The following is a 54,075-nucleotide window of genomic DNA, read 5'->3' on the forward strand; positions in this document are numbered from 1 at the left end:
AAGCGTTCATCGAAGTGGGTCAGAAAGTCAACGTAGGCGATACCCTGTGCATCGTTGAAGCCATGAAAATGATGAACCAGATCGAAGCAGACAAATCAGGTACTGTGAAAGCGATTCTGGTCGAAAGTGGTCAGCCGGTAGAATTTGACGAGCCGCTGGTCGTCATCGAGTAACGAGGCGAACATGCTGGATAAAATTGTTATCGCCAACCGTGGCGAGATTGCACTGCGTATTCTTCGTGCCTGTAAAGAACTGGGCATCAAGACCGTGGCCGTGCACTCAAGCGCGGATCGCGATTTAAAACACGTATTGCTGGCGGATGAGACGGTCTGTATCGGTCCGGCTCCGTCCGTAAAAAGCTATCTGAACATCCCGGCGATCATCAGCGCCGCCGAAATCACTGGCGCGGTCGCGATTCACCCGGGTTATGGTTTCCTCTCTGAGAACGCCAACTTTGCTGAGCAGGTTGAACGCTCTGGCTTTATCTTCATTGGCCCGAAAGCCGACACCATTCGCTTGATGGGTGACAAAGTGTCTGCCATCACCGCGATGAAAAAAGCCGGCGTGCCAACCGTACCGGGCTCTGACGGCCCGCTGACCGACGATATGGATGCTAACCGCGCCCATGCTAAACGCATTGGCTACCCGGTTATCATCAAGGCGTCTGGCGGCGGCGGCGGTCGCGGTATGCGCGTTGTACGCAGCGATGCTGAACTGGCGCAGTCCATCTCCATGACCAAAGCGGAAGCGAAAGCGGCTTTCAGCAATGACATGGTGTACATGGAAAAATACCTGGAAAACCCACGCCACATCGAAATTCAGGTGCTGGCTGACGGTCAGGGCAACGCGATCTATCTGGCTGAACGTGACTGCTCCATGCAGCGTCGTCACCAGAAAGTCGTCGAAGAAGCGCCAGCGCCGGGCATTACGCCGGAACTGCGTCGCTACATCGGTGAGCGTTGCGCCAAAGCGTGTGTCGATATCGGCTATCGCGGGGCGGGTACCTTTGAGTTCCTGTTCGAAAACGGCGAGTTCTACTTCATTGAGATGAACACCCGTATTCAGGTTGAACACCCGGTGACCGAAATGATCACCGGCGTTGACCTGATCAAAGAACAGCTGCGTATCGCAGCCGGTCAGCCGCTGTCCATCAAACAGGAAGAAGTTGTGGTTAAAGGCCATGCGGTAGAGTGCCGTATCAACGCCGAAGACCCGAACACCTTCCTGCCAAGCCCGGGTAAAATCACGCGTTTCCACGCGCCGGGTGGCTTTGGTGTGCGCTGGGAGTCCCATATTTACGCCGGTTACACCGTACCGCCGTATTATGACTCAATGATCGGTAAGCTGATCTGCTACGGCGAAAACCGTGACGTGGCCATTGCCCGCATGAAGAACGCCCTTCAGGAGCTGATCATCGACGGGATCAAAACCAACGTAGATCTCCAGATGCGCATCATGAGCGACGAGCACTTCCAGAATGGTGGTACTAACATCCACTACCTGGAGAAAAAACTCGGTCTGAACGAGAAGTAAGAGACCAGTGTTGTTAAAAGGCCGGATTATCCGGCCTTTTTTATTTCTGGGGATCGCAAAGCCCCATCATGTACAATCCCCGCTTTCTTCATCCACAAGGGACAAAAAATGGACAAACGTTTTGTTCAGGCCCATAAAGAAGCGCGCTGGGCGCTGTGGCTGACCCTTCTCTATCTCGCTGCATGGTTAGTAACTGCTTACTTACCTGATTCAGCGATTGGCATTACCGGCCTCCCGCACTGGTTTGAAATGGCCTGCCTGCTGCTGCCGCTGGTGTTTATTGTGCTGTGCTGGGCGATGGTGAAATTCATCTATCGCGATATCTCCCTGGAGGACGATGATGCAGCTTGAAGTCATTCTGCCGCTTGTCGCTTACCTGTTCCTGGTGTTTGGCCTGTCGGTTTATGCGATGCGTAAACGTTCGACCGGCACCTTTCTGAACGAGTATTTCCTCGGGAGCCGCTCAATGGGTGGCGTCGTGCTGGCCATGACGCTGACCGCTACTTACATCAGCGCCAGCTCGTTTATCGGTGGCCCGGGCGCCGCTTATAAGTACGGACTGGGCTGGGTACTGCTGGCCATGATCCAGCTGCCTGCCATCTGGCTCTCTCTGGGCATACTGGGTAAAAAGTTTGCCATTCTGGCCCGTCGCTACAATGCCGTGACGCTGAACGATATGCTGTTTGCCCGCTATCAGAGTCGCTTGCTGGTATGGCTGGCAAGCCTGAGTCTGCTGGTGGCGTTTATTGGTGCGATGACGGTGCAGTTTATCGGCGGCGCACGTCTGCTGGAAACGGCAGCCGGGATCCCCTACGAGACGGGTCTGGTCATTTTCGGTGTGAGTATCGCGCTGTACACCGCGTTTGGCGGGTTCCGTGCCAGCGTTCTGAACGACACGATGCAGGGAATGGTGATGCTCATTGGCACTCTCGTTCTGCTGGTGGGTATCGTGCATGCCGCAGGGGGCCTGAGCCATGCGGTTGAAACCCTGGAAGCGATCGATCCGAAACTGGTCTCGCCGCAGGGGGCGGATGACATCCTCTCTCCAACCTTTATGACCTCGTTCTGGGTGCTGGTGTGCTTTGGCGTGATTGGCCTGCCGCATACCGCCGTGCGCTGCATCTCATATAAAGACAGCAAAGCGGTACACCGCGGGATTATTATCGGGACAATTGTGGTGGCAATCCTGATGTTTGGTATGCACCTGGCGGGCGCGCTGGGACGCGCGGTGATCCCTGACCTTACCGTACCGGATCTGGTCATTCCAACCCTGATGGTGAAAGTACTTCCGCCGTTTGCTGCCGGAATTTTCCTCGCCGCACCCATGGCGGCCATTATGTCGACCATCAACGCTCAGTTGCTGCAAAGTTCCGCTACGATCATTAAAGATCTCTATCTGAATTTGCGCCCTGAACAGGTCGAAAATGAGCGACGCCTCAAGCGCATGTCGGCGGTGATTACCCTGGTGCTGGGGGCGTTGCTGCTGCTGGCCGCGTGGCGTCCACCGGAGATGATCATCTGGTTGAACCTGCTCGCCTTTGGCGGGCTGGAAGCCGTTTTCCTGTGGCCGCTGGTGCTGGGGCTGTACTGGGAACGCGCGAATGCCGCGGGTGCATTAAGCGGCATGATTGTCGGGGGCGTCCTGTATGCCGTTCTCGCCACGTTGAAAATTCAGTATCTTGGCTTTCACCCGATCGTGCCTTCGTTACTGTTAAGTTTACTGGCGTTTGTGGTGGGTAACCGTTTTGGCCGTCCCGTTCCACCCGCCACCCTGATTTCTACTGATAAATAAAGAGTTTTGCCATGCCGTGGATCCAATTGAAACTGAACACAACCGGCGCGAACGCCGAAGAACTGAGTGATGCGCTGATGGAGGCCGGTTCGGTCTCTATCACGTTCCAGGACACGCATGACACGCCGGTCTTTGAGCCGCTACCAGGCGAAACGCGCCTGTGGGGTGATACGGACGTTATCGGCCTGTTCGATGCAGAAACCGACATGAAAGAGGTCGTGGCGATTCTGGAAAACCATCCGCTGCTGGGCGCGGGTTTCGCGCATAAAATCGAACAGCTGGAAGACAAAGACTGGGAACGCGAGTGGATGGACAACTTCCATCCAATGCAGTTTGGTCAGCGTCTGTGGATCTGCCCAAGCTGGCGCGACGTTCCCGATGAAAATGCGGTCAACGTAATGCTGGATCCGGGTCTGGCGTTCGGCACCGGTACCCACCCGACAACCTCCCTGTGCCTGCAATGGCTGGATGGCCTGGATCTGGAAGGCAAAACCGTGATCGACTTCGGTTGCGGATCCGGGATCCTCGCTATCGCGGCGCTGAAACTGGGCGCGGCAAAAGCCATCGGGATCGACATCGATCCGCAGGCGATTCAGGCCAGCCGTGATAACGCCGAGCGTAATGGCGTTTCCGATCGCCTTGAACTGTATCTGCCCGATGCACAGCCAGAGGCCATGAAAGCCGATGTGGTGGTCGCGAATATCCTGGCTGGCCCGTTACGCGAGCTGGCGCCGTTAATCAGCGTGCTGCCGGTTGAAGGCGGTCTGCTGGGCCTGTCCGGTATCCTTGCCAGCCAGGCAGACAGCGTCTGTGAAGCCTACGCCGATCTCTTTGCGCTCGACCCGGTTGTCGAGAAAGAAGAGTGGTGTCGCATCACCGGTCGTAAAAAATAAGCCTTTGGCGTGGTCGTCTGACCACGCCTTTTCCCTTCGGTTTTTTCTCCCCCCTTCATCCTTTCTTCGATAAAATAACCTCACAAATCATAATGTTACTCATTGATTTGGATAATAAAATTCACAGGAAGAATACGATGAAACACATTTCAGGCAAGGCAGCGCTGCTGGCGCTGAGCATGATTTCGGCTACGGCTTACGCATCACACTGGAGCTATCAGGGAGAAGGCGCACCGGAACACTGGGGCGAACTGGACGAGGCGTACAAGACGTGTAAAAGCGGAATGTATCAGTCGCCGGTCAACATAGACAACACGGTCAAAGCCCACATCTCTCCGCTGGAAACGCACTATATCGACGGCCCGGTCATTCTGACAAACAACGGCCATACTATCCAGGCGAGTGAAAATGCCGATACACGCGACAGCATCACGCTTGATAAACAGCGCTGGACGTTACAGCAGTTCCATTTCCATGCACCATCCGAAAACACGGTGCACGGTAAAAAATACGCAATGGAAATGCATCTGGTCCATAAAAACGCTGACGGCGAACTGACGGTCGTTGCCGTTATGTTCGATCAGGGCGCGGCAAACGCTGCACTGGATAAACTCTGGGGCGTGATGCCAGGACAGGTTGACCAGAACGTTACAATTAAGCCAACCCTCGATATGAATAAATTACTGCCTGCGGATAAAACCTACTGGCGTTTTAGCGGCTCCCTGACCACACCACCGTGCTCAGAAGGGGTGACATGGTTGGTGCTCAAGCATCCGCTGACCGTCTCTGCTGAACAGCTGCAAAAATTCACTCACACTACGCACCACGAAAACAGCCGCCCGGTTCAGCCGCTTCATGGCCGTCTGGTTGTTGAATAAGCCGATTTTTTGCGCTGATATCCTGTGCTGAAATGCGACGCAGATCGCAAAGAAGCGCCATAATCTGCTGCATATCGCAGCAGATTATCCCGGCCAATTGATTCATTTATTCAGAAATGATGAGAAGTTACGGGAAATTGTAAGCGCCCACAAAATGTTCATTTCTTCATAACACAATGATTTAAATAGCGAATAATCTTATCCGAAAAGAATGACTGGCGATTCCTTGATCTACAACAGAGGATTGTTCAAAGTTTGGCCTTTCATCTCGTGCAAAAAATGCGTAATATACGCCGCCTTGCAGTCACAGTATGGTCATTTCTTAACTCATGCGCATCGGACACCACCAGCTTAGAAATCGCCTGATCGCAGCCCCAATGGCAGGTATTACCGACCGGCCGTTCAGGACGCTGTGCTACGAGATGGGAGCAGGATTAACCGTTTCCGAGATGATGTCGTCTAACCCGCAGGTTTGGGAAAGCGACAAGTCCCGCCTTCGGATGGTGCACGTGGATGAGCCAGGTATCCGCACCGTGCAAATTGCCGGAAGCGTGCCTGAAGAGATGGCAGATGCCGCGCGTATTAACGTGGAAAGTGGCGCCCAGATTATTGATATCAATATGGGTTGCCCGGCCAAAAAGGTGAATCGCAAGCTTGCAGGTTCAGCCCTTCTGCAATACCCCGACCAGGTGAAGTCAATCCTGACGGCGGTTGTCAGCGCAGTGGACGTTCCTGTTACGTTGAAGATTCGCACGGGTTGGTCGCCGGAACACCGTAACTGTGTAGAGATTGCCCAACTGGCCGAAGACTGTGGCATTCAGGCCCTGACCATTCATGGACGCACTCGCGCCTGTTTGTTCAACGGTGAAGCTGAATACGACAGCATTCGGGCAGTTAAGCAGAAAGTTTCCATTCCGATTATCGCGAATGGCGACATAACTGACCCGCTTAAAGCCAGAGCTGTGCTCGACTATACGGGAGCTGATGCTCTGATGATAGGACGTGCCGCTCAGGGAAGACCCTGGATCTTTCGGGAAATCCAGCATTATCTGGACACTGGGGAGCTGCTTGCCCCGCTGCCTCTGGCAGAGGTTAAGCGCTTGCTTTGTTCGCATGTTCGGGAACTGCATGACCACTACGGCCAGGCAAAAGGGTACCGAATTGCGCGTAAACACGTATCCTGGTATCTCCAGGAGCACGCTCCAAATGACCAGTTTCGGCGCACATTCAACGCCATTGAGGATGCCAGCGAACAGCTGGAGGCGTTGGAGGCATACTTCGAAAATCTTGCGTAATGAAATAAAGAGCTGACAGAACTATGTTCGAACAACGCGTAAATTCTGACGTACTGACCGTTTCTACCGTTAACTCTCAGGATCAGGTGACTCAAAAGCCCCTGCGTGACTCGGTTAAACAGGCACTGAAGAACTATTTTGCTCAACTGAACGGTCAGGATGTTAATGACCTGTATGAGCTGGTACTGGCTGAAGTTGAACAGCCACTGTTGGACATGGTGATGCAATACACCCGTGGTAATCAAACCCGCGCTGCCCTGATGATGGGCATCAACCGTGGTACCCTGCGTAAGAAATTGAAAAAATACGGCATGAACTGATACTAATCAGTTAAATGCTTGTTTAAAAAGGCGCTCTTCGGCATGGGGAAGCGCCTTTTTTATTGCCCGGATGGGCGACCGTCAACGCTTTGTAAACCTTCTCCTTCCCCACTTTTCAACGCCCGCTTTTCGTGTATATTTCCACCACCTTACAGGCTCTCTTTTCGCGGAATGACACATGATTCGTAAATACTGGTGGCTGGTCGTTTTTGCTGTCTCTGTTTTCATTTTCGATGCGCTGCTGATGCAGTGGATTGAACTGATGAGCACCGAAACCGATAAATGTCGCAATATGAATTCCGTGAACCCGCTAAAACTGGTCAACTGCTCAGAGCTGGACTAGCCTCTTCCATCCTGTACCCCTCTGTTATCACCCAATAAAAACAGGGGCTTAAATCACTTTTCGTCATTTCCTGACGATGATAATGTCTGTGCCCTTTCCAACCGCTCTTGCTTAACGTCTCACAACGAGTGAACAGACCATGCTGGTTAGCCAATACAACCAAATCCTCGTCGTCATCTCCTTTATTGTCGCCATTCTTGCCGCCTATACCGCGCTGAATATGGCTGCGCGCGTTGCCGGAAGCCAGGGCGTCGCTGCACGCGTCTGGCTGGCAGGTGGCGGAGTTTCGATGGGGATTGGCGTGTGGGCGATGCATTTCATCGGTATGCTGGCGATGGATCTTTCCATGAGCATGAGTTACAACGCGACCCTGACCGTGCTTTCGATGATTATCGCCATCAGCTCGTCAATGTTCGCCCTGTGGCTCGTTAGCGGCGAGCAGCTACATTTGCGCCGACTGCTGCCTGGCGCCGTCGTGATGGGTGCAGGCATAGTTACCATGCACTACACCGGTATGGCTGCCCTGGAGGTTACTCCGGGTATTGTCTGGGATAAAACGTGGATGGCTATCTCTGTGGGCATAGCCCTTGCCGCTTCACTGGCCGCTCTTTGGCTGACGTTCCGTTTACGTCAGGAAGCTGCACGAATGGCGTTGATGCGTCTGGGGGCGGCGATCACCATGGGCATCGCTATCGCTGGCATGCATTACGCCGGCATGGAAGCAGCACAATTTCCAATGTCGACGATGGTCCACCATCATGGTATTAACGGGAGCTGGCTGGCGATACTGGTTAGCGTGGTCGCGCTCGCTATTCTGGGGATTACGCTGCTGGTATCGATGTTCGATGCCCGCCTTCAGGCTCGTACCTCGCTGCTGGCCTCATCCCTGGCAGAAGCTAACCGTGAACTCGCACAGCTGGCGTTGCATGATACGCTGACGCGCTTACCCAATCGTATTCTGCTTGAGGATCGCCTCGATCAGGCCATCAGCAAGGCCGATCGCGAAGGAAGCCCTTTCGCGCTGATGTTTATGGATCTTGATGGCTTTAAAACCGTCAACGATGCCTATGGTCATGATGTCGGTGACAAGCTTCTGGTTGCGGTGACTCAGCGTTTGCTGTTGCAGTTGAAAGGTCAGTACACGCTGGCGCGTATCGGTGGGGATGAATTCGTCCTGCTGGCCGAAACCACTACCCCGGATGATGCTGCCTCACTGGCAAATTCACTGGTACGCGTCATTGATAGCCCGTTCCATCTCGATCCTTACGAACTGATGGTCACCCTGAGCATTGGCATTGCGCTCTATCCACACGATGGCAAAACCGATCGTGAACTGATGTTTAACGCTGATGCTGCGATGTACCATACGAAACATATGGGTCGTAACGGTTATCACTTCTTTCAGCCGTCAATGAATACGCTGGCGCAGACGCATCTTCAGCTGATGAATGATCTGTGGCAGGCCATCGACCGTAATGAGTTACGTCTGCTTTATCAACCTAAATTCCACGCCCCTGCCGGGCCGGTCATCGGATTCGAAGCGCTGTTACGCTGGCAGCATCCCAAACAGGGATTACTGCCCCCCGACCTGTTTCTACCGCTTGCAGAGAAAACCGGGCTGATTATTCCAATTGGAAACTGGGTAATCGACGAGGCCTGCCGCCAGCTTCGAGAATGGCACCTTCAGGGCCACACGGACTGGTCAATGGCGGTGAATCTTTCTACGTTGCAGTTCGAACAGCCGTCGCTGGTTAAAACGGTTCTCGATTGTCTGACGCGCCATAGCGTACCGCCCGGCATGTTGATCCTGGAGGTGACCGAAACCACGGCGATGAGCAATCCGGACGAAAGCGTTCGTGTCCTGACAGCGCTGACGGATGCGGGCGTAAAAGCCTCGATAGACGATTTTGGTACAGGTTATTCAAGCCTTCTTTATCTTAAGCGACTCCCTGCCTGCGAGTTGAAAATCGATCGTGCTTTTGTAAAAGAGTTAAGTGGAGAGAGTGAAGATGCGACGATCGTCTCGGCGATTATTGCCCTGGCAAAAACGCTGAATCTGAAGGTCGTGGCAGAAGGGGTCGAAACCGCAGCGCAGCAGACCTTTCTGACAGAACTGGGATGCAATACGCTACAGGGTTATCTGCTGGGCAAACCGATTACCGCGCAGGCTATTATGGAACAGTGCCAGCACGGGGAGATGTCACCATCCCGTATGCAATCATGAGGCTGTATCGTAGAACACTGGCGCCACTCGAGTGATATTTAGTGTCGCAAGAATATTATCCACCAGCGCCGGCGCCTGTTTGTACAGATTAAAACTGTTGCTATCCATTAACCAGTTTTTAATGACTCCGCTAAAAAATGCGTGGAAAACAATCAGCGCCAGTTCAATATTAGTTTGGGAAGAAATAATGCTACGCGCAACGCATTGTCTCAACGTCCTGCGAAGATAAGTATCGTTTAAACCGATCCGCTTGCGTATTTCACATTCTGAAATCACATCGTCATGAAATTCACACTTATGATACAGAATTTGTAAAAGAGCATACTGACGTGGCTCGCTCGCAATATATTGCAGCGCGACAATAAACTGTTCACGAAGCATTAACAAAGGGTCATCTTTTTCAGAAAGTATTAACCTGTCACGAATCATTTCACGCAGCGGCAATTGCTGTTCCCAGATGGCGTTAAATATTTCCGCTTTACTCGAAAAATGCCAGTAAACCGCCCCGCGAGTAAGTTGAGCAGCATCGGCGATGTCGGTAAGCGTGGTATTAGCCACGCCACGTGTCGCGAATAGCCCGATAGCGGCTTCAATCAGCTGCTGCCGGGTCTTTTGAGCCTCTTCTTTCTTTTTACGCGCCATAGCCTGCTACTCATTACTTATACGGTTGATACGACATCAAACGTTATTAAAGGGTCGTGTAAGTCAAAGTATTCACCATAACCCGTTTTAGTTTTGCACAAAAAAAGTCAATTCATTTAATTTATAATTCATACGAATAAATTGAGCGAATCAAATTCATTAAATAAATAGTTTGTATTTACTCATAAGTATTCCGTTGATTATCCTGACAGAAGCCGGATTTCGAATACACTGGTTCAGAATCTGATTTTGCTTTTTATTGCCTCCATCAGCACTTATAAATTAAAAAACCTTGAATACCCTCATTATTATACGCAGCTACATTTCTTTTTTTGCCTCACACCCTTTCACCGACTTATGGCATATATCGGTTCAAGGGTAGTTTAAGGAACAGTAATGACGAATCACTTCAGACGCTTACCCTTATCCGGTTTCATTGTCTGTGCTGCACTGCTCGCCGGGTGCGATGGGCAAGAAAACCCACAGCAGCATGGGCAAGCTCCTCAGGTCAGTGTTCATATTGTCAAAAGCGCGCCACTGGCCGTAACGACGGAATTGCCAGGCAGAACTGACGCTTATCGTGTAGCGGAGGTTCGTCCCCAGGTAAGTGGTATCATTCTGCACCGTAATTTTACCGAAGGCAGCGACGTCAAAGCGGGTGAATCACTTTATCAGATCGATCCGGCCACCTATCAGGCAGCCTACGACAATGCGAAAGGTGAACTGGTAAAAGCGCAGGCGGCGGCAAACATAGCCCATCTGACGGTAAAACGTTACCTTCCGCTGGTCGGTACGCAATATGTGAGCAAGCAGGAGTATGATCAGGCGGTGGCAACCGCCCAGCAGGCGGATGCAAGCGTCGTTGCCGCGAAAGCTGGCGTTGAGAGCGCGCGGATCAATCTTGCTTATACGAAAGTCACATCGCCAATCAACGGGCGCATTGGCAAATCCAGCGTCACTGAAGGGGCGTTAGTCACTAATGGTCAGTCAACCGCACTGGCGACAGTTCAGCAGCTCGATCCCATTTATGTCGATGTAACGCAATCCAGCAGCGATTTTATGCGTCTGAAGCAGCAGACGAGCCTGCAAAAGGGAGACACCAGCAGCGTTGAGTTGCTGATGGAAAATGGCCAGCCTTATCCGCTGAAAGGAACGCTCCAGTTCTCTGATGTCACGGTAGATGAAAGTACCGGCTCAATCACCCTTCGCGCTCTCTTCCCTAACCCTCAGCATATGCTGTTACCGGGTATGTTTGTCCGTGCACGCATTGACGAAGGCACACAGCCTGATGCCATCCTTGTTCCCCAGCAGGGGGTAACCCGTACACCTCGCGGTGATGCAACCGTGCTTGTGGTAAACGATAAAAACCAGGTGGAATCTCGCACTGTCGTTGCACCGCAGGCGATTGGCGATCGGTGGTTGATCACGGAAGGTCTGAAAAATGGCGACCGCGTCATTATCAGCGGCCTGCAAAAAGTTCGCCCTGGCGTCACCGCCGTGGCTATTCCTGATACCGCCGCGACTCCAGCCAGTTAAGGGATAACGAGATGGCTAATTTCTTTATTCAACGGCCTGTTTTCGCCTGGGTGCTCTCCATCATTCTGATGATTGCGGGCGGGCTGGCCATTTTAAAACTGCCGGTGGCGCAATATCCAACCATTGCGCCGCCAGCAGTTGCGGTGACAGCGACCTACCCTGGCGCTGATGCCCAGACGGTCCAGGATACCGTGACGCAGGTTATCGAACAGAACATGAACGGAATCGACAATCTGATGTACATGTCGTCCACCAGTGATTCTGCCGGTAACGTCACCATCACCCTGACGTTCGAGTCGGGTACGGATCCTGATATCGCGCAGGTGCAGGTTCAGAACAAACTCCAGCTCGCTATGCCGCTGCTACCGCAAGAAGTACAGCAACAGGGGATCGGCGTGGAAAAATCCAGCAGCAGCTTCCTGCTGGTCGCGGGATTTGTGTCGGATAATAAAAACCTCACTCAGGATGATATCTCCGACTATGTCGCTTCTAACGTAAAAGATGCGATCAGCCGTACTTCCGGCGTCGGTGATGTGCAGCTGTTCGGTGCGCAGTATGCAATGCGCATCTGGCTGGACAGCAACGCGATGAATAAATATCAGCTCACGCCGTTGGATGTCATTAACCAACTGAAAACGCAGAACGACCAGATTGCTGCGGGCCAGTTGGGAGGTACGCCGTCCGTACCAGGGCAGCAACTGAACGCCTCAATTATTGCTCAAACGCGCCTCAAATCGCCGGAGGAGTTTGGCCGTGTGACGCTGAAGGTGAACCAGGACGGTTCAATGGTCCACCTGAAAGATGTGGCCCGCATTGAGCTGGGTGGCGAAAACTACAACATGGTCACCAAAATCAATGGCCAGGCAGCAACGGGGCTCGGGATCAAGCTGGCGACTGGCGCAAACGCGCTGGATACCGCTGCCGCCATTAAGAGTAAACTGGCGCAGTTGCAGCCCTTCTTTCCTCAGGGCCTGAAAGTCGTTTATCCGTACGACACCACACCTTTCGTGAAGATCTCAATCCATGAAGTGGTGAAGACGCTGTTTGAAGCGATCGTTCTCGTGTTCCTGGTGATGTACTTGTTCCTGCAAAACCTGCGGGCAACCCTTATTCCGACTATTGCCGTGCCCGTGGTGCTACTGGGTACCTTTGCGGTACTGGCTGCGTTTGGTTTCTCCATTAACACCCTGACGATGTTCGGGATGGTATTGGCGATAGGTTTGCTCGTCGATGATGCCATCGTGGTGGTTGAGAACGTAGAACGCGTCATGGTTGAGGACAAGCTGCCGCCAAAAGAGGCGACCCAGAAGTCGATGGAGCAAATCCAGGGCGCTCTGGTGGGCATTGCCATGGTGCTTTCAGCGGTGTTTATTCCGATGGCATTTTTTGGAGGTTCAACCGGGGCTATCTATCGTCAGTTCTCGCTGACCATTGTCTCCGCGATGGCCTTATCGGTGCTGGTGGCGTTGATATTAACGCCTGCTTTATGTGCAACGCTGCTCAAACCGGTTTCCAGCGACCATCATGAAAAGAAAGGTGGATTCTTCGGCTGGTTTAACGCGCTTTTTGATAAGAGCGTGGAGCACTACAGCAACAGCGTGAGCGGCATTTTACGTAAGACCGGACGCTATCTGCTGGTTTACGTCATCATCGTCGGCGGCATGGCAGTACTGTTCCTGCGCCTGCCTTCCTCCTTCCTGCCGGAAGAGGATCAGGGGGTGTTTATGACGATGGTTCAGCTGCCAGCAGGGGCGACGCAGATGCGTACCCAGCAGGTACTCGATCAGGTTCAGGACTATTATCTGACGAAAGAGAAAGCGAACGTTGAATCGGTCTTTACCGTAAACGGATTTAGCTTTAGCGGGCAGGGGCAGAACTCCGGTATCGCTTTCGTCAGCCTGAAGCCATGGGAAGAACGCCCGGGCAAGGAAAACGGCGTTGAGGCGATTGTCAGCCGCGCAACGAAAGCGTTTAGCCAGATCAAAGATGGTCTTGTATTTCCGTTTAACCTCCCTGCCATTATTGAACTGGGTACCGCAACAGGCTTTGACTTTGAACTGATTGACCAGGCAAACCTGGGACATACGCAGCTCACGCAGGCACGTAACCAACTGCTTGGCATGGTAAGGGAACATCCTGACTTACTGGTCCGCGTGCGTCCTAACGGACTGGAAGATACGCCACAGTACAAACTGGATGTCGACCAGGAGAAGGCCCAGGCGCTGGGTGTGAGCATATCTGATGTCAATCAGACCATCTCAACAGCATTGGGTGGCACTTATGTGAACGACTTTATCGATCATGGACGCGTGAAAAAAGTTTATGTCCAGGCTGATGCTCGCTTCCGTATGTTACCAGGAGATATTAACGACCTGTATGTGCGTAGTGCTAACGGCGAAATGGTGCCTTTCTCTGCCTTTAGCAGCTCTCACTGGGTGTACGGCTCACCTCGTCTGGAACGTTACAATGGGATGCCATCAATGGAGATCCTCGGTGAGTCTGCGCCAGGCAAAAGTACCGGTGAGGCAATGGAGATGATGGAAAGCCTTGCGTCGAAACTGCCTTCCGGAATTGGCTACGACTGGACGGGGATGTCTTATCAGGAACGTCTTTCCGGAAATCAGGCTCCAGCACTGTATGCCATTTCACTGATTGTGGTGTTCCTGTGTCTGGCGGCTCTCTATGAAAGCTGGTCAATTCCATTCTCGGTCATGCTGGTTGTGCCCCTGGGGGTGATCGGCGCGCTTCTGGCTGCATCAATACGTGGGCTGAACAATGACGTTTACTTCCAGGTTGGTCTGCTTACGACAATTGGTTTATCAGCCAAAAACGCCATACTGATCGTTGAGTTCGCCAAGGATCTTATGGATAAAGAAGGCAAAGGGATTATTGAAGCCACGCTGGAAGCCTCACGTATGCGTCTGCGCCCTATCCTGATGACCTCTCTGGCATTTATCCTTGGTGTTATGCCTCTGGTCATCAGTAGTGGCGCAGGTAGTGGGGCACAAAACGCTGTCGGGACGGGCGTGATGGGAGGGATGCTGTCAGCCACTCTGCTGGCCATTTTCTTTGTTCCTGTTTTCTTCGTTGTTGTCCGGAGACGGTTTACAAAGCATAAGGATTAATGAAAATCATAAAGGCACCTCTGGTGCCTTTTTAATTTCCTGTCAGCATTCTAATAAAAAGACATCTCTTCACATTTCCTCCATAAATAATCAACGCCCCTCTTTTTTCTCCATGATTTTTACAATCCACACAATTTGAGATTATTCCCCGTGCTGTATGGTATTAGTGCGGTGGTAAAATAATCATCAATTCGTAAATTGCCGCATCGGCTCTTAAGCGAATAAGCGATCATATTGAGGTAACATCATGAAAAGATTCCTTTCCGTTGCACTTCTCGCTGCGCTGCTTGCTGGTTGCGCGCACGACTCTCCCTGTGTACCGGTATACGACGATCAGGGGCGACTGGTTCACACCAATACCTGTATGAAGGGGACTACCCAGGATAACTGGGAAACAGCAGGTGCGATTGCCGGTGGCGCCGCAGCAATAGCTGGCCTGACTCTCGGTATTGTCGCCCTGACTAAATAATACTTTTAAAAGCGCGGCCATCGCCGCGCTTTTATTTTATCTAATCAAAGGGATGTATATTTCCCCTCTCAGATATCATCAGATAATTTTTAGATTCAGTATCCTGTTTTTTTATAGCCCTATTTCCTTACCTATACAACCTCAGTCTGAATCACTGAATTGATTTAACGCTGCTGCGAGTAAGCATTATGCATTCCGTGAATTCATTTATAGCTGGGTTAAGACGCTTTAATACGTCAGTAAGGTATTAACGGCACTCGTTGGAATATCTGATAAGGAAATTGGTTTAGCTGAGGGCATAACGCAAAAAGGCCATCCTTTCGGATGGCCTTTTTGCTTGTTTGATGTCTGGCAGTTCCCTACTCTCACATGGGGAGACCCCACACTACCATCGGCGCTACGGCGTTTCACTTCTGAGTTCGGCATGGGGTCAGGTGGGACCACCGCGCTAAAGCCGCCAGACAAATTCTTTTACTTCTTGCCGAACTTTAACCTAAGTATAAAGTGGTGCTGATACCCAGAGTCGAACTGGGGACCTCACCCTTACCAAGGGTGCGCTCTACCAACTGAGCCATATCAGCACGCTAAATTTGATGCCTGGCAGTTCCCTACTCTCACATGGGGAGACCCCACACTACCATCGGCGCTACGGCGTTTCACTTCTGAGTTCGGCATGGGGTCAGGTGGGACCACCGCGCTAAAGCCGCCAGGCAAATTCTGTTAATCTGTATCAGGCTGAAAATCGTGTCTGTCTCTTCGCCGAAACAGCTTCGGCGTTGTAAGGTTAAGCCTCACGGTTCATTAGTATCGGTTAGCTCAACGCATCGCTGCGCTTACACACCCGACCTATCAACGTCGTCGTCTTCAACGTTCCTTCAGGAGACTTAAAGTCTCAGGGAGAACTCATCTCGGGGCAAGTTTCGTGCTTAGATGCTTTCAGCACTTATCTCTTCCGCATTTAGCTACCGGGCAGTGCCATTGGCATGACAACCCGAACACCAGTGATGCGTCCACTCCGGTCCTCTCGTACTAGGAGCAGCCCCCCTCAATTCTCCAGCGCCCACGGCAGATAGGGACCGAACTGTCTCACGACGTTCTAAACCCAGCTCGCGTACCACTTTAAATGGCGAACAGCCATACCCTTGGGACCTACTTCAGCCCCAGGATGTGATGAGCCGACATCGAGGTGCCAAACACCGCCGTCGATATGAACTCTTGGGCGGTATCAGCCTGTTATCCCCGGAGTACCTTTTATCCGTTGAGCGATGGCCCTTCCATTCAGAACCACCGGATCACTATGACCTGCTTTCGCACCTGCTCGCGCCGTCACGCTCGCAGTCAAGCTGGCTTATGCCATTGCACTAACCTCCTGATGTCCGACCAGGATTAGCCAACCTTCGTGCTCCTCCGTTACTCTTTGGGAGGAGACCGCCCCAGTCAAACTACCCACCAGACACTGTCCGCAACCCGGATTACGGGTCTACGTTAGAACACCAGCCATTAAAGGGTGGTATTTCAAGGTTGGCTCCACGCAGACTGGCGTCCACGCTTCAAAGCCTCCCACCTATCCTACACATCAAGGACCAGTGTTCAGTGTCAAGCTATAGTAAAGGTTCACGGGGTCTTTCCGTCTTGCCGCGGGTACACTGCATCTTCACAGCGAGTTCAATTTCACTGAGTCTCGGGTGGAGACAGCCTGGCCATCATTACGCCATTCGTGCAGGTCGGAACTTACCCGACAAGGAATTTCGCTACCTTAGGACCGTTATAGTTACGGCCGCCGTTTACCGGGGCTTCGATCAAGAGCTTCGCGTTGCCGCTAACCCCATCAATTAACCTTCCGGCACCGGGCAGGCGTCACACCGTATACGTCCACTTTCGTGTTTGCACAGTGCTGTGTTTTTAATAAACAGTTGCAGCCAGCTGGTATCTTCGACTGATTTCAGCTCCGTCCGCAGGGACTTCACCTACACATCAGCGTGCCTTCTCCCGAAGTTACGGCACCATTTTGCCTAGTTCCTTCACCCGAGTTCTCTCAAGCGCCTTGGTATTCTCTACCTGACCACCTGTGTCGGTTTGGGGTACGATTTCGTGTTACCTGATGCTTAGAGGCTTTTCCTGGAAGCAGGGCATTTATCACTTCAGCACCGTAGTGCCTCGTCATCACACCTCAGCGTTAATAAGGTACCGGATTTACCTGGAACCTCCGCCTACATGCTTAAACCGGGACAACCGTCGCCCGGCTGACATAGCCTTCTCCGTCCCCCCTTCGCAGTAACACCAAGTACAGGAATATTAACCTGTTTCCCATCGACTACGCCTTTCGGCCTCGCCTTAGGGGTCGACTCACCCTGCCCCGATTAACGTTGGACAGGAACCCTTGGTCTTCCGGCGAGCGGGCTTTTCACCCGCTTTATCGTTACTTATGTCAGCATTCGCACTTCTGATACCTCCAGCACCCCTCACAGGACACCTTCAACGGCTTACAGAACGCTCCCCTACCCAACAACACATAGTGTCGCTGCCGCAGCTTCGGTGCATGGTTTAGCCCCGTTACATCTTCCGCGCAGGCCGACTCGACCAGTGAGCTATTACGCTTTCTTTAAATGATGGCTGCTTCTAAGCCAACATCCTGGCTGTCTGTGCCTTCCCACATCGTTTCCCACTTAACCATGACTTTGGGACCTTAGCTGGCGGTCTGGGTTGTTTCCCTCTTCACGACGGACGTTAGCACCCGCCGTGTGTCTCCCGTGATAACATTCTTCGGTATTCGTAGTTTGCATCGGGTTGGTAAGCCGGGATGGCCCCCTAGCCGAAACAGTGCTCTACCCCCGAAGATGAGTTCACGAGGCGCTACCTAAATAGCTTTCGGGGAGAACCAGCTATCTCCCGGTTTGATTGGCCTTTCACCCCCAGCCACAGGTCATCCGCTAATTTTTCAACATTAGTCGGTTCGGTCCTCCAGTTAGTGTTACCCAACCTTCAACCTGCCCATGGCTAGATCACCGGGTTTCGGGTCTATACCCTGCAACTTAACGCCCAGTTAAGACTCGGTTTCCCTTCGGCTCCCCTATACGGTTAACCTTGCTACAGAATATAAGTCGCTGACCCATTATACAAAAGGTACGCAGTCACCCCATAAAGAGGCTCCCACTGCTTGTACGTACACGGTTTCAGGTTCTTTTTCACTCCCCTCGCCGGGGTTCTTTTCGCCTTTCCCTCACGGTACTGGTTCACTATCGGTCAGTCAGGAGTATTTAGCCTTGGAGGATGGTCCCCCCATATTCAGACAGGATACCACGTGTCCCGCCCTACTCTTCGAGTTCACAGCATGTGTGCTTTCGTGTACGGGACTATCACCCTGTACCGTCGGACTTTCCAGACCGTTCCACTAACACACAAGCTGATTCAGACTCCGGGCTGCTCCCCGTTCGCTCGCCGCTACTGGGGGAATCTCGGTTGATTTCTTTTCCTCGGGGTACTTAGATGTTTCAGTTCCCCCGGTTCGCCTCGTTAACCTATGTATTCAGTTAACGATAGTGCAACGGATTGCACTGGGTTTCCCCATTCGGACATCGCCGGGTCAAAGGTTCATATCACCTCGCCGGCGCTTTTCGCAGATTAGCACGTCCTTCATCGCCTCTGACTGCCAGGGCATCCACCGTGTACGCTTAGTCGCTTAACCTCACAACCCGAAGATGTTTCACTTCTGATTGCGAAAATTTGAGAGACTCGAACACACCATTAAAGATGTGTCGTTTCAATTTTCAGCTTGATCCAGATTTTTAAAGAGCAAATATCTCAAACATGACTCGCAAGTCAGTTTTGAGATATGACGGCAGGTGACTTTCACTCACGAACCAGCAAGTGGCGTCCCCTAGGGGATTCGAACCCCTGTTACCGCCGTGAAAGGGCGGTGTCCTGGGCCTCTAGACGAAGGGGACGTACAGTCTCAATCGCAAGACGCCTTGCTATTTATTTTTCATCAGACAATCTGTGTGGACACTACAAAGGCAGGTTCTTTAAGGTAAGGAGGTGATCCAACCGCAGGTTCCCCTACGGTTACCTTGTTACGACTTCACCCCAGTCATGAATCACAAAGTGGTAAGCGCCCTCCCGAAGGTTAAGCTACCTACTTCTTTTGCAACCCACTCCCATGGTGTGACGGGCGGTGTGTACAAGGCCCGGGAACGTATTCACCGTGGCATTCTGATCCACGATTACTAGCGATTCCGACTTCATGGAGTCGAGTTGCAGACTCCAATCCGGACTACGACGCACTTTATGAGGTCCGCTTGCTCTCGCGAGGTCGCTTCTCTTTGTATGCGCCATTGTAGCACGTGTGTAGCCCTACTCGTAAGGGCCATGATGACTTGACGTCATCCCCACCTTCCTCCAGTTTATCACTGGCAGTCTCCTTTGAGTTCCCGGCCTAACCGCTGGCAACAAAGGATAAGGGTTGCGCTCGTTGCGGGACTTAACCCAACATTTCACAACACGAGCTGACGACAGCCATGCAGCACCTGTCTCAGAGTTCCCGAAGGCACCAAAGCATCTCTGCTAAGTTCTCTGGATGTCAAGAGTAGGTAAGGTTCTTCGCGTTGCATCGAATTAAACCACATGCTCCACCGCTTGTGCGGGCCCCCGTCAATTCATTTGAGTTTTAACCTTGCGGCCGTACTCCCCAGGCGGTCGACTTAACGCGTTAGCTCCGGAAGCCACGCCTCAAGGGCACAACCTCCAAGTCGACATCGTTTACGGCGTGGACTACCAGGGTATCTAATCCTGTTTGCTCCCCACGCTTTCGCACCTGAGCGTCAGTCTTTGTCCAGGGGGCCGCCTTCGCCACCGGTATTCCTCCAGATCTCTACGCATTTCACCGCTACACCTGGAATTCTACCCCCCTCTACAAGACTCTAGCCTGCCAGTTTCGAATGCAGTTCCCAGGTTGAGCCCGGGGATTTCACATCCGACTTGACAGACCGCCTGCGTGCGCTTTACGCCCAGTAATTCCGATTAACGCTTGCACCCTCCGTATTACCGCGGCTGCTGGCACGGAGTTAGCCGGTGCTTCTTCTGCGGGTAACGTCAATCGACAGGGTTATTAACCCTGTCGCCTTCCTCCCCGCTGAAAGTACTTTACAACCCGAAGGCCTTCTTCATACACGCGGCATGGCTGCATCAGGCTTGCGCCCATTGTGCAATATTCCCCACTGCTGCCTCCCGTAGGAGTCTGGACCGTGTCTCAGTTCCAGTGTGGCTGGTCATCCTCTCAGACCAGCTAGGGATCGTCGCCTAGGTGAGCCGTTACCCCACCTACTAGCTAATCCCATCTGGGCACATCCGATGGCAAGAGGCCCGAAGGTCCCCCTCTTTGGTCTTGCGACGTTATGCGGTATTAGCTACCGTTTCCAGTAGTTATCCCCCTCCATCAGGCAGTTTCCCAGACATTACTCACCCGTCCGCCACTCGTCAGCGAAGCAGCAAGCTGCTTCCTGTTACCGTTCGACTTGCATGTGTTAGGCCTGCCGCCAGCGTTCAATCTGAGCCATGATCAAACTCTTCAATTTAAGTTTGATGCTCGTGAATTAAACTTCGTAATGAATTACGTATGTTCACTCAGAGACTTGGTATTCATTTTTCGTCCGAGGACGTTAAGAATCCATGTCACTTTGAGTGCCCACACAGATTGTCTGATAAATTGTTAAAGAGCAGTTGCGACGCGCTTCAGCGCTCTGTCGCGAGGTGGCGTATATTACGCTTTCCTCTTTCAGAGTCAACCCGTTATTTCAGGATTTTTCTCTTCAACCGACCGGGTAGTCTGTGAAGTGATTCACATCTGCCGTGTCGATGGAGGCGCATTATAGGGATCCCAGTTTTTAGCACAAGTATTTTTTAGATCTTTTTTTCCAACTGATGATTTTCCGTGCTTTTCGCTGAAAACCCACCCGATCCGCTTAAAAATTGACGCATTTTGCCTTGCCTCGCTCCAGGAATACGATCAAAGTCTTCTTTAATAACGCTCATCTGTATCGAGGTAGATATGTTTGCAGTATTACGTCCTTATAAACATCTGTTCCCCCAAAAAGGCGATCGCGTGATGATCGATGCCAGCAGCGTGGTCATTGGTGATGTTCGCATGGCCGATGATGTCAGCATCTGGCCACTTGTCGCGATCCGGGGCGATGTTAACTACGTTGCAATCGGTGCACGCACCAATATTCAGGACGGCAGCGTGTTGCATGTGACTCATAAGTCATCTTATAACCCTGAAGGCAACCCGCTCATTATTGGGGAAGATGTTACCGTCGGCCATAAAGTGATGCTCCACGGCTGCACGATCGGTAACAGGGTTCTCGTTGGGATGGGATCGATTTTGCTGGATGGCGTCATTGTAGAAGATGACGTAATGATTGGCGCAGGGAGTCTTGTTCCGCAAAACAAGCGTCTTGAAAGTGGGTATCTCTATTTAGGCAGCCCGGTTAAACAGATCCGCCCCCTAAAAGAGACGGAGATCGAAGGATTGAAATACTCAGCGAACAATTACGTTAAATGGAAAAATGACTATCTGGATCAGGATAACCAGACCCAACCCTGATCGTCTTCCTGCTGATCGCGGATCAAATCGCTGGCATCCTCTTCCAGGTCCCAGCGATTTTCGCAAAAGACCGCTAACGGATCTGCCCCCCCAAAGCGCTGAAGCAACGTTTCCCCTTTAATCGCACAGGTGAGCTGCATTCCATGCACCAGCACCGGGAAACAAACCGCTTGCTTGTTTTCATCCCAGATTTCTCTGTCGGGAAAATGAATCGCCTGATTCACGCCGTCAGTTCCTGTTTCAGCTTTTCAATCACCGGTTCTACAGCGGGTAACAGGCCATGCCAGAGTAGCACCGCATGAGCCGCCTGCCCCACCAGCATTCCCAGACCATCAGCCACGTGTTTTGCCCCCTGTTGTTCGCACCAGGTCAGAAAAGGCGTTTTCCCTTTTTGATAAAACATGTCATAGGCGTAGATGTGGGAATGAATCAGGGATGCAGGAATCGCCGGGATCTCTCCATTAATACCGCTTGAGGTGGCATTAATCACAAGATCAAATTCGTGACGCGCGAGATCGTCAGGTGCTACCGCAGCTACGCTGCCTGTGTGTGCGAACAACGCCGCCAGCTCTTCTGCTCTGGAGAAAGTACGGTTGGTGATTGTCACCGCACAATCCAGCGAAAGAAGAGGAAGCAATACGCCGCGCGAGGCGCCACCCGCGCCGATCAGCAGGATCCGAAAGCCTGGTTTAATAAACGACAATCGCTCCAGATCGCTGAGTAAACCAATCCCATCGGTGTTATCGCCCAGAAGGCGACCATCTTCAAGCCGCTTAAGAGTATTGACGGCGCCAGCGAGCGACGCACGTTCGGTCAGTTCATCCGCGCGCCCGAAAGCCTCTTCTTTAAAAGGCACCGTGACGTTCGCACCTTTACCACCCGCATCAAAAAAGCTATTCAGCGTCGGTATAAATGCATCAACAGGCGCAAGAACCCGACCATATGGGTGATCTATATGCAATTGCTCCGCAAACAGCCGATGGATCAGAGGCGACTTGCTGTGCGCGATCGGGTTACCAAAAACAGCATAGGTTTCCATCACATTATCCCTGGCGAAAACGTTCGCCGGTCAAGGCATCGCGAATTTCTGACGGGTTAAGACGACCACCGGTTTCACCCACGGCAACAGGGAAATCATTCCCGAACTGCGCCAGAACTTCTTCGGTTGTCCGACAAGGGGGAAGCCCGGTCAGGTTGGCGCTGGTTGAAACAAGAGGTTTACCAAATGCCTGGCATAACTCCACCACCAGCGGATGGTCGGTGACACGTACCGCGAGTGAATCGAAACGCCCGGTTAACCAGCGCGGCGTTGTCGGCTGTGCAGGAAAAACAAACGTCACGGGACCAGGCCACGCAGAGAAAATGGTTTCCCGCTGTGCAGGTGTCAGCATGGAATCATCAATATAAGGCTTAAGCTGCTCGTAGTTCGCAGCGATCAAAATCAATCCTTTTTCGACAGGCCGCTGTTTTAGCGCCAGCAGACGGTTAACGGCGACTTCGCTGTCAGGATCACACCCGACCCCGAAAACGGCTTCTGTTGGATAGGCGATGACTTCTTCTTTTTTCAGGATTTCCACCGCCTGCGCGATGGAGCCTGATGGCAGGTTATTATTCACTGATTTGATCCGCCGAAACCGGCTTTCCACATTGTTTACTGGCGCAAAAGCGTTTCAAGCCTTGCGCGGTTTTCTTCTCTATAAGTAACGGATAATCGCAATGAGAGCAGACGCCCGCTACTGGTTTGAAATTGATGACGAACTGGCATTCAGGATAGCGATCGCACGAATGGAAGGTCTTGCCATAACGAGAGCGCCGCTGCACCAATTGGCCACGCTGGCACTGAGGGCAGGCAATTGCCGTTTCATCTGGCTTATCAATTTGTTCCGTATGTTCACACTCCGGGTAGCGGCTGCATCCGATAAACATCCCGAACCGCCCCTGCCGCAGCGCCAGTTCACCGCCACAGAGAGGACAAAGCTGTCCCTCCAGAATTTTGACGATATGTCCATCCGCCTGGCTTTTCAGGGGACGGACATAATCACATTCCGGATAGTGTGAACAACCGAGAAACGGACCGTGTTTCCCGGACCGAATAACAAGTTCTGCCCCGCACTGTGGGCAGGGCTCGTTTTTATGCACCGTGAAGAGTGCTGATTTGGCCATAACAACTCTTGTTGCTGCACATAGAATTAATGCAGCATACCTTCATTCACTTCAAAGAGTAATTCTTCCATTTGCTGATAGGCATTTTCACAGCCTGGAATGTTGAACAGAACCATCAGGATCACCCATTTCAGATCTTCCAGTTCAAACTCAGCAGTATCCAGCGCCATGACGCGCTCTATCACCATCTCTCTCGTTTCGAGGTTTAGCACCTGAATCTGCTCGAGGAATAAAATGAATCCCCGGCAGCTGGCATCCAGCCTTTCACACTCTTCAGCTGTATAGATGCGCACAGACAATGGGTCAGAAGCAAGCTGCATCGGTTCGGCGAGGCCGTCCTGATAATCAGCCAACTTATCCAGCCACATCAACGCATTATATATATCTTCCCGCTCAAAACCTGCGTCGGTCAGATCCCGTGTTAATTTGTCCTGATCCACCTGCATTTCTGCTTCGTTGTGGATGTAAGTCTCAAACAAATACATCAGTACGTCGAACATGGCATGCCCTCCTTAATCGGACATAGCCGCCGGGTACAGCTGCGATCCACCCTGCTAACTCCAGTTCGAGTAGCTGTGCTACCGTTACTGGCACAGGTTGGCCGGCACGTTCAGCGACAACGTCAACAGGTGTTACCTCATCTCCTACGTTAGCCAGGAGCTTGGGAAATGGCAATGCTACTGCCTCCTGATCCGATGAAATATGTCGCTTTTGGAGATCATCCTGCAACCAATGCAGTCCATACTGCAAATTTTCAAGGATATCTTCTTTGCAGGTCACCAGCGTCGCCCCCTGTTTTATCAGCCAGTGAGGGCCTTCGCAGCCGGGGTTCCCCAACGGGCCGGGCAGCGCAAAAACTTCACGCCCCTGCTCCAGTGCGCACCTTGCGGTAACCAGCGATCCACTCCGAATCGCAGCTTCGACCACCAGCACACCCTGGCTTAACCCACTGATGATCCGGTTACGCCGTGGAAAGTTACCCGGTCTGGGCGGTGTTGAGAGTGAAAACTCAGACACTATTGTCCCCTCTGAAGCGATAAGTTGCTCAGCCAGAATGTGATGACGACGCGGATAGAGACTAAAAAGACCATTGCCAAGCACGGCGACACTTCGCCCTTTTGCAGACAACGCCGCATGATGTGCTACACCGTCGATGCCGCAAGCCAGACCACTGGTGATCGTAAAGCCACATTGGGACAGCTGTTCGCTCAGCATTTTCCCCCAACGCTCGCCATACCACGAGGGCGCACGGCTGCCCACAACCGCAAGCTGCATGCTATTAAGCACGTCAACGCGGCCTCGCACAAATAGCGCCCCGGGAAAATCAGGGATAGAACGCAACAATGGCGGGAAGCGAGGATCATCCGCCGTGAGAAGGTGGTTGTCGGCGTGTTCCAGCCATTCCAGACTACGTTCAAGCTCACTCTCACTGAACGAAAAAAACTTTACGGCATGTTTGGGCGAAAGCCCTGACGCGTTGACAGCTTCAGCATCGACGGTTGCCTGGCGAAGCAGCCTCTGCGCAATCTCCAGCATCGCATCACCGTATAACGACCCGATGTTTATAAGCCGTAACCATATCTCTGTGGACGTCATCCTTTTCCCTGCCATAAGCAGCCTCAGCAATCTTTGCGATTGGTCACTGATGCTGTCAATCGACCGGGGATTTGTCTAGAATAGAAGTAATATTCTTATCAACTCCTGAACACGACTCTGGAAATTTATGGCAGTTTTGCAAGTGTTACATATTCCTGACGAGCGCCTTCGCATCGTCGCGGAACCGGTTAAAGAAGTGAATGCAGAAATTCAGCGTATCGTCGATGATATGTTCGATACCATGTACGCTGAAGAAGGCATTGGCCTTGCCGCGACCCAGGTAGACATTCACAAACGTATTATTGTGATCGACGTTTCTGAAAATCGTGATGAGCGCCTGGTGCTGATCAACCCTGAGCTGCTGGAAAAAAGCGGCGAAACAGGTATTGAGGAAGGCTGTCTGTCTATCCCTGAACAGCGCGCTTTGGTGCCACGTGCCGAAAAAGTTAAAATCCGCGCACTGGATCGTGACGGCAATCCGTTTGAGCTGGAAGCCGACGATCTGCTGGCGATTTGCATTCAGCATGAGATGGATCACCTGGTCGGTAAACTGTTTATCGATTACCTCTCACCTCTGAAGCAACAGCGTATTCGTCAGAAAGTTGAGAAACTGGATCGTTTGCGTTCTCGCGCTTAACGCCCCCGGATACAAGGAATAACGTGTCTACATCACTACGTATAATCTTCGCGGGTACCCCTGATTTTGCAGCGCGTCATCTCGACGCGCTGTTAACGTCTGGCCATCAGATTGTTGGCGTATTTACTCAGCCGGACCGTCCGGCTGGCCGCGGTAAAAAACTGATGCCTGGCCCGGTTAAGGTACTGGCAGAAACACATGGTTTACCGGTTTTCCAGCCTGCGTCATTACGACCTGAGGAAAACCAGAAGTTAGTGGCAGACCTGAACGCGGACGTGATGGTAGTTGTGGCTTACGGCCTCATTCTGCCGAAAGCGGTACTCGATATGCCCCGCCTGGGCTGTGTGAACGTTCATGGTTCTTTGCTCCCACGCTGGCGTGGTGCAGCCCCTATTCAGCGCGCTCTGTGGGCAGGCGATGCTGAAACTGGCGTGACAATCATGAAGATGGACGTAGGTTTAGACACGGGCGACATGCTGTATAAACTGGCGTGTCCCATCACCGCAGAAGATACCAGCGCCACGCTGTATGACAAGCTGGCGGATCTCGGCCCGCAGGGGCTGATTGAGACGCTGCAACAGCTTGCTGACAATACAGCGACACCTGAAGTGCAGGATGAGGCACAGGTGACCTATGCTGAGAAACTGAGTAAAGAAGAAGCCCGGATCGACTGGTCCCTGTCAGCAGCTCAACTCGAACGCTGCATCCGCGCCTTTAATCCATGGCCGATGAGCTGGTTGATGATTGATGAGCAGCCAGTGAAAGTCTGGAAAGCTTCAGTTATTAACGGCAATGCATCGGCAGAGCCCGGTACGATTAGCGACGCCAGCAAAAACGGTATCCAGGTTGCGACCGGAGAAGGGATACTGAATCTTGAATCGCTGCAACCGGCCGGTAAAAAGGCAATGAGCGCGCAGGATCTATTAAATTCTCGTCGTGAATGGTTCATCCCTGGCAATCGCCTTGCCTGAACAAATTTATTCTTAAGGCCCGGTGTTTCCGGGCATTTTTATTTTTACGGTTATGAAAAGACAAAATCTACGCACTATGGCGGCTCAGGCCGTTGAGCAGGTTATCGAGCAGGGCCAGTCACTGAGTAATGTCCTGCCTCCACTGCAACAAAAGGTTTCCGATAAAGACAAAGCCCTGCTTCAGGAGCTGTGCTTTGGCGTGCTGCGCACCCTCTCTCAGCTTGAGTGGTTGATTAACAAGCTGATGTCACGCCCGATGAGCGGCAAGCAGCGTACCGTGCATTATTTGATCATGGTCGGTTTCTACCAGCTTCTTCATACCCGCATTCCACCTCATGCTGCGCTGGCCGAGACAGTGGAGGGTGCCGTTGCGATTAAACGTCCTCAGCTAAAAGGATTGATCAACGGCGTGCTGCGTCAGTTCCAGCGTCAGCAGGACGAACTGCTGGCAGAATTTGCGCAAAGCGAAGCGCGCTTCCTTCACCCTGAATGGCTGCTGAATCGCCTTAAAAAAGCCTACCCACAGCAATGGCAAGACATTGTGGATGCCAATAATCAACGTCCGCCGATGTGGTTACGCGTCAATCGTAACCATCATACACGCGACGCATGGCTGGCCCTGCTGGAAGAGGCCGGAATGAGCGGCTTCACACACGCTGCTTATCCTGATGCGGTTCGTTTAGCCTCCCCTGCACCGGTACATGCATTACCCGGTTTTGAAGAGGGCTGGGTAACGGTACAGGACGCATCTGCTCAGGGCTGCATGACCTGGCTTGAGCCGAAAGACGGGGAGCAGATCCTCGATCTCTGTGCGGCGCCAGGGGGGAAAACAACGCACATCCTGGAAGTGGCGCCGCAGGCCAGCGTGATGGCCGTGGATGTTGATGAGCAGCGCCTTTCACGCGTCTATGACAACCTTAAGCGTCTGGGTATGAAAGCACAGGTTAAGCAAGGCGATGGACGCAAACCCGCTGACTGGTGTGGTGATACCCGGTTCGATCGCATTTTGCTGGACGCCCCCTGCTCAGCAACCGGCGTGATTCGTCGTCATCCCGATATCAAATGGCTGCGTCGCGATCGTGATATCAAGGAGCTTGCCCAGTTGCAATCCGAAATTCTGGATGCCATCTGGCCGCATCTCAAACCCGGCGGAACCCTGGTGTATGCAACCTGCTCTGTTCTCCCGGAAGAGAACAGTCAGCAAATTGCGGCTTTCCTGAAACGCACCCCGGACGCTACGCTGCACGATACGGGAACGCCTGAGCACCCGGGTCTGCAAAACCTGCCGGGCGCAGAAGAGGGTGATGGCTTCTTTTACGCTAAGCTAATCAAAGAGTGATGTTGAGAACAGGTCACGAAAGATGAAAATTATCATTCTGGGCGCAGGGCAAGTTGGCGGAACGCTGGCGGAAAATCTCGTGGGTGAAAACAACGATATCACCATTGTGGATACCAATGGCGATCGCCTGCGCGTTTTGCAGGACAAGTTCGACCTCCGCGTTGTTCAGGGGCACGGCTCTCATCCACGTGTGCTTCGGGAAGCGGGCGCGGACGATGCCGACATGCTGGTTGCAGTAACCAGTTCTGATGAAACCAACATGGTTGCATGTCAGGTGGCCTACTCGCTTTTCAACACCCCAAACCGCATCGCCCGCATTCGTTCTCCGGACTATGTCCGGGATGCGGAGAAGCTGTTTAATTCCGAAGCGGTACCCATCGACCATCTTATTGCGCCTGAACAGCTGGTTATCGACAGTATTTATCGTCTGATTGAGTACCCGGGCGCGTTGCAGGTTGTGAACTTTGCTGAAGGGAAAGTAAGCCTGGCGGTCGTGAAGGCTTATTACGGGGGCCCGCTGATTGGTAATGCCCTGTCGACAATGCGCGAGCATATGCCACATATCGATACGCGTGTTGCGGCGATTTTCCGTCACGACAGACCTATTCGTCCGCAAGGTTCCACCATTGTAGAAGCCGGGGATGAAGTCTTCTTTATTGCGGCTTCTCAGCATATCCGTGCGGTGATGAGTGAACTACAGCGTCTCGAAAAACCGTATAAACGTATTATGCTGGTTGGCGGCGGTAATATTGGCGCAGGTCTGGCGAGACGGCTGGAAAAAGACTACAGCGTGAAGCTGATCGAACGGGATCAACAACGCGCGTCAGAGCTGGCTGAAAAACTTCAGAATACCATCGTGTTTTATGGCGATGCTTCGGATCAGGAATTGCTGGCCGAAGAGCATATCGATCAGGTTGATCTTTTTATTGCCGTCACCAACGACGACGAAGCGAATATTATGTCCGCCATGCTCGCTAAACGTATGGGGGCGAAAAAAGTTATGGTGCTTATCCAGCGTAAGGCTTATGTCGATCTGGTACAGGGTAGCGTAATTGATATTGCTATTTCACCCCAGCAAGCCACCATCTCTGCCCTGCTAAGCCATGTGCGTAAAGCGGATATTGTCGGCGTGTCATCTCTTCGTCGTGGTGTTGCTGAAGCCATTGAAGCCGTCGCTCACGGGGATGAAACGACGTCACGCGTTGTTGGTCGCGCAATCGATGAAATTAAACTTCCACCAGGCACCATTATCGGCGCAGTAGTGCGAGGTAATGATGTGATGATCGCCAATGATAATTTACGTATTGAGCAGGGTGACCACGTTATTATGTTCCTGACCGATAAAAAATTTATTACCGACGTCGAGCGTTTATTCCAGCCAAGCCCGTTCTTCCTGTAATGATTTGGGTGCTCAGACGAGGGCACCCAAATATTAACCTTCTAATTTTCATGCCTTTTATTTTTCATAACGATTATTTATCCCCAATGGCAATTAGCTAATCATTTGTTAAACTTATAGGCGTCAGCTGGCACAAGGAGAACATAATGAGTTTTATTAAAGAATTTCGCGAATTTGCGATGCGCGGGAATGTGGTGGATTTGGCTGTGGGTGTCATTATTGGTGCGGCGTTCGGTAAGATCGTTTCATCATTAGTCGCCGACATTATTATGCCGCCGTTAGGACTGTTGATTGGAGGCATTGATTTCAAACAATTCGCCTTCACCCTTCGGGAAGCTCAGGGCGATATCCCTGCGGTTGTAATGCACTACGGCGTATTCATTCAGAACGTATTTGATTTCGTGATCGTGGCATTTGCCATTTTCATGGCGATCAAACTTATCAACAGACTTAACCGTAAAAAAGAAGAACCGGCTGCTGCCCCGCCAGCACCAACTAAAGAAGAAGTCTTACTGACTGAAATTCGCGATCTGTTAAAAGAGCAGAATAACCGCGTTTAATCAGGCGAGAGAAACAGAAAGGCCAGTGGTAAAAAAGCGATTAGCTTGCTTGCCACTGGCCTCCCAGTTACCACGTTGTGCATGTTTACCTTTACGCAAATAACTCCCTTTTCCCTTCTTGTTCTTCTCAACACGCTGTCTAAAAAGCGGGTCGTGAAGCAATGCCTCAATGGCGTTATCCTTAATTTGTCCCTTAGTATGCTGATAGCGGCTCATCATTTCTCCTGAGCATAGTTAATATCGGCGGGAGTCTAGTCCGTGGCTGATAAAAAATCAACAACCCTGAGTTTCACTACTGGCGCCCTGTTCAAGGGCTTCCAGTATTGAGCAATAAACACTGCTGTGAGCAGTACCGCAGCACGCGTCATTCAGCCTTTGTAGAGATCGTTGCATGGCCTGCAGCTCCTGAATTCGTCCTTCAACTTCATCCAGCCGGGCCTGAACGATGCTTTTAGATTCCTGACACGTATGATGTTCAGGATCGATACGGATCGACAGCAGTTCACGGATCGACTCCAGCGTGAAGCCGAGTTGCCGGGCATAGCGGATAAAACGAAGGCGTTGCAGGTCGTTATCCGTATAAAGGCGAAATCCACCTTCTGTTCTGACCTCATGATCGATCATCTGCTGCTTTTCGTAGTAGCGGATAGTATCCGGCGTTACGTTAGCAAGCTTCGCAAGTTCACCTATGCGGTACATGGCTACTCCTCGTTTATTTTTTGCATTAACCTTTCACTGTACTCACCATGCAAAAAGTCAGTATTCATTCCCGTCTGGCGCAGTTTTATTTCGATGAGCGCTAATCGACGGCTGATTTCGGAGTACCGCGGGTCATTCTTATGAATGCCTTTAAGCAGATCGGCAAGCTCGACGGCTTCATTGCGTTGCTGAAGTTCAGGGGGTAAACAACCTGCATTTTTCAGTAAGCGATAACCGGCTCGTAATTCAGGGGGAATGTGTGAATCATCGTCCAGCACCAGTGGCTCACCGCTACCGGGGAGATTTTCAAACTCGCCTTTGTTTTGGGCATCGCTAATATGGCGTTCAGCCCACTGATCGAGCAACCACATAATGAACTCCAGGGGATGAGCAGAAAAGATACAGACATTGTAGATAAGTGGAGATTCTGCGGATATAAAAAAACCCGCCGAGGCGGGTTTTTTTACGTTACTACAGATTACTCTGCAGCAGCTTCTGCTTTCTCTGAACGATCAACCAGCTCGATGTATGCCATCGGCGCGTTGTCGCCTGCACGGAAGCCACACTTCAGAATGCGAGTGTAACCACCGGCACGGCTCGCGAAACGCGGGCCCAGTTCGTTAAACAGTTTTGCCACGATCTCGTTATCACGAGTACGGGCGAATGCCAGACGACGATTAGCAACGCTGTCAGTCTTGGCAAGAGTAATCAGCGGCTCAACTACGCGACGCAGCTCTTTCGCTTTAGGCAGGGTCGTCTTGATGATTTCATGACGAACCAGTGAACCTGCCATGTTGCGGAACATAGCCTGGCGATGGCTGCTGTTGCGGTTCAGTTGACGACCACTCTTACGATGGCGCATGACCTTATCCTTCTCAGTAAAACCTTAACCTGTGATCCGGTTACTCGTCAGCAATGCTTGCTGGTGGCCAGTTTTCCAGGCGCATGCCCAGAGACAGACCACGTGAAGCCAGCACGTCTTTAATCTCGGTAAGAGATTTTTTACCCAGGTTCGGCGTTTTCAGCAACTCAACCTCGGTACGCTGTACCAGATCACCGATATAGTGGATAGCTTCTGCCTTGAGGCAGTTAGCAGAGCGGACAGTCAATTCCAGATCGTCAACAGGGCGCAGCAGGATCGGATCGAATTCTGGTTTCTCTTCTTTCACTTCCGGCTGACGTACATCACGTAAGTCAACGAAAGCTTCCAGTTGTTCTGCCAGGATGGTTGCCGCACGACGAATCGCCTCTTCAGGATCGATTGTGCCATTGGTTTCCATTTCGATGACCAGCTTGTCCAGGTCGGTACGCTGTTCTACACGCGCTGCTTCAACATTGTAGGCAATACGCTCTACAGGGCTGTAGCATGCGTCGACCAGCAGACGGCCGATTGGGCGCTCATCTTCTTCCGAATGAATTCGGGCAGAAGCCGGCACATAACCACGACCGCGCTGAACTTTGATACGCATGCTAATAGCTGCGTTCTCATCGGTCAGGTGGCAGATCACGTGCTGCGGCTTGACGATTTCAACATCACCGTCGTGGGTGATGTCGGCTGCAGTCACAGGGCCAATGCCAGATTTATTCAGAGTAAGAATAACTTCATCTTTACCCTGAACTCTCACCGCCAGCCCTTTCAGGTTGAGCAGGATTTCAAGGATATCTTCCTGAACGCCTTCTTTGGTGCTGTACTCATGAAGTACACCATCAATCTCAACCTCGGTCACCGCGCAACCCGGCATCGATGAGAGCAGAATACGGCGCAGTGCGTTACCCAGAGTATGGCCAAAGCCACGCTCTAAAGGCTCAAGGGTCACCTTGGCGTGCGTCGAACTCACTTGCTCGATATCTACCAGGCGCGGTTTTAGAAACTCTGTCACAGAACCCTGCATTGTGTCCTCTCTTTGGTACTAAGCTTTACTTGGAGTAAAGCTCGACGATCAGGTGTTCGTTAATGTCCGCAGACAGATCAGAACGCTCAGGCTGACGCTTGAACGTACCTTCCATCTTGCCAGCATCAACTTCCAGCCAGGTTGGCTTTTCACGCTGCTCAGCCAGCTCCAGAGCGGCTTTCACGCGAGATTGCTTTTTCGCTTTCTCACGAATGCTAACAACGTCATTCGCTTTAACCTGATAAGAAGCGATGTTAACAACACGACCGTTTACCATGATTGCTTTATGGCTAACCAACTGGCGTGATTCAGCACGAGTCGCGCCGAAGCCCATACGGTATACAACGTTGTCCAGACGACCTTCCAGCAGAGCCAGCAGGTTTTCACCTGTGTTGCCTTTCAGACGTGCTGCTTCTTTATAGTAGTTACGGAACTGACGCTCCAGCACACCGTAGATACGGCGAACTTTTTGCTTTTCACGCAACTGCACACCATAGTCAGACAGACGCGGTTTACGCGCACCGTGCTGGCCAGGAGCTTGTTCAATTTTACACTTGGTATCGATCGCGCGAACGCCAGACTTAAGGAATAAGTCGGTGCCCTCACGACGGCTCAGCTTGAGCTTAGGACCCAAATATCTTGCCATTTTCTATCTCCAACTAACCTAAAAAACGAGCGTTATACGCGACGTTTTTTCGGCGGACGACAACCGTTATGAGGGATCGGAGTCACATCAGTAATATTCGTGATGCGGAAACCAGCGGCGTTCAGAGCGCGAACAGTAGATTCACGACCCGGACCCGGACCTTTAACCATAACTTCCAGATTCTTGATGCCGTATTCTTTTACGGCTTCAGCGCAACGCTCTGCTGCAACCTGAGCTGCGAACGGAGTGGATTTGCGAGAACCACGGAAACCGGAACCACCGGCTGTTGCCCAACCCAATGCGTTACCCTGACGATCAGTAATAGTAACGATGGTGTTGTTGAAAGAAGCATGGATATGAGCCACGCCGTCAGAGACTTGTTTTCTTACACGTTTACGTGCACGAACTGGTGCCTTTGCCATTATTCAATCACCCCGATTATTTCTTGATCGGTTTGCGCGGACCCTTACGGGTACGTGCGTTGGTCTTAGTACGCTGACCGCGCACTGGCAGACCACGACGATGACGCAAACCGCGATAGCAACCAAGATCCATCAGGCGCTTGATGCTCATGCTGATTTCACGGCGCAGATCACCTTCAACGACAAATTTGGCAACTTCGTCACGCAGCGTGTCGATTTGTTCTTCAGACAGCTCACTGATCTTAACATCTTCAGCGATACCCGCTGCAGCCAGAATGGCTTTGGAACGGGTCTTGCCGACGCCGTAGATCGAAGTTAATGCGATCACAGCATGTTTCTGATCAGGAATGTTAATGCCTGCTATACGGGCCACTATGCACTCCTACTATTTAATATGTACGCACCATGCTGAAAAGCCCGTTTTCAGGATACTCAAATGGAAACGTACAGACATACAAAAGATTGGCTGGCTAATCTAGCCAGCTCAACCCAACTTTGCAAGAAAAATATGCGAAATAATCAGCCTTGGCGCTGTTTATGCTTCGGCTCGGCACTGCAAATCACACGGATGACACCATCACGCTTAACGATTTTGCAGTTACGGCATAATTTCTTGACGGAAGCACGAACTTTCATTTTTACTCTCCGTAACTTCTCAGACGACCATTTAGCGGCCGTAGCCTTTCAGGTTCGCCTTCTTCAATGCAGACTCATACTGACTGGACATCATCAGAGTTTGCACTTGAGCCATAAAGTCCATAATCACGACAACAACGATAAGCAGTGAGGTCCCACCGAAGTAGAACGGTACTTTCATTGCATCACGCATGAACTCCGGGATCAGGCAGATAAAAGTAATATAAAGCGCACCAACCAAAGTCAGGCGAGTCATTACTTTATCGATATACTTCGCCGTTTGCTCTCCCGGACGAATTCCTGGTACAAATGCACCGGACTTCTTCAGGTTATCTGCTGTTTCACGCGGGTTGAAGACCAACGCCGTGTAGAAGAAACAGAAGAAGATGATCGCAGACGCATAGAGTAACACATAAAGTGGTTGCCCAGGCTGCAAATACAGCGAAATTGTTGTCAGCCAGTTCCAACCAGTACCGCCCCCGAACCATGACGCGATGGTTGCCGGGAACAGAATAATACTGGAAGCGAAGATAGCCGGGATAACCCCCGCCATATTCACTTTCAGCGGTAAATGTGTGCTCTGTGCAGCATAGACACGACGACCCTGCTGACGTTTAGCGTAGTTCACCACAATGCGGCGTTGACCACGTTCAACGAAGACAACAAAGAACGTCACTGCAAATACTAATACTGCAACCAACAGCAACAGGAGGAAGTGCAGGTCGCCTTGACGCGCTTGCTCGATAGTATGGGCGATGGCCGGCGGGAGACCCGCAACGATACCGGCGAAGATAATGATTGAGATACCGTTACCGATACCACGTTCAGTAATCTGTTCGCCGAGCCACATCAGGAACATGGTCCCTGTGACCAGACTTACAACAGCGGTGAAATAGAATGCAAAGCCTGGGTTTAATACCAGGCCCTGCATACCAGGCATATTCGGAAGACCGGTAGCAATACCGATCGACTGGAATATTGCCAGCACCAGAGTGCCGTAACGGGTGTACTGGCTAATCTTACGACGTCCAGACTCCCCTTCTTTCTTCAACTCTGCCAGGGCCGGATGAACGACCGTCAGCAGCTGGATAATAATCGATGCCGAAATGTACGGCATAATACCCAGTGCGAAAATAGAAGCACGGCTGAGAGCACCACCAGAGAACATGTTGAACATTTCAATGATGGTGCCTCGCTGTTGCTCAAGCAGTTTGGCAAGTACAGCGGCATCAATACCAGGGATCGGAATAAAAGAGCCAATACGGAACACAATCAGCGCGCCGATTACAAACAGCAGTCTGCGTTTCAGCTCGCCAAATCCACCTTTGGCACTTTGAAAATCTAATCCCGGTTGCTTAGCCATCTGCTACTTATTCCTCAATTTTACCGCCAGCAGCTTCGATAGCAGCACGAGCACCTTTAGTAACACGCAGGCCACGAACAGTTACCGGAGTAGAAACTTCACCAGACAGGATCACTTTCGCGAACTCGATCTGGATACCGATAATGTTAGCTGCTTTCAGCGTATTCAGGTCTACAACGCCGCCTTCAACTTTCGCCAGGTCAGACAGACGGATTTCCGCTGTAATCGCTGCTTTGCGAGAGGTGAAGCCGAACTTCGGCAGACGACGGTACAGTGGCATCTGGCCACCCTCGAAACCGCGACGTACGCCACCGCCAGAACGAGAGTTCTGACCTTTGTGACCACGACCACCGGTTTTGCCGAGGCCAGAACCGATACCACGACCCAGGCGTTTACCCGCCTTTTTAGAGCCTTCGGCCGGAGACAGAGTATTTAAACGCATCTCTTACTCCTCAACTTTAACCATGAAGTAAACCGCGTTGACCATACCACGAACAGCAGGAGTATCCTCGCGCTCAACGGTATGACCAATACGACGCAGACCCAGGCCAAGCAGCGTTGCCTTGTGTTTCGGCAGACGACCGATTGCACTGCGGGTTTGAGTGATTTTAATAGTCTTTGCCATGGTCAATTACCCCAGAATTTCTTCAACGGATTTACCACGCTTGGCAGCGACCATTTCTGGAGAATTCATATTTTCCAGGCCATCAATAGTTGCACGAACCACGTTGATCGGGTTGGTGGAACCATATGCTTTAGCCAGAACGTTATGAACTCCAGCAACTTCCAGAACGGCGCGCATTGCACCACCGGCGATGATACCGGTACCTTCGGAAGCTGGCTGCATGAATACACGAGAACCCGTGTGAACACCTTTAACTGGGTGTTGCAGGGTACCGTTGTTCAGCGCGACGTTAATCATATTGCGACGGGCTTTTTCCATCGCTTTCTGGATCGCTGCTGGAACTTCACGCGCTTTACCGTAACCAAAACCAACGCGACCGTTACCATCACCCACTACAGTCAGAGCTGTGAAGGAGAAAATACGACCACCTTTAACGGTTTTAGATACGCGGTTTACCGCGATCAGCTTTTCCTGCAGTTCGCCAGCCTGTTTTTCGATGTGAGCCATCTTACACCTCTACCTTAGAACTGAAGGCCAGCTTCACGGGCAGCATCTGCCAGTGCCTGGACACGACCATGATATTGGAACCCGGAACGGTCAAAGGAAACATTGCTGATGCCTTTTTCCAGAGCGCGTTCTGCAACAGCTTTACCTACAGCTGCAGCGGCGTCTTTGTTACCGGTATACTTCAATTGTTCTGAGATAGCTTTTTCTACAGTAGAAGCAGCTACCAGAACTTCAGAACCGTTCGGTGCAATTACCTGTGCGTAAATATGACGCGGGGTACGATGTACCACCAGGCGAGTTGCACCCAGCTCTTTGAGCTTGCGGCGTGCGCGGGTCGCACGACGGATACGAGCAGATTTCTTATCCATAGTGTTACCTTACTTCTTCTTAGCCTCTTTGGTACGCACGACTTCGTCGGCGTAACGAACACCCTTGCCTTTATAAGGCTCAGGACGACGGTAGGCGCGCAGATCTGCTGCAACCTGACCGATCAGCTGTTTATCAGCGCCTTTCAGCACGATTTCAGTCTGAGTCGGGCATTCTGCAGTGATTCCGGCCGGCAGCGGATGCTCAACAGGATGTGAGAAGCCCAGAGACAGGCCTACTGCATTCCCTTTGATAGCTGCACGATAACCTACACCAACCAGCTGAAGCTTTTTAGTGAAGCCTTCGGTAACACCAACAACCATTGAGTTCAGCAGGGCACGCGCGGTACCAGCCTGAGCCCATCCATCCACGAAACCATCACGTGGACCGAAGGTCAGAGCGTTATCTGCATGTTTAACTTCAACAGCTTTGTTGAGGGTACGAGTCAGCTCGCCGTTTTTACCTTTGATCGTAATAACCTGACCGTCGATTTTGACATCAACGCCGGCAGGAATAACGACCGGTGCTTTAGCAACACGAGACATTCTTTCCTCCGATTAGGCTACGTAGCAGATAATTTCGCCACCAAGACCAGCCTGGCGCGCTGCACGATCAGTCATAACACCTTTAGAGGTAGAAACAACTGCGATACCAAGACCAGCCATTACTTTTGGCAGCTCATCTTTTTTCTTATAGATGCGCAGGCCTGGGCGGCTGACACGCTGAATGCTTTCTACAACAGCTTTACCCTGGAAATACTTGAGAGTAAGTTCCAGTTCCGGCTTGGTGTCGCCTTCAACTTTAAAATCTTCGATAAAACCTTCTTCCTTCAGCACGTTGGCAATTGCCACTTTCAGCTTGGCGGAAGGCATGGTGACCGCAACTTTGTTCGCGGCCTGACCGTTACGGATACGGGTCAGCATATCCGCGATCGGATCTTGCATGCTCATCTGTCTTTACTCCCGTGATTCAATTGGTAATTACCAGCTAGCCTTTTTCAAGCCTGGTACTTCACCGCGCATGGCGGCTTCACGCAGTTTGATACGGCTCAACCCAAACTTGCCCACATAACCATGTGGACGACCTGTTTGACGACAGCGGTTACGCTGACGAGACGGGCTGGAATCACGCGGCAGAGACTGCAGCTTGAGAACCGCATTCCAACGATCTTCGTCGGAAGCGTTCACATCAGAAATGATCGCTTTCAGTTCAGCGCGTTTAGCGAAGAATTTATCAGCTAAAGCTACGCGCTTTACTTCGCGTGCTTTCATTGATTGCTTAGCCATTCAGTAACCCTACCTTACTTGCGGAACGGGAAGTCAAAGGCAGCCAGCAGAGCACGGCCTTCTTCATCAGATTTCGCAGTAGTGGTAATGGTAATATCCAAACCACGCACGCGGTCGACTTTATCGTAGTCGATTTCTGGGAAGATGATCTGCTCACGGACACCCATGCTGTAGTTACCACGACCGTCGAAAGACTTAGCGGACAAGCCACGGAAGTCACGGATACGTGGAACAGCAATAGTGATCAGGCGCTCAAGGAACTCCCACATGCGTTCGCCACGCAGAGTTACTTTACAGCCGATCGGATAGCCCTGACGGATTTTGAAGCCTGCAACAGATTTGCGTGCTTTGGTGATCAGCGGTTTTTGACCGGAGATTGCTGTCAGGTCAGCTGCTGCGTTATCCAGCAGTTTCTTGTCAGCGATCGCTTCACCAACACCCATGTTCAGGGTGATCTTCTCGACCCGAGGGACTTGCATGACAGAATTGTAGCTAAACTCAGTCATGAGTTTGTTAACTACTTCGTCTTTGTAGTAATCATGCAGTTTCGCCATCGTACTACTCCAAATTACTTGATAGTTTCGCTGTTAGACTTGAAGAAACGGACTTTTTTGCCGTCTTCGAATCTAAAGCCTACACGGTCAGCCTTACCGGTAGCCGCATTGAAGATTGCAACGTTAGAAACCTGAATAGCAGCTTCTTTTTCAACGATGCCGCCTGGTTGGTTCAGGGCCGGAACCGGCTTCTGATGTTTCTTAACCAGGTTGATACCTTCAACGACGAGTTTGCCGGAAGACAGAACATTTTTTACTTTACCGCGTTTACCTTTATCTTTACCGGTTAACACGATAACTTCGTCATCACGACGGATTTTCGCTGCCATGATTCGCTCCTTAGAGTACTTCTGGTGCCAGAGAGATAATTTTCATGAACTTCTCAGTACGAAGTTCACGAGTTACCGGCCCAAAGATACGCGTGCCGATAGGCTGCTCGCTGTTATTGTTTAAAATAACGCATGCATTACCATCGAAGCGAATGACAGAACCGTCAGGGCGACGAACACCCTTCTTGGTGCGCACCACTACCGCCTTCAGCACATCACCTTTTTTGACCTTACCACGTGGAATTGCTTCCTTGATGGTGATCTTGATGATGTCGCCTACGCCTGCGTAGCGACGGTGCGAGCCACCCAGAACCTTGATACACATTACGCGACGTGCACCGGAGTTGTCGGCGACGTTCAGCATAGTCTGTTCTTGGATCATTTTAGTGCTCCGCTAATGTCAACTACTACCTGAGACTCTAAAATCAGAGCCGTTAAAAAGCCCCATATCGAGGGCGCGGCATTATAACACCGCTTCTGCAATATGGGTAGAAAAAATAAACGGCTCATTGCTGAGCCGTTTATTCGTATTGAGAATGCGTACTCTATTACAGAACCGCTTTCTCTACAACGCGAACCAGCGTCCAGGACTTAGTCTTGGACAGTGGACGGCATTCACGGATTTCAACCTTGTCGCCGATACCACATTCGTTGTTCTCGTCATGTACGTGCAGTTTGGTCGTACGCTTGATGAATTTACCGTAGATCGGGTGTTTCACAAAACGTTCGATAGCTACAACAATGGATTTCTCCATTTTATCGCTAACAACACGACCTTGCAGAGTACGGATTTTATCGGTCATTACGCACCCGCCTTCTGAGTCAGTAAAGTCTTAACGCGCGCAACATTGCGACGCACTTGCTTCAGCAGGTGAGTCTGTTGCAGCTGGCCACTTGCAGCCTGCATACGCAGGTTGAACTGCTCACGCAGCAGGTTCAGCAGCTCAGCGTTCAGCTCTTCAACGCTTTTTTCACGCAGCTCTTTTGCTTTCATTACATCACCGTCTTAGTTACAAAGGTGGTTTTGATAGGCAGTTTCGCTGCTGCCAGGCCGAAGGCTTCACGGGCCAGCTCTTCCGGAACACCGTCCATTTCATAAAGGACTTTGCCCGGTTGGATCAAGGCAACCCAGTACTCCACGTTACCTTTACCTTTACCCATACGAACTTCCAGTGGCTTCTCGGTGATCGGTTTGTCCGGGAATACACGGATCCAGATCTTACCTTGACGCTTAACTGCACGGGTCATTGCACGACGTGCTGCTTCGATCTGACGTGCAGTCAGACGACCACGGCCAACAGCTTTCAGACCGAAAGTGCCGAAGCTAACATCCGTACCCTGCGCCAGACCACGGTTGCGGCCTTTGTGCACTTTACGGAATTTTGTACGCTTTGGTTGTAACATCAGCGACGCTCCTTATTTACGGCCTTTACGCTGCTGCTTTTTAGGTTGAGCAGCCGGTTTTTCCGGTTGTTCAACAGCAGCCATACCACCCAGGATCTCACCTTTGAAGATCCATACCTTAACGCCGATTACACCGTAAGTGGTGTGCGCTTCAGAGGTGTTGTAGTCGATGTCAGCACGCAGAGTGTGCAGCGGTACGCGACCTTCGCGGTACCATTCGGTACGTGCGATTTCCGCGCCGCCCAGACGGCCGCTAACTTCAACTTTGATACCCTTAGCGCCCAGACGCATTGCGTTCTGTACAGCACGCTTCATAGCACGACGGAACATAACACGACGTTCCAGCTGAGAAGTGATGCTGTCAGCAACCAATTTAGCGTCCAGTTCAGGCTTACGAACTTCAGCGATATTGATCTGTGCAGGAACGCCAGCGATATCCGCTACGACCTTGCGCAGTTTTTCTACGTCTTCGCCTTTCTTACCGATAACGATGCCAGGGCGAGCAGTGTGAATAGTCACACGGATGCTCTTAGCTGGACGCTCGATAACGATACGAGATACAGACGCTTTAGCCAGTTCCTTAGTCAGGTACTGACGTACTTTAAAATCGCTGTCCAGGTTGTCAGCGAATTCTTTGGTGTTCGCAAACCAGGTAGAGTTCCATGGTTTTACAATACCCAGGCGAATACCATTAGGATGTACTTTCTGACCCATTGCTAGTCTCCAGAGTCTCAGCGATCGGACACAACCACAGTAATGTGGCTGGTGCGCTTCAGGATGCGATCTGCACGACCTTTCGCACGCGGCATAATGCGCTTCATGCTTGGGCCTTCATCTACGAAAATTTTCGCGACTTTCAGATCGTCGATGTCAGCGCCATCGTTGTGTTCAGCGTTAGCAATGGCAGATTCCAGTACTTTCTTGACCAATACCGCAGCTTTCTTGTTGGTATAGGTCAGGATGTCCAGGGCCTGCGACACTTTCTTACCGCGAATCAGGTCAGCAACAAGGCGAACCTTCTGTGCAGAAGAACGAGCATGGCGATGTTGAGCTAAAGTTTCCATCTCTTCCTCCTACCTTATTTCTTCTTCGCTTTTTTATCAGCAGCGTGGCCGCGATAAGTACGAGTCGGTGCGAATTCACCCAGTTTGTGACCAACCATTTCGTCGGTAACAAAGACTGGAACGTGCTGACGACCATTATGGACAGCGATGGTCAAACCGATCATGTTAGGAAAGATCGTTGAACGACGGGACCAAGTGCGCAGGGGCTTCTTGTCTCCGCTTTCCACCGCTTTCTCTACCTTCTTCAGCAAGTGCAGGTCAATAAAAGGACCTTTCTTGAGAGAACGTGGCATGGCTTATCCTCTAAAATTATTTGCTACGGCGACGTACGATAAATTTATCAGTACGCTTGTTGCTGCGGGTCTTCTTACCTTTGGTCTGAACGCCCCACGGAGTTACCGGGTGCTTACCAAAGTTACGACCTTCACCACCACCATGTGGGTGATCGACTGGGTTCATCGCAGTACCGCGAACGGTAGGACGAACACCACGCCAGCGTGCAGCACCAGCTTTACCCAGAACGCGCAGCATATGCTCAGCATTGCCAACTTCGCCCAGAGTAGCGCGGCAGTCTGCTTCGACTTTACGCATTTCACCAGAACGCAGACGCAGGGTGACATAAGCACCGTCACGCGCAACGATCTGAACGTAAGTACCGGCGGAACGCGCCAGCTGACCGCCTTTACCTGGTTTCATTTCTACGTTATGAACGGTAGAACCAACCGGGATATTGCGCATCGGCAGGGTGTTGCCTGCTTTGATTGCAGCATCAACGCCAGACTGAATCTGGTCGCCAGCTTTCAGGCCTTTAGGGGCCAGGATGTAACGGCGTTCGCCATCTTTGTACAGAACCAGCGCGATGTTCGCGGAACGGTTCGGATCGTACTCAAGACGCTCAACAACTGCTGGGATACCGTCTTTGTTGCGTTTGAAGTCAACAATACGATAAGCCTGCTTGTGGCCACCACCGATGTGACGAGTGGTGATACGGCCATTGTTGTTACGACCACCGGATTTGCTGTTTTTTTCCAGCAACGGAGCAAAAGGTTTGCCCTTGTGCAGCTCAGGGTTAACCACTTTAACTACGTGGCGACGACCCGGAGATGTCGGTTTACATTTAACAACTGCCATTGTATTACTCCTCCGACTTACTCAGCGCCGCCAACGAAGTCCAGGTTCTGGCCTTCTTTCAGGGTGACGTAAGCTTTTTTCCAGTCGCTACGACGACCGATACGCTGTCCGTGACGTTTAACTTTCCCTTTAACTACCAGGGTGTTAACGACTTCGACTTCGACTTCAAACAGTTTCTGCACAGCAGCTTTGATCTCTGCTTTGGTCGCGTCTTTAGCAACTTTGAGAACGATGGTGTTTGTTTTTTCCATCGCAGTAGACGCTTTTTCAGAAACGTGCGGTGCGCGCAGCACCTTCAGCAGACGTTCTTCACGAATCATGCCAGCATCTCCTCAACTTGCTTAACAGCATCAGCAGTCATTACGACTTTGTCGAAGGCGATCAGGCTAACCGGGTCGATACCAGTCGCGTCGCGTACGTCAACCTTGTGCAGGTTACGCGCGGCCAGGAACAGGTTCTCGTCCAGCTCACCGGTGATGATCAGCACATCTTCCAGAGCCATGTCTTTCAGTTTCTGTGCCAGCAGCTTAGTTTTAGGCGCTTCAACAGAGAACTTCTCGACAACGATCAGACGATCCTGACGTACCAGTTCGGACAGGATGCTTTTCAGCGCGCCGCGGTACATCTTTTTGTTAACTTTTTGACTGTGGTCCTGTGGACGCGCAGCGAAGGTCACGCCACCTGAACGCCAGATCGGGCTCTTGATAGAACCTGAACGCGCACGGCCGGTACCTTTCTGGCGCCATGGCTTTTTGCCTGAACCAGTTACTTCAGCACGAGTCTTCTGAGCACGAGTACCCTGACGAGCACCAGCTGCATAAGCAACAACAACCTGGTGAACCAGCGCTTCGTTGAAATCACGACCGAAGGTAGTTTCGGAAACAGTCAGCGCGCTCTGCGCGTCTTTCAATACTAATTCCATTGCTATCCCCTTACGCCTTCACAGCTGGTTTAACGATCAGGTCGCTACCGGTTGCACCCGGGACCGCACCTTTAACCAGCAGCAGGTTGCGCTCAGCGTCAACACGTACTACGTCCAGGCTCTGAACGGTTACACGTTCGTTGCCCAGCTGACCTGCCATTTTCTTGCCTTTGAACACTTTGCCCGGAGTCTGGTTCTGACCGATAGAACCCGGAACGCGGTGAGACAAGGAGTTACCGTGAGTAGCGTCCTGGGTACGGAAGTTCCAGCGCTTAACGGTACCAGCAAAACCTTTACCTTTAGAGGTACCGGTTACGTCAACTTTTTTAACGTCAGCAAACAGCTCAACGCTAATGTCCTGACCTACGGTGAACTCTTCGCCTTCAGCAAGACGGAATTCCCACAGACCACGGCCAGCTTCTACGCCAGCTTTAGCGAAGTGACCCGCTTCTGGTTTGGTTACACGGTTAGCTTTTTTAGCACCAGTGGTCACCTGAACAGCGCGGTAGCCATCGTTAGCCAGATCTTTAACCTGGGTAACGCGGTTTGCTTCAACTTCGATTACGGTTACTGGGATTGAAACGCCATCTTCAGTGAAGATGCGGGTCATGCCCACTTTTTTACCGACTAAACCAATCATTGTATCAACCTCTCAATCGCTCGATGACCTGATTAACCCAGGCTGATCTGCACGTCTACACCGGCAGCCAGATCCAGACGCATCAGAGCATCAACGGTTTTCTCAGTTGGCTCAACGATGTCAACCAGACGCTTGTGAGTGCGGATCTCGTACTGATCACGCGCATCTTTGTTAACGTGCGGAGAGATCAGAACGGTAAAGCGCTCTTTGCGGGTCGGCAGCGGGATCGGACCACGGACTTGCGCACCAGTGCGCTTAGCAGTCTCGACGATTTCCGCGGTTGATTGATCGATCAGACGATGATCAAACGCTTTAAGGCGGATACGGATTCTTTGGTTCTGCATGAGACCAGAGCTCCAATTATTTTATAAACGAAAATGATTACTCCTCAAACCCATTACGATTGATGGGAGAGTGTAACCGTTCTTACGTAGCTCCCCAATTGGGAGCATTGTTGAGTAACAAAGTGAGCTACTCTGGTTCAGATTGAACCCGCCGTCAATTACGACAAGCCCGCGCATTATACGTAAATCAGCGAAAGACGCAAGTGCCGTTTAGAAATTAAGCGCCAAAGTCGTACTCTGCGTAAGGCCTCGCAATTTTTTATGCAAAGTATCCCTTCTCAACTCTTTGTCTGAAGCCGTTGCGCAATTGGTGTTTTTACACATTGCCGGGCATGCTGATTATTACGAGTATGCGCTCAAACCATTTTGAGGCTCTCGCTATGCTAATGTCCCTCCCCTTTCTGCTGATCTATTTTGCGTTATCGGCCTTGCTTGTACGCACCGATATTCGCACGGGGCTGCTTCCCGATAAATTCCTTTGCCCGCTGCTATGGACGGGCCTGCTCTACCAGCTTTGTCTTCATCCTGATTTTTTGCCGAGCGCGGTACTGGGTGCGACCGCAGGATACGCCGGATTCGCCGTTATCTATTGGGGATATCGACTCATCTGCCGATGTGAAGGGATGGGGTATGGCGACATAAAATATCTGGCGGCGCTGGGAGCATGGCATGGCTGGTGTGTACTGCCAGTACTGGCATTAGTGGCCGCGTTAATGGCTCTGCTGTATCTGGTTGGTTTCTCGTTGTTCAACCCTGATAAGCAGGCATTAAAAAACCCACTGCCTTTTGGGCCATTTCTGGCGGCAGCGGGTTTATGCGTTGGCTGGGAAAACCTGATTAACTTTCCACTTTGATCTGTGACTGAAGGTAGTTCTGTAGGCCAATTTTGCTAATAAGATCCAGTTCGGTCTCAAGCCAGTCAATGTGCCCTTCTTCATCGGCCAGGATCTGGATCATCATATCCCGGCTGACGTAGTCATGTACGCTGTCCGCATAGGCAATGGCTTCACGCAGGTCTTTTGCACCCTCCAGCTCTAGCCGGAGATCAGAACGCAGCATCTCTTCGACATCTTCTCCGATGCCCAGTTTTCCGAGATCCTGTAGGTTAGGAATGCCTTCGAGGAATAAAATACGCTCAATATATTTATCGGCGTGTTTCATTTCATCAATGGACTCATGGTATTCAACATCGTTGAGGCGAGTCAGTCCCCAGTTTTTGAACATTCTTGCATGGAGAAAATACTGATTGATTGCGACAAGCTCATTTCCCAATAATTTATTGAGATAACTTATGATTTTAACATCACCTTTCATTATATAGTCCCTCCGCTTCCACTCATTGAAGCGTAGATCGGGCTACAGGGATGTCAAAAAAAAGATGGAGGCTTACGCGATCTCTTTGAATTCCGGGATCTGCATCAGTTCGTCCTGCATGATCTCACGCGCTGCGCGAACGCATTTACCGCATTGATTTCCCACCGGAACAAACTTACGAAGCTGCTGGAAAGATTGTGGTTGAAACTGGCGAACGGCCTGACGAATTTTTTTGTCGCTTACACCATTACATAAACAAACGTACATAAAGACTCCCGTTCAAAATATGCGCAAAGTGTAAGTGAGAATGGTTATGATTACAATAGCACGGGCGTCGGAATACGTGGCGGGAGAAAGCAAAAAATGCGAATTTTTATGACAATGCCCAACGGCAGAAAACAAAAAAGGACGCCGAAGCGTCCTTTTTATTTCAGGGATAATTAATTAGCCCAGAACTTTAGCAACAACGCCCGCGCCAACGGTACGGCCGCCTTCACGGATTGCGAAACGCAGACCGTCATCCATCGCGATTGGGTGGATCAGAGTCACAACCATCTTGATGTTGTCGCCTGGCATTACCATCTCTACGCCTTCTGGCAGTTCGATGGTACCGGTCACGTCAGTTGTACGGAAGTAGAACTGCGGACGGTAGCCTTTGAAGAACGGAGTATGACGGCCGCCTTCGTCTTTGGACAGAATGTACACTTCAGATTCGAACTTGGTGTGTGGCTTGATTGAGCCTGGCTTCGCCAGAACCTGACCACGTTCGATTTCTTCACGCTTGATACCACGCAGCAGAACACCAACGTTCTCACCAGCACGGCCTTCGTCCAGCAGTTTGCGGAACATTTCAACGCCAGTACAGGTAGACTTCGCAGTCTCTTTGATACCAACGATTTCAACTTCTTCACCAACTTTGATGATACCGCGCTCTACACGACCGGTAACAACGGTACCACGACCGGAGATGGAGAATACGTCTTCGATTGGCAGCAGGAATGGCTTGTCAATCGCACGCTCTGGTTCTGGGATGTAAGAATCCAGGTAGCCAGCCAGTTCGATGATTTTCTCTTCCCACTCTGCTTCGCCTTCCAGCGCTTTCAGCGCGGAACCACGAACGATTGGGGTATCGTCGCCTGGGAAATCGTACTGAGACAGCAGTTCACGAACTTCCATCTCTACCAGTTCCAGCAGCTCTTCGTCATCAACCATGTCGCATTTGTTCAGGAACACGATGATGAAAGGAACGCCTACCTGACGACCCAGCAGGATGTGCTCACGAGTCTGAGGCATAGGGCCGTCAGTCGCAGCAACAACCAGGATCGCGCCGTCCATCTGCGCAGCACCGGTGATCATGTTTTTAACATAGTCGGCGTGGCCTGGGCAGTCTACGTGTGCGTAGTGGCGAGTCGGGGTGTCATACTCAACGTGAGAGGTGTTGATGGTGATACCACGAGCTTTTTCTTCTGGTGCGTTATCGATCTGGTCGAAAGCACGAGCAGCACCGCCGTAGGTTTTAGCCAGTACGGTAGTGATTGCAGCAGTCAGGGTAGTTTTACCATGGTCAACGTGGCCGATAGTACCAACGTTGACGTGCGGTTTTGTACGTTCAAATTTTTCTTTAGACACGGCTATATTCCTTACTATAGTGCTCTCCCCTTCGGAGAGAGCACGGGACTTAGGTTTTAATCCTGTGGATTACTTACCACGGGCTTCGATAACGGCCTGAGCAACGTTGTTCGGCGCATCATCATACTTCAGGAATTCCATAGTGTATGATGCACGACCTTTGGTCAGAGAACGCAGCTGAGTTGCATATCCGAACATTTCAGACAGCGGAACTTCAGCGTGGATCTTAACGCCAGTTACTTCGGATTCCTGACCACGCAGCATACCGCGACGACGGCTCAAGTCACCGATAACGTCACCGGTGTTCTCTTCCGGAGTTTCTACTTCAACCTTCATGATTGGCTCAAGCAGAACTGGTTTTGCTTTCTTAAAGCCTTCTTTAAAGGCAATAGACGCAGCCAGTTTAAACGCCAGTTCAGAGGAGTCAACGTCGTGGTAAGAACCGAAGTGCAGACGAACACCCATGTCTACAACCGGGTAACCAGCCAGAGGACCAGCTTTCAGCTGCTCCTGGATGCCTTTATCAACGGCAGGGATGTATTCGCCAGGAATCACACCACCTTTGATGTCGTTGATGAACTCGTAACCTTTAGGGTTAGAGCCCGGCTCCAGTGGGTACATGTCGATCACAACGTGACCGTACTGACCGCGACCACCAGACTGCTTAGCGTGTTTACCTTCAACATCGGTAACTTTCGCGCGAATCGCTTCGCGGTAAGCAACCTGAGGTTTACCCACGTTCGCTTCAACGTTGAATTCACGCTTCATACGGTCAACGATGATGTCCAGGTGCAGTTCACCCATACCAGCGATGATGGTCTGGTTAGATTCTTCATCAGTCCATACGCGGAATGATGGGTCTTCTTTCGCCAGACGGCCCAGAGCCAGACCCATTTTTTCCTGGTCAGCTTTGGTTTTTGGTTCAACCGCGATGGAGATTACCGGCTCAGGGAATTCCATACGCTCCAGAATGATCGGGTGATCCGGGTCACACAGGGTGTCACCAGTAGTCACGTCTTTCAGACCGATAGCAGCAGCGATGTCGCCCGCACGAACTTCTTTGATCTCTTCACGTTTGTTAGCGTGCATCTGTACGATACGGCCAAAACGTTCACGCGCCGATTTCACGGAGTTCAGGATGGTGTCACCGGAGTTAACCACACCAGAGTAAACGCGGAAGAAGGTCAGGTTACCCACGAATGGGTCGGTAGCAATTTTGAACGCCAGCGCAGAGAACGGCTCGTCATCACTTGCGTGACGCTCAGCCGGAGTATCTTTACCATCGTCCAGGATGCCGTTGATCGCAGGAACGTCAACCGGGGATGGCAGGTAGTCAACTACCGCATCCAGCATTGCCTGAACACCTTTGTTCTTGAACGCAGAACCACAGGTTACCAGAATGATTTCGTTGTTCAGAACACGCTGACGCAGAGCAGATTTGATCTCTTGCTCAGTCAGTTCTTCACCACCCAGGTATTTCTCCATCAGCTCTTCAGAAGCTTCTGCTGCGGATTCGATCAGGTTCTGGTGCCATTCGTCAGCCAGGTCCTGCATCTCTGCCGGGATATCTTCGTATTCGAAGGTAACGCCCGCATCTGCTTCGTTCCAGTTGATGGCTTTCATTTTCACCAGGTCGATAACACCGGTGAAGCCTTCTTCAGCACCAATTGCCAGCTGAAGCGGAACAGGGTTCGCGCCCAGACGGGTTTTGATCTGGCCAACAACTTTCAGGAAGTTAGCACCCATACGGTCCATTTTGTTAACGAACGCGATGCGTGGAACTTTATATTTGTTAGCCTGACGCCATACGGTTTCAGACTGTGGCTGAACACCACCAACTGCGCAATAAACCATTACCGCGCCGTCAAGAACACGCATGGAACGTTCTACTTCGATGGTGAAGTCAACGTGCCCTGGGGTGTCGATGATGTTTACGCGATGCGGTTCGTACTGCTTAGCCATACCTGACCAGAAAGCAGTAGTCGCTGCGGAGGTGATAGTAATACCACGCTCCTGCTCCTGTTCCATCCAGTCCATGGTGGCTGCGCCGTCATGAACTTCACCGATTTTATGGTTTACACCGGTGTAGAACAGAATACGTTCGGTAGTAGTGGTTTTACCGGCGTCGATGTGCGCACTGATACCGATGTTACGGTAGCGTGCGATGGGTGTTGTACGAGCCATTTGATTCCTCGTTTATATCTTTAGGCGTTCAGTTAAGTTACCCAGAGCGGGCGGCTTCTCTGAAGCGCCCGCCTGGTGACTACGACTCCGAAGGGATTACCAACGGTAGTGTGCGAACGCCTTGTTGGCTTCTGCCATACGGTGAACGTCTTCACGTTTCTTAACTGCAGTACCTTTGTTTTCTGCAGCATCAGAAAGTTCGTTCGCCAGACGCAGAGCCATGGATTTATCACCGCGTTTACGAGCAGCTTCAACGATCCAACGCATTGCCAGAGCATTACGACGAACCGGACGAACTTCAACTGGAACCTGATAAGTAGAACCACCAACGCGGCGAGACTTAACTTCTACAGTCGGGCGCACGTTGTCGAGAGCGACTTCGAAAGCTTCCAGTTCATTTTTACCAGAACGCTGAGCCAGGGTCTCCAGCGCGCTGTATACGATTGCTTCTGCAGTAGATTTTTTACCATCTACCATCAGGATATTTACAAATTTTGCCAGCAGTTCTGATCCGAATTTCGGATCTGGAAGAATTTTACGCTGACCAATGACGCGACGACGTGGCATGGGATTACTCCGTTGTTAATTCAGGATTGTCCAAAACTCTACGAGTTTAGTTTGACATTAAGATAAATCAGTTTGGCCTTACTTAACGGAGAACCATTAAGCCTTAGGACGCTTCACGCCGTACTTGGAGCGAGCCTGCTTACGGTCTTTAACACCTGAGCAGTCCAGCGCACCACGAACGGTGTGGTAACGAACACCCGGAAGGTCTTTAACACGACCGCCACGGATCAGGATCACGGAGTGCTCCTGAAGGTTGTGACCTTCACCACCGATGTAGGAAGTCACTTCGAAACCGTTAGTCAAACGCACACGGCATACTTTACGCAGTGCGGAGTTTGGTTTTTTAGGAGTGGTGGTATATACACGAGTACATACGCCACGTTTCTGCGGGCAGGCTTCCAGCGCAGGCACGTTGCTTTTTGCAACTTTGCGTGCACGTGGTTTGCGTACCAGCTGGTTAACTGTTGCCATTAAATAGCTCCTGGTTTTAGCTTTTGCTTCGTAAACACGTAATAAAACGACCTCATACAATATGAGGACGCGAAATTTTAGGGCTACGTCGAAAAGGTGTCAAGAAATATACAGCGATCTCAAATCACCAGTTCATTTGACTGGCGTGCGTCACAGTAAGATTGACGAAATCAGTATAGCCAACCACGTCAATTTTGGCTGAAATTTGACCAGAAAGACCCCGCGCATCCAGATCCTCTTTAAGCGCAGAGACTGTTATGGGGGCATTAGCGAGGATTTCAACAAAACGGCTGCCATCAAGCGCCGCGAGCACGCCATCCTGAATCAGCAGCAGATCATCGCCTCCGCGCAGCATGCTCAGTAACGTGTCGATATCGCATTGCCACGGTGAACGGCTCAGGGTATGGAGCATGATAGCCTCAGAAAGTCAGAACGGTATCGTAGTGAGAAAGTTGTTCGCGCAGCGCAGAAGATGTCAGGATCGTCACGTCCAGCACGAACGGTATTTTCTCATTTAACCCACGAGCGGCCAGCGAGTCGGCGCACACATAGAAGGTTTCAATGTCATAGAGCGGCAGAACTTTAAAGGTCGCAATGTAGTCGCGCGCAAGAATAGCCTGCGGTTGTTGGCCTGCCAGAAGCTGGAATACGCCATCGCCTAAAAAGAAGACGCCAATATCTTCGGTTAAAGCCGAGGTCGCGAGCAATGCATCCAGCCCTTCCCGGCCTGAAGCGCTGCCATGCGGGGCAGAAGTAAAAACAAACGCTACGCGCTTCATCAAAATTGCACCACTCTGTCGCAGGTCAACGCCGCCTGTGCTAATGCGCCTAATCCGCTGAGCGAAAAGCCCGGTTGCAGGTTAGCCCCTGCCAGACCAAGGCGTTCGGCTTCAGTCGCATCCGTCACGCCGCGACGCAGTGCCGCCGCGACGCAGATATGCAGGTCGACGCCCTGCGTTTCGTTTAATTTTTGCCAGGCGCGCACAAGGTCAAACTCATCGCTCGCCGGGGACGTAAACTGGTTCGCGTTATAGACCCCTTCACGATAGAAGAAGACGCTTGCCAGTTCATGACCGGCATCAAGCAGCGCATGGGCAAACTGTAGCGCGCTGCTGGCCTGCTGGGTACCGTACGCCGGGCCCGTCACCATTAACGCAAAACGCATTACTTGTCTTGCCCCAGGAAGTCGCCGCTTTTGAACTGGCGAATATAGAGATAAACCGTGTGTTTGGAGATATTCAGGCGATCGGCCACCTGGTTGATGGCATCTTTGATATCAAAAATCCCTTTCTCATAGAGGTTCAGGACGATCTGACGATTCTTGGCGTTGTTGGATACGTTGCGATCGGCATTCACCTCTTCAATGGTGAACTCCAGCGTCTGTGTCACGAGATCCTCAACAGAAGAGGCAAAGTTCACCGATGAGCCCACGTCCGGCGTATCTGGCGGAATGAAAGTGCTCATGATTTGCGAGAATGGCACATCAAGGTTCATGTTGATGCACAGCAGACCGATCACCCGGTGTTCGCGGTTTCGAATCGCGATAGTTTCTGATTTCATCAGCACGCCGCTTTTGGCGCGGGTGAAATAGCATTTTGAGACGCTGCTGTCCGCGCCGGTCATGTCATGCAACATACGCAATGCAAGGTCGGTGATTGGCGAACCAATTTTACGGCCAGTGTGCTCACCATTCGCAATGCGGATAGCGGAACACTTAAGATCTTGCAGGGAATGCAATACGATTTCGCAGTGGGAACCAATGAGCATCGCTAACCCGTCCACTACCGCTTCGTAGGATTTCAGAATATCGAAGTCGGTCTGGTCAAATGGACGTTGATCCAGCAAATCAAGTTCACTGGTTTCGTTGGTTAAAAGCGACCTGGACATGAAAAAAACACTCCTTTTCAGGAGCCTGTCGTTAGGTTTTCAGGGCAGGCTCATTATCTACACGGACAACTAAATTAATACAGCGTGTATAACGCTTTCCAGTGTTAATTATATCTGCCCCACAATAAAAAAACCGCCGCCTGTAAAGGCGGCGGTTTTTTTCAGCATTACTTCTTAGCTGCTGCGGCTTTGTCGTCAGCCGGTGCGTCTGTTTTCGCATCCGCTTTTGGCGCCGGTTTGATGTCCAGCAGTTCTACATCAAATACCAGCGTAGAGTTAGCCGGGATACCCGGAACGCCGGTTTTGCCGTAAGCCAGATCCGGTGGGATGACCAGCTTGATTTTACCGCCTTTCTTGATGTTCTTCAGGCCTTCGGTCCAGCCCGGGATCACACCGTCCAGACGGAAGGAGAGAGGCTCACCGCGAGTATAAGAGTTATCGAACTCTTTACCGTCGATCAGCGTACCTTTGTAGTTAACTACAACGGTGTCGCTGTCTTTAGGCGCGTCGCCGGTACCTTCTTTCTCAACTTTATAGATCAGGCCAGTAGAAGACGTTTTAACGCCTTTCTCTTTAGCGAACTTATCGCGGTAGGCTTTGCCTTTCGCTTCGTTATCTTTAGCGTCTGCTTCCATCTTGGTCTGAGCGGCGCCTTTCACGCGCGCTTCAAACGCTTGCAGAGTCTGCTCGATTTCCTGGTCAGACAGTTTGCTCTTGTCTGCGAACGCATCCTGAACCCCTGCGATCAGCTGATTTTTGTCCAGTTTGATGCCCAGTTTCTCTTGTTCTTTCAGAGAGTTTTCCATGTAACGGCCCAGAGACGCGCCGAGTGCGTAGGCGGATTTCTGGTCGTCATTCTTGAATGCCGCTTTGCTGTCTG

At 51.4% G+C, this 54,075-nt stretch carries 69 protein-coding genes, 2 tRNA genes and 4 rRNA genes (2 of these 75 only partly in view); 20 read left to right on the plus strand and 55 right to left on the minus strand.

Features of this window, described 5'->3' with window-relative positions; all coding sequences use genetic code 11:
* From accB to HWQ15_RS05725, 10 genes are all read left to right on the plus strand, one after another.
* A protein-coding gene (gene accB, locus HWQ15_RS05680; RefSeq protein ID WP_010436174.1) for an acetyl-CoA carboxylase biotin carboxyl carrier protein crosses the window boundary here: on the plus strand, window positions 1-173 show its 3' end. The gene continues 289 nt to the left of window position 1, outside the view; only the last 173 of its 462 coding nucleotides appear in the window; its start codon lies off the left edge, out of view; the stop codon is at window positions 171-173.
* Between the two features lie 10 nt (window positions 174-183).
* Entirely contained in the window at window positions 184-1,533 is a 1,350-nt protein-coding gene (gene accC, locus HWQ15_RS05685; RefSeq protein ID WP_003860388.1) for an acetyl-CoA carboxylase biotin carboxylase subunit, read from the plus strand.
* A 108-nt stretch (window positions 1,534-1,641) separates the two neighbouring features.
* Window positions 1,642-1,884, plus strand: coding sequence for a YhdT family protein (locus HWQ15_RS05690; RefSeq protein WP_022649569.1), 243 nt, complete (start codon window positions 1,642-1,644; stop codon window positions 1,882-1,884).
* Window positions 1,874-3,325 (plus strand): sodium/pantothenate symporter, encoded by a 1,452-nt coding sequence (gene panF / locus HWQ15_RS05695; RefSeq protein WP_022649570.1) that lies wholly within the window; start codon window positions 1,874-1,876, stop codon window positions 3,323-3,325. The genes HWQ15_RS05690 and panF overlap by 11 nt, the downstream gene beginning before the upstream one ends.
* 11 nt (window positions 3,326-3,336) lie before the next feature.
* Window positions 3,337-4,218: a 50S ribosomal protein L11 methyltransferase gene (prmA, locus tag HWQ15_RS05700; RefSeq protein WP_022649571.1), complete on the plus strand. Its 882-nt coding sequence runs from the start codon at window positions 3,337-3,339 to the stop codon at window positions 4,216-4,218.
* A gap of 137 nt (window positions 4,219-4,355) precedes the next feature.
* Window positions 4,356-5,096, plus strand: a complete 741-nt coding sequence (locus tag HWQ15_RS05705; RefSeq protein ID WP_063149051.1) for a carbonic anhydrase — start codon at window positions 4,356-4,358, stop codon at window positions 5,094-5,096.
* A 329-nt stretch (window positions 5,097-5,425) separates the two neighbouring features.
* Window positions 5,426-6,391: a tRNA dihydrouridine synthase DusB gene (gene dusB, locus HWQ15_RS05710; RefSeq protein ID WP_006812176.1), complete on the plus strand. Its 966-nt coding sequence runs from the start codon at window positions 5,426-5,428 to the stop codon at window positions 6,389-6,391.
* Window positions 6,392-6,414: 23 nt separating this feature from the next.
* A complete protein-coding gene (gene fis / locus HWQ15_RS05715; RefSeq protein ID WP_000462905.1) occupies window positions 6,415-6,711 on the plus strand; it encodes a DNA-binding transcriptional regulator Fis in 297 nt (98 codons plus the stop codon).
* Window positions 6,712-6,889: 178 nt separating this feature from the next.
* Window positions 6,890-7,054 carry a DUF2556 family protein gene (locus HWQ15_RS05720; RefSeq protein WP_003860373.1) on the plus strand — a complete coding sequence of 55 codons (165 nt, stop codon included), beginning with the start codon at window positions 6,890-6,892 and terminating at the stop codon, window positions 7,052-7,054.
* A 139-nt stretch (window positions 7,055-7,193) separates the two neighbouring features.
* The gene (locus tag HWQ15_RS05725; protein ID WP_045622129.1) at window positions 7,194-9,278 is read left to right on the plus strand and encodes a bifunctional diguanylate cyclase/phosphodiesterase; all 2,085 of its coding nucleotides are present in this window, start codon (window positions 7,194-7,196) and stop codon (window positions 9,276-9,278) included.
* On the opposite strand, the gene envR is transcribed toward HWQ15_RS05725, so the two are convergent.
* Window positions 9,273-9,920: an acrEF/envCD operon transcriptional regulator gene (gene envR / locus HWQ15_RS05730; RefSeq protein WP_022649574.1), complete on the minus strand. Its 648-nt coding sequence runs from the start codon at window positions 9,918-9,920 to the stop codon at window positions 9,273-9,275. The genes HWQ15_RS05725 and envR overlap by 6 nt on opposite strands.
* Window positions 9,921-10,316: 396 nt before the next feature.
* Here envR and HWQ15_RS05735 point away from each other — a divergent pair, with 396 nt between their 5' ends.
* From HWQ15_RS05735 to HWQ15_RS05745, 3 genes are all read left to right on the plus strand, one after another.
* Window positions 10,317-11,456, plus strand: a complete 1,140-nt coding sequence (locus HWQ15_RS05735; protein ID WP_022649575.1) for an efflux RND transporter periplasmic adaptor subunit — start codon at window positions 10,317-10,319, stop codon at window positions 11,454-11,456.
* Between the two features lie 11 nt (window positions 11,457-11,467).
* Window positions 11,468-14,581, plus strand: coding sequence for an efflux RND transporter permease subunit (locus HWQ15_RS05740; RefSeq protein WP_022649576.1), 3,114 nt, complete (start codon window positions 11,468-11,470; stop codon window positions 14,579-14,581).
* Window positions 14,582-14,828: 247 nt separating this feature from the next.
* The gene (locus tag HWQ15_RS05745; RefSeq protein ID WP_003860364.1) at window positions 14,829-15,050 is read left to right on the plus strand and encodes a lipoprotein; all 222 of its coding nucleotides are present in this window, start codon (window positions 14,829-14,831) and stop codon (window positions 15,048-15,050) included.
* Window positions 15,051-15,396: 346 nt separating this feature from the next.
* Here HWQ15_RS05745 and rrf (HWQ15_RS05750) read toward each other — a convergent pair.
* From rrf (HWQ15_RS05750) to HWQ15_RS05775, 6 genes are all read right to left on the minus strand, one after another.
* A 5S ribosomal RNA gene (gene rrf, locus HWQ15_RS05750) occupies window positions 15,397-15,512 on the minus strand.
* 43 nt (window positions 15,513-15,555) lie between these two features.
* Window positions 15,556-15,631 (minus strand) — tRNA-Thr (locus HWQ15_RS05755).
* A 14-nt stretch (window positions 15,632-15,645) separates the two neighbouring features.
* Window positions 15,646-15,761 (minus strand): 5S ribosomal RNA (gene rrf, locus HWQ15_RS05760).
* Between the two features lie 69 nt (window positions 15,762-15,830).
* Window positions 15,831-18,735 (minus strand): 23S ribosomal RNA (locus HWQ15_RS05765).
* 183 nt (window positions 18,736-18,918) lie between these two features.
* Window positions 18,919-18,994: transfer RNA gene (locus HWQ15_RS05770), tRNA-Glu, on the minus strand.
* Window positions 18,995-19,078: 84 nt separating this feature from the next.
* Window positions 19,079-20,620 (minus strand): 16S ribosomal RNA (locus tag HWQ15_RS05775).
* The 16S, 23S and 5S rRNA genes sit together here with 2 tRNA genes alongside, the layout of an rRNA operon.
* 473 nt (window positions 20,621-21,093) lie before the next feature.
* Between HWQ15_RS05775 and HWQ15_RS05780 the strand changes: the two genes are divergently transcribed.
* Entirely contained in the window at window positions 21,094-21,648 is a 555-nt protein-coding gene (locus tag HWQ15_RS05780; RefSeq protein ID WP_032626749.1) for a gamma carbonic anhydrase family protein, read from the plus strand.
* On the opposite strand, the gene HWQ15_RS05785 is transcribed toward HWQ15_RS05780, so the two are convergent.
* Genes HWQ15_RS05785 through dprA form a run of 6 tightly spaced genes read right to left on the minus strand, consistent with a single transcriptional unit; the run spans window position 21,624 to window position 25,407 of the window.
* A complete protein-coding gene (locus tag HWQ15_RS05785; protein ID WP_032626752.1) occupies window positions 21,624-21,872 on the minus strand; it encodes a DUF1488 domain-containing protein in 249 nt (82 codons plus the stop codon). The two genes, HWQ15_RS05780 and HWQ15_RS05785, sit on opposite strands and share 25 nt — an antisense overlap.
* The gene (aroE, locus tag HWQ15_RS05790; protein WP_023307090.1) at window positions 21,869-22,687 is read right to left on the minus strand and encodes a shikimate dehydrogenase; all 819 of its coding nucleotides are present in this window, start codon (window positions 22,685-22,687) and stop codon (window positions 21,869-21,871) included. The genes HWQ15_RS05785 and aroE overlap by 4 nt, the downstream gene beginning before the upstream one ends.
* Window positions 22,688-22,691: 4 nt before the next feature.
* Window positions 22,692-23,264: an L-threonylcarbamoyladenylate synthase type 1 TsaC gene (gene tsaC / locus HWQ15_RS05795; RefSeq protein ID WP_022649580.1), complete on the minus strand. Its 573-nt coding sequence runs from the start codon at window positions 23,262-23,264 to the stop codon at window positions 22,692-22,694.
* The gene (locus tag HWQ15_RS05800; RefSeq protein WP_023298754.1) at window positions 23,257-23,811 is read right to left on the minus strand and encodes a type I DNA topoisomerase; all 555 of its coding nucleotides are present in this window, start codon (window positions 23,809-23,811) and stop codon (window positions 23,257-23,259) included. Before HWQ15_RS05800 ends, tsaC begins: the two co-directional genes overlap by 8 nt.
* A 26-nt stretch (window positions 23,812-23,837) precedes the next feature.
* Complete coding sequence (gene smg / locus HWQ15_RS05805; protein WP_000460665.1) at window positions 23,838-24,311, minus strand: DUF494 family protein Smg; 474 nt, start codon at window positions 24,309-24,311, stop codon at window positions 23,838-23,840.
* On the minus strand, window positions 24,283-25,407 hold the full coding sequence (gene dprA, locus HWQ15_RS05810; RefSeq protein ID WP_038416821.1) for a DNA-protecting protein DprA: 1,125 nt from the start codon (window positions 25,405-25,407) through the stop codon (window positions 24,283-24,285). Before dprA ends, smg begins: the two co-directional genes overlap by 29 nt.
* A 127-nt stretch (window positions 25,408-25,534) precedes the next feature.
* Between dprA and def the strand changes: the two genes are divergently transcribed.
* From def to mscL, 5 genes are all read left to right on the plus strand, one after another.
* Complete coding sequence (def, locus tag HWQ15_RS05815) at window positions 25,535-26,044, plus strand: peptide deformylase (protein ID WP_006812188.1); 510 nt, start codon at window positions 25,535-25,537, stop codon at window positions 26,042-26,044.
* Between the two features lie 23 nt (window positions 26,045-26,067).
* Complete coding sequence (gene fmt, locus HWQ15_RS05820) at window positions 26,068-27,015, plus strand: methionyl-tRNA formyltransferase (protein WP_063149675.1); 948 nt, start codon at window positions 26,068-26,070, stop codon at window positions 27,013-27,015.
* A 52-nt stretch (window positions 27,016-27,067) separates the two neighbouring features.
* On the plus strand, window positions 27,068-28,354 hold the full coding sequence (gene rsmB, locus HWQ15_RS05825) for a 16S rRNA (cytosine(967)-C(5))-methyltransferase RsmB (protein ID WP_026080642.1): 1,287 nt from the start codon (window positions 27,068-27,070) through the stop codon (window positions 28,352-28,354).
* A gap of 22 nt (window positions 28,355-28,376) precedes the next feature.
* The gene (trkA, locus tag HWQ15_RS05830; RefSeq protein WP_003863337.1) at window positions 28,377-29,753 is read left to right on the plus strand and encodes a Trk system potassium transporter TrkA; all 1,377 of its coding nucleotides are present in this window, start codon (window positions 28,377-28,379) and stop codon (window positions 29,751-29,753) included.
* A gap of 146 nt (window positions 29,754-29,899) precedes the next feature.
* Window positions 29,900-30,313 carry a large-conductance mechanosensitive channel protein MscL gene (mscL, locus tag HWQ15_RS05835; RefSeq protein ID WP_003863335.1) on the plus strand — a complete coding sequence of 138 codons (414 nt, stop codon included), beginning with the start codon at window positions 29,900-29,902 and terminating at the stop codon, window positions 30,311-30,313.
* On the opposite strand, the gene HWQ15_RS05840 is transcribed toward mscL, so the two are convergent.
* From HWQ15_RS05840 to rpsJ, 31 genes are all read right to left on the minus strand, one after another.
* Window positions 30,314-30,529 carry an alternative ribosome-rescue factor A gene (locus HWQ15_RS05840; protein WP_022649585.1) on the minus strand — a complete coding sequence of 72 codons (216 nt, stop codon included), beginning with the start codon at window positions 30,527-30,529 and terminating at the stop codon, window positions 30,314-30,316.
* Between the two features lie 57 nt (window positions 30,530-30,586).
* Window positions 30,587-31,012, minus strand: coding sequence for a Zn(2+)-responsive transcriptional regulator (zntR, locus tag HWQ15_RS05845; RefSeq protein WP_003863328.1), 426 nt, complete (start codon window positions 31,010-31,012; stop codon window positions 30,587-30,589).
* Between the two features lie 2 nt (window positions 31,013-31,014).
* Window positions 31,015-31,383: a DUF1992 domain-containing protein gene (locus HWQ15_RS05850; RefSeq protein ID WP_022649586.1), complete on the minus strand. Its 369-nt coding sequence runs from the start codon at window positions 31,381-31,383 to the stop codon at window positions 31,015-31,017.
* Between the two features lie 107 nt (window positions 31,384-31,490).
* A complete protein-coding gene (gene rplQ / locus HWQ15_RS05855; RefSeq protein ID WP_001216368.1) occupies window positions 31,491-31,874 on the minus strand; it encodes a 50S ribosomal protein L17 in 384 nt (127 codons plus the stop codon).
* A 40-nt stretch (window positions 31,875-31,914) separates the two neighbouring features.
* Entirely contained in the window at window positions 31,915-32,904 is a 990-nt protein-coding gene (gene rpoA / locus HWQ15_RS05860) for a DNA-directed RNA polymerase subunit alpha (RefSeq protein WP_002919219.1), read from the minus strand.
* Between the two features lie 25 nt (window positions 32,905-32,929).
* Complete coding sequence (rpsD, locus tag HWQ15_RS05865) at window positions 32,930-33,550, minus strand: 30S ribosomal protein S4 (RefSeq protein WP_003863314.1); 621 nt, start codon at window positions 33,548-33,550, stop codon at window positions 32,930-32,932.
* Window positions 33,551-33,582: 32 nt separating this feature from the next.
* A complete protein-coding gene (gene rpsK, locus HWQ15_RS05870; protein ID WP_003863312.1) occupies window positions 33,583-33,972 on the minus strand; it encodes a 30S ribosomal protein S11 in 390 nt (129 codons plus the stop codon).
* Between the two features lie 16 nt (window positions 33,973-33,988).
* Window positions 33,989-34,345, minus strand: a complete 357-nt coding sequence (gene rpsM, locus HWQ15_RS05875; protein WP_003863308.1) for a 30S ribosomal protein S13 — start codon at window positions 34,343-34,345, stop codon at window positions 33,989-33,991.
* A gap of 146 nt (window positions 34,346-34,491) precedes the next feature.
* Window positions 34,492-34,608, minus strand: coding sequence for a 50S ribosomal protein L36 (gene rpmJ, locus HWQ15_RS05880; protein ID WP_000868187.1), 117 nt, complete (start codon window positions 34,606-34,608; stop codon window positions 34,492-34,494).
* Between the two features lie 31 nt (window positions 34,609-34,639).
* Window positions 34,640-35,971 carry a preprotein translocase subunit SecY gene (gene secY, locus HWQ15_RS05885; protein ID WP_003863305.1) on the minus strand — a complete coding sequence of 444 codons (1,332 nt, stop codon included), beginning with the start codon at window positions 35,969-35,971 and terminating at the stop codon, window positions 34,640-34,642.
* A gap of 7 nt (window positions 35,972-35,978) precedes the next feature.
* Complete coding sequence (gene rplO, locus HWQ15_RS05890) at window positions 35,979-36,413, minus strand: 50S ribosomal protein L15 (RefSeq protein WP_014885468.1); 435 nt, start codon at window positions 36,411-36,413, stop codon at window positions 35,979-35,981.
* A gap of 3 nt (window positions 36,414-36,416) precedes the next feature.
* A complete protein-coding gene (gene rpmD / locus HWQ15_RS05895; protein WP_003863301.1) occupies window positions 36,417-36,596 on the minus strand; it encodes a 50S ribosomal protein L30 in 180 nt (59 codons plus the stop codon).
* 6 nt (window positions 36,597-36,602) lie between these two features.
* Entirely contained in the window at window positions 36,603-37,103 is a 501-nt protein-coding gene (gene rpsE / locus HWQ15_RS05900; RefSeq protein WP_003863299.1) for a 30S ribosomal protein S5, read from the minus strand.
* Window positions 37,104-37,117: 14 nt separating this feature from the next.
* Window positions 37,118-37,471 carry a 50S ribosomal protein L18 gene (rplR, locus tag HWQ15_RS05905; RefSeq protein WP_003863297.1) on the minus strand — a complete coding sequence of 118 codons (354 nt, stop codon included), beginning with the start codon at window positions 37,469-37,471 and terminating at the stop codon, window positions 37,118-37,120.
* Between the two features lie 9 nt (window positions 37,472-37,480).
* A complete protein-coding gene (gene rplF / locus HWQ15_RS05910; protein ID WP_003863296.1) occupies window positions 37,481-38,014 on the minus strand; it encodes a 50S ribosomal protein L6 in 534 nt (177 codons plus the stop codon).
* A gap of 12 nt (window positions 38,015-38,026) precedes the next feature.
* Entirely contained in the window at window positions 38,027-38,419 is a 393-nt protein-coding gene (rpsH, locus tag HWQ15_RS05915; protein ID WP_006178918.1) for a 30S ribosomal protein S8, read from the minus strand.
* Window positions 38,420-38,449: 30 nt separating this feature from the next.
* A complete protein-coding gene (gene rpsN / locus HWQ15_RS05920) occupies window positions 38,450-38,755 on the minus strand; it encodes a 30S ribosomal protein S14 (RefSeq protein WP_003863291.1) in 306 nt (101 codons plus the stop codon).
* Window positions 38,756-38,769: 14 nt separating this feature from the next.
* Window positions 38,770-39,309: a 50S ribosomal protein L5 gene (gene rplE, locus HWQ15_RS05925; protein ID WP_022649589.1), complete on the minus strand. Its 540-nt coding sequence runs from the start codon at window positions 39,307-39,309 to the stop codon at window positions 38,770-38,772.
* Window positions 39,310-39,323: 14 nt separating this feature from the next.
* Entirely contained in the window at window positions 39,324-39,638 is a 315-nt protein-coding gene (gene rplX / locus HWQ15_RS05930) for a 50S ribosomal protein L24 (protein WP_003863287.1), read from the minus strand.
* Window positions 39,639-39,648: 10 nt separating this feature from the next.
* The gene (gene rplN / locus HWQ15_RS05935; protein WP_002919748.1) at window positions 39,649-40,020 is read right to left on the minus strand and encodes a 50S ribosomal protein L14; all 372 of its coding nucleotides are present in this window, start codon (window positions 40,018-40,020) and stop codon (window positions 39,649-39,651) included.
* A gap of 166 nt (window positions 40,021-40,186) precedes the next feature.
* A complete protein-coding gene (rpsQ, locus tag HWQ15_RS05940; protein WP_002438707.1) occupies window positions 40,187-40,441 on the minus strand; it encodes a 30S ribosomal protein S17 in 255 nt (84 codons plus the stop codon).
* Window positions 40,441-40,632, minus strand: a complete 192-nt coding sequence (rpmC, locus tag HWQ15_RS05945; protein ID WP_003863282.1) for a 50S ribosomal protein L29 — start codon at window positions 40,630-40,632, stop codon at window positions 40,441-40,443. Before rpmC ends, rpsQ begins: the two co-directional genes overlap by 1 nt.
* Complete coding sequence (gene rplP, locus HWQ15_RS05950; protein WP_002919759.1) at window positions 40,632-41,042, minus strand: 50S ribosomal protein L16; 411 nt, start codon at window positions 41,040-41,042, stop codon at window positions 40,632-40,634. Before rplP ends, rpmC begins: the two co-directional genes overlap by 1 nt.
* A 12-nt stretch (window positions 41,043-41,054) precedes the next feature.
* Window positions 41,055-41,756: a 30S ribosomal protein S3 gene (rpsC, locus tag HWQ15_RS05955; RefSeq protein ID WP_000529945.1), complete on the minus strand. Its 702-nt coding sequence runs from the start codon at window positions 41,754-41,756 to the stop codon at window positions 41,055-41,057.
* A gap of 17 nt (window positions 41,757-41,773) precedes the next feature.
* Complete coding sequence (rplV, locus tag HWQ15_RS05960; protein ID WP_002919773.1) at window positions 41,774-42,106, minus strand: 50S ribosomal protein L22; 333 nt, start codon at window positions 42,104-42,106, stop codon at window positions 41,774-41,776.
* Between the two features lie 14 nt (window positions 42,107-42,120).
* Window positions 42,121-42,399: a 30S ribosomal protein S19 gene (rpsS, locus tag HWQ15_RS05965; protein ID WP_001138117.1), complete on the minus strand. Its 279-nt coding sequence runs from the start codon at window positions 42,397-42,399 to the stop codon at window positions 42,121-42,123.
* Window positions 42,400-42,415: 16 nt separating this feature from the next.
* The gene (rplB, locus tag HWQ15_RS05970; protein ID WP_000301859.1) at window positions 42,416-43,237 is read right to left on the minus strand and encodes a 50S ribosomal protein L2; all 822 of its coding nucleotides are present in this window, start codon (window positions 43,235-43,237) and stop codon (window positions 42,416-42,418) included.
* 17 nt (window positions 43,238-43,254) lie between these two features.
* Window positions 43,255-43,557 carry a 50S ribosomal protein L23 gene (rplW, locus tag HWQ15_RS05975; RefSeq protein WP_000617546.1) on the minus strand — a complete coding sequence of 101 codons (303 nt, stop codon included), beginning with the start codon at window positions 43,555-43,557 and terminating at the stop codon, window positions 43,255-43,257.
* Window positions 43,554-44,159, minus strand: a complete 606-nt coding sequence (rplD, locus tag HWQ15_RS05980) for a 50S ribosomal protein L4 (protein WP_000424395.1) — start codon at window positions 44,157-44,159, stop codon at window positions 43,554-43,556. Before rplD ends, rplW begins: the two co-directional genes overlap by 4 nt.
* Before the next feature lie 10 nt (window positions 44,160-44,169).
* Window positions 44,170-44,799, minus strand: coding sequence for a 50S ribosomal protein L3 (gene rplC / locus HWQ15_RS05985; RefSeq protein WP_006178923.1), 630 nt, complete (start codon window positions 44,797-44,799; stop codon window positions 44,170-44,172).
* Window positions 44,800-44,831: 32 nt separating this feature from the next.
* Window positions 44,832-45,143 (minus strand): 30S ribosomal protein S10, encoded by a 312-nt coding sequence (rpsJ, locus tag HWQ15_RS05990; RefSeq protein ID WP_001181005.1) that lies wholly within the window; start codon window positions 45,141-45,143, stop codon window positions 44,832-44,834.
* Window positions 45,144-45,523: 380 nt separating this feature from the next.
* On the opposite strand from rpsJ, the gene HWQ15_RS05995 reads away from it, so the two are divergent.
* Window positions 45,524-45,997, plus strand: coding sequence for an A24 family peptidase (locus tag HWQ15_RS05995; RefSeq protein ID WP_063149676.1), 474 nt, complete (start codon window positions 45,524-45,526; stop codon window positions 45,995-45,997).
* Here the strand turns inward: HWQ15_RS05995 and bfr are convergent.
* The 11 genes from bfr to fkpA form a co-directional block, all read right to left on the minus strand.
* Complete coding sequence (gene bfr / locus HWQ15_RS06000; protein ID WP_003863270.1) at window positions 45,981-46,457, minus strand: bacterioferritin; 477 nt, start codon at window positions 46,455-46,457, stop codon at window positions 45,981-45,983. The genes HWQ15_RS05995 and bfr overlap by 17 nt on opposite strands.
* A 72-nt stretch (window positions 46,458-46,529) precedes the next feature.
* Window positions 46,530-46,724, minus strand: a complete 195-nt coding sequence (gene bfd / locus HWQ15_RS06005) for a bacterioferritin-associated ferredoxin (RefSeq protein WP_003863268.1) — start codon at window positions 46,722-46,724, stop codon at window positions 46,530-46,532.
* Window positions 46,725-46,901: 177 nt separating this feature from the next.
* Window positions 46,902-48,086: an elongation factor Tu gene (tuf, locus tag HWQ15_RS06010; protein WP_017693880.1), complete on the minus strand. Its 1,185-nt coding sequence runs from the start codon at window positions 48,084-48,086 to the stop codon at window positions 46,902-46,904.
* A gap of 69 nt (window positions 48,087-48,155) precedes the next feature.
* Window positions 48,156-50,270: an elongation factor G gene (gene fusA / locus HWQ15_RS06015; RefSeq protein ID WP_022649591.1), complete on the minus strand. Its 2,115-nt coding sequence runs from the start codon at window positions 50,268-50,270 to the stop codon at window positions 48,156-48,158.
* 96 nt (window positions 50,271-50,366) lie between these two features.
* Window positions 50,367-50,837, minus strand: coding sequence for a 30S ribosomal protein S7 (gene rpsG, locus HWQ15_RS06020; protein ID WP_003861706.1), 471 nt, complete (start codon window positions 50,835-50,837; stop codon window positions 50,367-50,369).
* Between the two features lie 96 nt (window positions 50,838-50,933).
* Window positions 50,934-51,308 (minus strand): 30S ribosomal protein S12, encoded by a 375-nt coding sequence (rpsL, locus tag HWQ15_RS06025; protein WP_000246815.1) that lies wholly within the window; start codon window positions 51,306-51,308, stop codon window positions 50,934-50,936.
* A 124-nt stretch (window positions 51,309-51,432) separates the two neighbouring features.
* Window positions 51,433-51,720, minus strand: a complete 288-nt coding sequence (gene tusB, locus HWQ15_RS06030; protein ID WP_063149305.1) for a sulfurtransferase complex subunit TusB — start codon at window positions 51,718-51,720, stop codon at window positions 51,433-51,435.
* Between the two features lie 7 nt (window positions 51,721-51,727).
* Window positions 51,728-52,087 (minus strand): sulfurtransferase complex subunit TusC, encoded by a 360-nt coding sequence (gene tusC, locus HWQ15_RS06035; RefSeq protein ID WP_023298759.1) that lies wholly within the window; start codon window positions 52,085-52,087, stop codon window positions 51,728-51,730.
* Window positions 52,087-52,473 (minus strand): sulfurtransferase complex subunit TusD, encoded by a 387-nt coding sequence (tusD, locus tag HWQ15_RS06040; RefSeq protein ID WP_003861699.1) that lies wholly within the window; start codon window positions 52,471-52,473, stop codon window positions 52,087-52,089. Before tusD ends, tusC begins: the two co-directional genes overlap by 1 nt.
* The gene (locus tag HWQ15_RS06045; RefSeq protein ID WP_063149304.1) at window positions 52,473-53,195 is read right to left on the minus strand and encodes a transcriptional regulator; all 723 of its coding nucleotides are present in this window, start codon (window positions 53,193-53,195) and stop codon (window positions 52,473-52,475) included. Before HWQ15_RS06045 ends, tusD begins: the two co-directional genes overlap by 1 nt.
* A 167-nt stretch (window positions 53,196-53,362) precedes the next feature.
* On the minus strand, window positions 53,363-54,075 hold the 3' portion of the coding sequence (fkpA, locus tag HWQ15_RS06050) for an FKBP-type peptidyl-prolyl cis-trans isomerase (protein WP_003861695.1). 106 nt of this gene lie beyond the right edge of the window; the window shows 713 of its 819 coding nt (coding positions 107-819); its start codon lies beyond the right edge, outside the window; its stop codon occupies window positions 53,363-53,365.

The sequence above is a fragment of the Enterobacter sp. DSM 30060 genome (assembly GCF_013375955.1).
GTDB lineage: Bacteria > Pseudomonadota > Gammaproteobacteria > Enterobacterales > Enterobacteriaceae > Enterobacter > Enterobacter intestinihominis.

Coding starts and splice junctions, on each gene's coding strand:
- accC (WP_003860388.1), top strand. CDS start 184: ATGCTGGATAAAATTGTTATCGCCAACCGTGGCGAGATTGCACTGCGT.
- HWQ15_RS05690 (WP_022649569.1), top strand. CDS start 1,642: ATGGACAAACGTTTTGTTCAGGCCCATAAAGAAGCGCGCTGGGCGCTG.
- panF (WP_022649570.1), top strand. CDS start 1,874: ATGCAGCTTGAAGTCATTCTGCCGCTTGTCGCTTACCTGTTCCTGGTG.
- prmA (WP_022649571.1), top strand. CDS start 3,337: ATGCCGTGGATCCAATTGAAACTGAACACAACCGGCGCGAACGCCGAA.
- HWQ15_RS05705 (WP_063149051.1), top strand. CDS start 4,356: ATGAAACACATTTCAGGCAAGGCAGCGCTGCTGGCGCTGAGCATGATT.
- dusB (WP_006812176.1), top strand. CDS start 5,426: ATGCGCATCGGACACCACCAGCTTAGAAATCGCCTGATCGCAGCCCCA.
- fis (WP_000462905.1), top strand. CDS start 6,415: ATGTTCGAACAACGCGTAAATTCTGACGTACTGACCGTTTCTACCGTT.
- HWQ15_RS05720 (WP_003860373.1), top strand. CDS start 6,890: ATGATTCGTAAATACTGGTGGCTGGTCGTTTTTGCTGTCTCTGTTTTC.
- HWQ15_RS05725 (WP_045622129.1), top strand. CDS start 7,194: ATGCTGGTTAGCCAATACAACCAAATCCTCGTCGTCATCTCCTTTATT.
- envR (WP_022649574.1), bottom strand. CDS start 9,920: ATGGCGCGTAAAAAGAAAGAAGAGGCTCAAAAGACCCGGCAGCAGCTG.
- HWQ15_RS05735 (WP_022649575.1), top strand. CDS start 10,317: ATGACGAATCACTTCAGACGCTTACCCTTATCCGGTTTCATTGTCTGT.
- HWQ15_RS05740 (WP_022649576.1), top strand. CDS start 11,468: ATGGCTAATTTCTTTATTCAACGGCCTGTTTTCGCCTGGGTGCTCTCC.
- HWQ15_RS05745 (WP_003860364.1), top strand. CDS start 14,829: ATGAAAAGATTCCTTTCCGTTGCACTTCTCGCTGCGCTGCTTGCTGGT.
- HWQ15_RS05780 (WP_032626749.1), top strand. CDS start 21,094: ATGTTTGCAGTATTACGTCCTTATAAACATCTGTTCCCCCAAAAAGGC.
- aroE (WP_023307090.1), bottom strand. CDS start 22,687: ATGGAAACCTATGCTGTTTTTGGTAACCCGATCGCGCACAGCAAGTCG.
- HWQ15_RS05800 (WP_023298754.1), bottom strand. CDS start 23,811: ATGGCCAAATCAGCACTCTTCACGGTGCATAAAAACGAGCCCTGCCCA.
- smg (WP_000460665.1), bottom strand. CDS start 24,311: ATGTTCGACGTACTGATGTATTTGTTTGAGACTTACATCCACAACGAA.
- dprA (WP_038416821.1), bottom strand. CDS start 25,407: ATGACGTCCACAGAGATATGGTTACGGCTTATAAACATCGGGTCGTTA.
- def (WP_006812188.1), top strand. CDS start 25,535: ATGGCAGTTTTGCAAGTGTTACATATTCCTGACGAGCGCCTTCGCATC.
- rsmB (WP_026080642.1), top strand. CDS start 27,068: ATGAAAAGACAAAATCTACGCACTATGGCGGCTCAGGCCGTTGAGCAG.
- trkA (WP_003863337.1), top strand. CDS start 28,377: ATGAAAATTATCATTCTGGGCGCAGGGCAAGTTGGCGGAACGCTGGCG.
- mscL (WP_003863335.1), top strand. CDS start 29,900: ATGAGTTTTATTAAAGAATTTCGCGAATTTGCGATGCGCGGGAATGTG.
- HWQ15_RS05840 (WP_022649585.1), bottom strand. CDS start 30,529: ATGAGCCGCTATCAGCATACTAAGGGACAAATTAAGGATAACGCCATT.
- zntR (WP_003863328.1), bottom strand. CDS start 31,012: ATGTACCGCATAGGTGAACTTGCGAAGCTTGCTAACGTAACGCCGGAT.
- HWQ15_RS05850 (WP_022649586.1), bottom strand. CDS start 31,383: ATGTGGTTGCTCGATCAGTGGGCTGAACGCCATATTAGCGATGCCCAA.
- rplQ (WP_001216368.1), bottom strand. CDS start 31,874: ATGCGCCATCGTAAGAGTGGTCGTCAACTGAACCGCAACAGCAGCCAT.
- rpoA (WP_002919219.1), bottom strand. CDS start 32,904: ATGCAGGGTTCTGTGACAGAGTTTCTAAAACCGCGCCTGGTAGATATC.
- rpsD (WP_003863314.1), bottom strand. CDS start 33,550: ATGGCAAGATATTTGGGTCCTAAGCTCAAGCTGAGCCGTCGTGAGGGC.
- rpsK (WP_003863312.1), bottom strand. CDS start 33,972: ATGGCAAAGGCACCAGTTCGTGCACGTAAACGTGTAAGAAAACAAGTC.
- rpmJ (WP_000868187.1), bottom strand. CDS start 34,608: ATGAAAGTTCGTGCTTCCGTCAAGAAATTATGCCGTAACTGCAAAATC.
- secY (WP_003863305.1), bottom strand. CDS start 35,971: ATGGCTAAGCAACCGGGATTAGATTTTCAAAGTGCCAAAGGTGGATTT.
- rplO (WP_014885468.1), bottom strand. CDS start 36,413: ATGCGTTTAAATACTCTGTCTCCGGCCGAAGGCTCTAAAAAGGCGGGT.
- rpmD (WP_003863301.1), bottom strand. CDS start 36,596: ATGGCAAAGACTATTAAAATCACTCAAACCCGCAGTGCAATCGGTCGT.
- rpsE (WP_003863299.1), bottom strand. CDS start 37,103: ATGGCTCACATCGAAAAACAGGCTGGCGAACTGCAGGAAAAGCTGATC.
- rplR (WP_003863297.1), bottom strand. CDS start 37,471: ATGGATAAGAAATCTGCTCGTATCCGTCGTGCGACCCGCGCACGCCGC.
- rplF (WP_003863296.1), bottom strand. CDS start 38,014: ATGTCTCGTGTTGCTAAAGCACCGGTCGTTATTCCTGCCGGCGTTGAT.
- rpsH (WP_006178918.1), bottom strand. CDS start 38,419: ATGAGCATGCAAGATCCGATCGCGGATATGCTGACCCGTATCCGTAAC.
- rpsN (WP_003863291.1), bottom strand. CDS start 38,755: ATGGCTAAGCAATCAATGAAAGCACGCGAAGTAAAGCGCGTAGCTTTA.
- rplE (WP_022649589.1), bottom strand. CDS start 39,309: ATGGCGAAACTGCATGATTACTACAAAGACGAAGTAGTTAACAAACTC.
- rplX (WP_003863287.1), bottom strand. CDS start 39,638: ATGGCAGCGAAAATCCGTCGTGATGACGAAGTTATCGTGTTAACCGGT.
- rplN (WP_002919748.1), bottom strand. CDS start 40,020: ATGATCCAAGAACAGACTATGCTGAACGTCGCCGACAACTCCGGTGCA.
- rpsQ (WP_002438707.1), bottom strand. CDS start 40,441: ATGACCGATAAAATCCGTACTCTGCAAGGTCGTGTTGTTAGCGATAAA.
- rpmC (WP_003863282.1), bottom strand. CDS start 40,632: ATGAAAGCAAAAGAGCTGCGTGAAAAAAGCGTTGAAGAGCTGAACGCT.
- rplP (WP_002919759.1), bottom strand. CDS start 41,042: ATGTTACAACCAAAGCGTACAAAATTCCGTAAAGTGCACAAAGGCCGC.
- rpsC (WP_000529945.1), bottom strand. CDS start 41,756: ATGGGTCAGAAAGTACATCCTAATGGTATTCGCCTGGGTATTGTAAAA.
- rplV (WP_002919773.1), bottom strand. CDS start 42,106: ATGGAAACTTTAGCTCAACATCGCCATGCTCGTTCTTCTGCACAGAAG.
- rpsS (WP_001138117.1), bottom strand. CDS start 42,399: ATGCCACGTTCTCTCAAGAAAGGTCCTTTTATTGACCTGCACTTGCTG.
- rplB (WP_000301859.1), bottom strand. CDS start 43,237: ATGGCAGTTGTTAAATGTAAACCGACATCTCCGGGTCGTCGCCACGTA.
- rplW (WP_000617546.1), bottom strand. CDS start 43,557: ATGATTCGTGAAGAACGTCTGCTGAAGGTGCTGCGCGCACCGCACGTT.
- rplD (WP_000424395.1), bottom strand. CDS start 44,159: ATGGAATTAGTATTGAAAGACGCGCAGAGCGCGCTGACTGTTTCCGAA.
- rplC (WP_006178923.1), bottom strand. CDS start 44,799: ATGATTGGTTTAGTCGGTAAAAAAGTGGGCATGACCCGCATCTTCACT.
- rpsJ (WP_001181005.1), bottom strand. CDS start 45,143: ATGCAGAACCAAAGAATCCGTATCCGCCTTAAAGCGTTTGATCATCGT.
- HWQ15_RS05995 (WP_063149676.1), top strand. CDS start 45,524: ATGCTAATGTCCCTCCCCTTTCTGCTGATCTATTTTGCGTTATCGGCC.
- bfr (WP_003863270.1), bottom strand. CDS start 46,457: ATGAAAGGTGATGTTAAAATCATAAGTTATCTCAATAAATTATTGGGA.
- bfd (WP_003863268.1), bottom strand. CDS start 46,724: ATGTACGTTTGTTTATGTAATGGTGTAAGCGACAAAAAAATTCGTCAG.
- fusA (WP_022649591.1), bottom strand. CDS start 50,270: ATGGCTCGTACAACACCCATCGCACGCTACCGTAACATCGGTATCAGT.
- rpsG (WP_003861706.1), bottom strand. CDS start 50,837: ATGCCACGTCGTCGCGTCATTGGTCAGCGTAAAATTCTTCCAGATCCG.
- rpsL (WP_000246815.1), bottom strand. CDS start 51,308: ATGGCAACAGTTAACCAGCTGGTACGCAAACCACGTGCACGCAAAGTT.
- tusB (WP_063149305.1), bottom strand. CDS start 51,720: ATGCTCCATACCCTGAGCCGTTCACCGTGGCAATGCGATATCGACACG.
- tusC (WP_023298759.1), bottom strand. CDS start 52,087: ATGAAGCGCGTAGCGTTTGTTTTTACTTCTGCCCCGCATGGCAGCGCT.
- tusD (WP_003861699.1), bottom strand. CDS start 52,473: ATGCGTTTTGCGTTAATGGTGACGGGCCCGGCGTACGGTACCCAGCAG.
- HWQ15_RS06045 (WP_063149304.1), bottom strand. CDS start 53,195: ATGTCCAGGTCGCTTTTAACCAACGAAACCAGTGAACTTGATTTGCTG.